General features: G+C 42.8%; 42 protein-coding genes and 1 tRNA gene. 10 read left to right on the top strand and 33 right to left on the bottom strand.

All coding sequences use genetic code 11. From position 1 onward, the window contains the following. Positions 1-158 precede the first annotated feature (158 nt). The 4 genes from CH373_RS17315 to CH373_RS17300 form a co-directional block, all read right to left on the bottom strand. Positions 159-1220, bottom strand: a complete 1062-nt coding sequence (locus CH373_RS17315; RefSeq protein WP_100715020.1) for an N-formylglutamate amidohydrolase — start codon at positions 1218-1220, stop codon at positions 159-161. 200 nt (positions 1221-1420) lie between these two features. Then, positions 1421-2518 carry a redox-regulated ATPase YchF gene (ychF, locus tag CH373_RS17310; RefSeq protein ID WP_100715019.1) on the bottom strand — a complete coding sequence of 366 codons (1098 nt, stop codon included), beginning with the start codon at positions 2516-2518 and terminating at the stop codon, positions 1421-1423. 147 nt (positions 2519-2665) lie between these two features. Then, complete coding sequence (locus CH373_RS17305; RefSeq protein ID WP_125170042.1) at positions 2666-3808, bottom strand: LIC11612 family fibronectin-binding protein; 1143 nt, start codon at positions 3806-3808, stop codon at positions 2666-2668. Between the two features lie 55 nt (positions 3809-3863). Next, positions 3864-4511, bottom strand: a complete 648-nt coding sequence (locus CH373_RS17300; RefSeq protein ID WP_100715017.1) for a hypothetical protein — start codon at positions 4509-4511, stop codon at positions 3864-3866. Between the two features lie 106 nt (positions 4512-4617). Here CH373_RS17300 and CH373_RS17295 point away from each other — a divergent pair, with 106 nt between their 5' ends. Together CH373_RS17295 and CH373_RS17290 are read left to right on the top strand one after the other, a co-directional pair. Further along, positions 4618-5535 carry a UbiA-like polyprenyltransferase gene (locus tag CH373_RS17295; protein WP_100715016.1) on the top strand — a complete coding sequence of 306 codons (918 nt, stop codon included), beginning with the start codon at positions 4618-4620 and terminating at the stop codon, positions 5533-5535. Positions 5536-5630: 95 nt separating this feature from the next. Then, positions 5631-6254 (top strand): UbiX family flavin prenyltransferase, encoded by a 624-nt coding sequence (locus CH373_RS17290; protein ID WP_100715015.1) that lies wholly within the window; start codon positions 5631-5633, stop codon positions 6252-6254. Positions 6255-6316: 62 nt separating this feature from the next. Here CH373_RS17290 and CH373_RS17285 read toward each other — a convergent pair whose 3' ends face one another. From CH373_RS17285 to CH373_RS17270, 4 genes are read right to left on the bottom strand one after another with little or no spacing between them, the layout of a single operon-like run. Beyond that, on the bottom strand, positions 6317-7006 hold the full coding sequence (locus CH373_RS17285; protein ID WP_100715014.1) for a hypothetical protein: 690 nt from the start codon (positions 7004-7006) through the stop codon (positions 6317-6319). A gap of 40 nt (positions 7007-7046) precedes the next feature. Further along, complete coding sequence (locus CH373_RS17280) at positions 7047-8093, bottom strand: Mrp/NBP35 family ATP-binding protein (RefSeq protein WP_100715013.1); 1047 nt, start codon at positions 8091-8093, stop codon at positions 7047-7049. 9 nt (positions 8094-8102) lie between these two features. Then, positions 8103-8975, bottom strand: coding sequence for a metallophosphoesterase family protein (locus tag CH373_RS17275; protein WP_100715012.1), 873 nt, complete (start codon positions 8973-8975; stop codon positions 8103-8105). Beyond that, a complete protein-coding gene (locus CH373_RS17270) occupies positions 8976-9233 on the bottom strand; it encodes a lipoyl domain-containing protein (protein ID WP_100715011.1) in 258 nt (85 codons plus the stop codon). It abuts the gene before it with no gap. A 69-nt stretch (positions 9234-9302) separates the two neighbouring features. On the opposite strand from CH373_RS17270, the gene CH373_RS17265 reads away from it, so the two are divergent. Next, positions 9303-10136: a hypothetical protein gene (locus CH373_RS17265; protein WP_100715010.1), complete on the top strand. Its 834-nt coding sequence runs from the start codon at positions 9303-9305 to the stop codon at positions 10134-10136. 1 nt (position 10137) lies between these two features. Here CH373_RS17265 and hslU read toward each other — a convergent pair whose 3' ends face one another. The 6 genes from hslU to CH373_RS17235 are packed head-to-tail and all read right to left on the bottom strand — an operon-like array spanning position 10138 to position 15508. Further along, positions 10138-11583, bottom strand: a complete 1446-nt coding sequence (hslU, locus tag CH373_RS17260) for an ATP-dependent protease ATPase subunit HslU (protein WP_100715009.1) — start codon at positions 11581-11583, stop codon at positions 10138-10140. Further along, entirely contained in the window at positions 11584-12138 is a 555-nt protein-coding gene (hslV, locus tag CH373_RS17255; RefSeq protein ID WP_423789804.1) for an ATP-dependent protease subunit HslV, read from the bottom strand. Further along, positions 12113-13060 (bottom strand): site-specific tyrosine recombinase/integron integrase, encoded by a 948-nt coding sequence (gene xerA, locus CH373_RS17250; protein WP_100715008.1) that lies wholly within the window; start codon positions 13058-13060, stop codon positions 12113-12115. The genes hslV and xerA overlap by 26 nt, the downstream gene beginning before the upstream one ends. A 26-nt stretch (positions 13061-13086) precedes the next feature. Then, positions 13087-13662 (bottom strand): aminoacyl-tRNA hydrolase, encoded by a 576-nt coding sequence (gene pth / locus CH373_RS17245; protein ID WP_100715007.1) that lies wholly within the window; start codon positions 13660-13662, stop codon positions 13087-13089. Continuing rightward, a complete protein-coding gene (gene cimA / locus CH373_RS17240; RefSeq protein WP_100715006.1) occupies positions 13650-15200 on the bottom strand; it encodes a (R)-citramalate synthase CimA in 1551 nt (516 codons plus the stop codon). The genes pth and cimA overlap by 13 nt, the downstream gene beginning before the upstream one ends. Continuing rightward, entirely contained in the window at positions 15197-15508 is a 312-nt protein-coding gene (locus CH373_RS17235; RefSeq protein WP_100715027.1) for a Smr/MutS family protein, read from the bottom strand. Before CH373_RS17235 ends, cimA begins: the two co-directional genes overlap by 4 nt. Positions 15509-15642: 134 nt before the next feature. Between CH373_RS17235 and CH373_RS17230 the strand changes: the two genes are divergently transcribed. Continuing rightward, complete coding sequence (locus tag CH373_RS17230; RefSeq protein ID WP_100715026.1) at positions 15643-17190, top strand: phosphatase domain-containing protein; 1548 nt, start codon at positions 15643-15645, stop codon at positions 17188-17190. Positions 17191-17233: 43 nt separating this feature from the next. On the opposite strand, the gene CH373_RS17225 is transcribed toward CH373_RS17230, so the two are convergent. Further along, on the bottom strand, positions 17234-17896 hold the full coding sequence (locus CH373_RS17225) for a DedA family protein (RefSeq protein WP_100715025.1): 663 nt from the start codon (positions 17894-17896) through the stop codon (positions 17234-17236). An 80-nt stretch (positions 17897-17976) separates the two neighbouring features. On the opposite strand from CH373_RS17225, the gene CH373_RS17220 reads away from it, so the two are divergent. From CH373_RS17220 to CH373_RS17205, 4 genes are read left to right on the top strand one after another with little or no spacing between them, the layout of a single operon-like run. Further along, complete coding sequence (locus CH373_RS17220; protein ID WP_243393461.1) at positions 17977-18471, top strand: hypothetical protein; 495 nt, start codon at positions 17977-17979, stop codon at positions 18469-18471. Next, positions 18465-19598 (top strand): AI-2E family transporter, encoded by a 1134-nt coding sequence (locus CH373_RS17215; protein WP_423789805.1) that lies wholly within the window; start codon positions 18465-18467, stop codon positions 19596-19598. The genes CH373_RS17220 and CH373_RS17215 overlap by 7 nt, the downstream gene beginning before the upstream one ends. 5 nt (positions 19599-19603) lie before the next feature. After that, positions 19604-20884, top strand: coding sequence for an exodeoxyribonuclease VII large subunit (gene xseA, locus CH373_RS17210; protein WP_100715003.1), 1281 nt, complete (start codon positions 19604-19606; stop codon positions 20882-20884). Then, a complete protein-coding gene (locus CH373_RS17205; protein WP_100715002.1) occupies positions 20877-21167 on the top strand; it encodes an exodeoxyribonuclease VII small subunit in 291 nt (96 codons plus the stop codon). Before xseA ends, CH373_RS17205 begins: the two co-directional genes overlap by 8 nt. A gap of 100 nt (positions 21168-21267) precedes the next feature. Here the strand turns inward: CH373_RS17205 and CH373_RS17200 are convergent, their stop codons facing one another. Together CH373_RS17200 and CH373_RS17190 are read right to left on the bottom strand one after the other, a co-directional pair. After that, positions 21268-21762, bottom strand: coding sequence for a hypothetical protein (locus tag CH373_RS17200; protein WP_100715001.1), 495 nt, complete (start codon positions 21760-21762; stop codon positions 21268-21270). Between the two features lie 502 nt (positions 21763-22264). Further along, positions 22265-22340: transfer RNA gene (locus CH373_RS17190), tRNA-Asn, on the bottom strand. Between the two features lie 219 nt (positions 22341-22559). Here CH373_RS17190 and CH373_RS17185 point away from each other — a divergent pair. After that, positions 22560-26162 carry a vitamin B12-dependent ribonucleotide reductase gene (locus CH373_RS17185; protein ID WP_100714999.1) on the top strand — a complete coding sequence of 1201 codons (3603 nt, stop codon included), beginning with the start codon at positions 22560-22562 and terminating at the stop codon, positions 26160-26162. Between the two features lie 204 nt (positions 26163-26366). Here the strand turns inward: CH373_RS17185 and gspN are convergent, their stop codons facing one another. The 14 genes from gspN to CH373_RS17115 form a co-directional block, all read right to left on the bottom strand. Beyond that, complete coding sequence (gene gspN, locus CH373_RS17180; RefSeq protein ID WP_100714998.1) at positions 26367-27317, bottom strand: type II secretion system protein GspN; 951 nt, start codon at positions 27315-27317, stop codon at positions 26367-26369. A 1-nt stretch (position 27318) separates the two neighbouring features. Further along, positions 27319-27849, bottom strand: a complete 531-nt coding sequence (locus CH373_RS17175; RefSeq protein ID WP_100734110.1) for a hypothetical protein — start codon at positions 27847-27849, stop codon at positions 27319-27321. Between the two features lie 11 nt (positions 27850-27860). Next, a complete protein-coding gene (gene pilM, locus CH373_RS17170; protein WP_100714996.1) occupies positions 27861-29489 on the bottom strand; it encodes a pilus assembly protein PilM in 1629 nt (542 codons plus the stop codon). A gap of 5 nt (positions 29490-29494) precedes the next feature. After that, positions 29495-30628: a type II secretion system minor pseudopilin gene (locus CH373_RS17165; protein ID WP_100714995.1), complete on the bottom strand. Its 1134-nt coding sequence runs from the start codon at positions 30626-30628 to the stop codon at positions 29495-29497. Positions 30629-30649: 21 nt separating this feature from the next. Beyond that, the gene (locus CH373_RS17160; protein WP_100714994.1) at positions 30650-31312 is read right to left on the bottom strand and encodes a type II secretion system protein GspJ; all 663 of its coding nucleotides are present in this window, start codon (positions 31310-31312) and stop codon (positions 30650-30652) included. After that, positions 31312-31887: a type II secretion system protein gene (locus CH373_RS17155; RefSeq protein WP_100714993.1), complete on the bottom strand. Its 576-nt coding sequence runs from the start codon at positions 31885-31887 to the stop codon at positions 31312-31314. The genes CH373_RS17160 and CH373_RS17155 overlap by 1 nt, the downstream gene beginning before the upstream one ends. Further along, positions 31868-32434 carry a type II secretion system protein gene (locus CH373_RS17150; protein WP_100714992.1) on the bottom strand — a complete coding sequence of 189 codons (567 nt, stop codon included), beginning with the start codon at positions 32432-32434 and terminating at the stop codon, positions 31868-31870. The genes CH373_RS17155 and CH373_RS17150 overlap by 20 nt, the downstream gene beginning before the upstream one ends. 6 nt (positions 32435-32440) lie before the next feature. Then, the gene (locus tag CH373_RS17145) at positions 32441-32917 is read right to left on the bottom strand and encodes a type II secretion system protein GspG (RefSeq protein WP_243393460.1); all 477 of its coding nucleotides are present in this window, start codon (positions 32915-32917) and stop codon (positions 32441-32443) included. 25 nt (positions 32918-32942) lie between these two features. Continuing rightward, the gene (locus CH373_RS17140; protein ID WP_100714990.1) at positions 32943-34169 is read right to left on the bottom strand and encodes a type II secretion system F family protein; all 1227 of its coding nucleotides are present in this window, start codon (positions 34167-34169) and stop codon (positions 32943-32945) included. A gap of 13 nt (positions 34170-34182) precedes the next feature. Then, a complete protein-coding gene (gspE, locus tag CH373_RS17135) occupies positions 34183-35859 on the bottom strand; it encodes a type II secretion system ATPase GspE (RefSeq protein WP_100714989.1) in 1677 nt (558 codons plus the stop codon). Between the two features lie 8 nt (positions 35860-35867). Next, on the bottom strand, positions 35868-37655 hold the full coding sequence (gene gspD / locus CH373_RS17130; RefSeq protein WP_100714988.1) for a type II secretion system secretin GspD: 1788 nt from the start codon (positions 37653-37655) through the stop codon (positions 35868-35870). Between the two features lie 7 nt (positions 37656-37662). Beyond that, the gene (locus CH373_RS17125; protein ID WP_100714987.1) at positions 37663-38556 is read right to left on the bottom strand and encodes a general secretion pathway protein GspC; all 894 of its coding nucleotides are present in this window, start codon (positions 38554-38556) and stop codon (positions 37663-37665) included. A gap of 73 nt (positions 38557-38629) precedes the next feature. Continuing rightward, a complete protein-coding gene (locus CH373_RS17120; RefSeq protein WP_165778865.1) occupies positions 38630-39643 on the bottom strand; it encodes a LysM peptidoglycan-binding domain-containing M23 family metallopeptidase in 1014 nt (337 codons plus the stop codon). Continuing rightward, positions 39612-39977 carry a type II secretion system-associated lipoprotein gene (locus CH373_RS17115; protein ID WP_100715024.1) on the bottom strand — a complete coding sequence of 122 codons (366 nt, stop codon included), beginning with the start codon at positions 39975-39977 and terminating at the stop codon, positions 39612-39614. The genes CH373_RS17120 and CH373_RS17115 overlap by 32 nt, the downstream gene beginning before the upstream one ends. A gap of 91 nt (positions 39978-40068) precedes the next feature. Here CH373_RS17115 and CH373_RS17110 point away from each other — a divergent pair, with 91 nt between their 5' ends. Further along, complete coding sequence (locus CH373_RS17110; RefSeq protein ID WP_243393459.1) at positions 40069-41607, top strand: YifB family Mg chelatase-like AAA ATPase; 1539 nt, start codon at positions 40069-40071, stop codon at positions 41605-41607. A gap of 25 nt (positions 41608-41632) precedes the next feature. On the opposite strand, the gene CH373_RS17105 is transcribed toward CH373_RS17110, so the two are convergent. Both CH373_RS17105 and CH373_RS17100 read right to left on the bottom strand, forming a co-directional pair. Then, positions 41633-41830 carry a hypothetical protein gene (locus CH373_RS17105; RefSeq protein WP_100714986.1) on the bottom strand — a complete coding sequence of 66 codons (198 nt, stop codon included), beginning with the start codon at positions 41828-41830 and terminating at the stop codon, positions 41633-41635. Between the two features lie 95 nt (positions 41831-41925). After that, positions 41926-42420: YraN family protein (locus CH373_RS17100; protein WP_243393458.1), on the bottom strand; the 495-nt coding region annotated here is incomplete at its 5' end.

Genomic DNA, 42420 nt, shown 5'->3' with positions numbered 1-42420 from the left:
TGATTATTTCCCTCAGAATCGCTGTCGTCGCCAACATCCCAATCCCTCAGGTGTAAAAGCCATATTAATTACGTCACTACGCAGGTCAAACAACTTTTGTAGATTTGGAGCCGATTTTCGAGAGAAATCTACAAAAACAGACAAAAAAGCATCTGTTATCAATATCCTCCGGCCTCCAGGAATGTTTGGAGAGATTCTACAAATTTCTTTGCATATTCTATTCGGAGATTTTCTTCATTACGAATATTTGGACCGGGAGTTTCCATTTGAAATGCGTCCAAGGCTCCTTCGTGACGGGATCCATAAGTATCACTAATATATCCTCCGGTAAAATAGTGATTGTCCGGGGCGCTTGCAAAGTCCCTCATTTGGCGACTTGGAAAAGCAGAAAAACCTTTTTCCGTAAGCAATGTACCGAGTGAATGATCCCCGATCAAGGCTTCCTGCAGAGTCATTCTTCCGGATTCAATCAGATGTTCAATATTAGTGGAACGATGTAAGTTAGTGGCGGCCCATGTGTTCGGATCTGATTCGATTTCGGACTCGGTTAAATTGAAGCCGAGTTGTACCACATTTTCACTTTGTCCATGACCATGAACATCAACTAACAAGCCTTTTGCGAATTTTTGCGTAAGATGATCTTTGGCAGCTTTAGCAAAAAGATGAAATTCATTATATGCAACCAGATTTGCTTGAAAAACGTCTGAGGTTTCATCATCGACTGTTTCGTTTCTTGCGCGATTCATGTCTACTTTGGAGCGGTCCACATGATTGATTACTAAAGTCGGTTCTTTTCCAAACCGCTTCACAATTTCTTCACGAATCGCGAACGTAAGTTCTATAGTGTGGGAATCATTTCCCAGAGTACCAATGGTCCGGTTTCCCATTTCTGTCGGTGTTAGAGTTCCTCCGTGTGGAGAAGTCAAGATGATTGGCAGTTCTCCGATCTGAATTTCTACCCACCCATTCAATCCCAGTACTTTTCCACAACCGACGGAGGGAATGCAGTTTGTCGGTTCCCGGGATGATTCTAGTGCGAAAGCAGAAAGGAATAGCGATCCATCAGGTTTCTCAGATGGATTACAATTTTGTAAAAGAGCAAATTGAAAGAAAAGAATCGTTCCGGAATATAGAATTTGGATAAAACGCAACCTGTCGAAGTTACGACTGGAATGATTTGCAGAATTGTATCTTGCTTTTGTCTTCGAATTGTTGTGCATGCTCTAAAAACCAACTTAGCTTGATAGGAACCACAAGCGGAAAGAAGAATTTTTCCACAAAAATGGGTCTTTTCCTTAGGAAAGGAAATAGCCTATTTTGTGTAGGGAATGTCCTACATAGATTTCATCCCGAAAAGATTGGAGTCCAAGAATCGGATCCGATCAATAGTACGGAGCTGCTTTTAGATTTACAAAGAAAACTAAGCGTTGATTCTGAAATAAATCACATCTCCGTCCTGGACGAGATATTCTTTTCCTTCGAGTTTGAGCTTGCCCTCTTCTTTTACTTTGGCTTGGTTTCCGGTCCGATCCAAGTCCTCGAATTTCATTACTTCCGCCCGAATGAATCCCTTTTCAAAATCGGAATGAATGACTGAGGCAGCGACAGGAGCAGTGCTATTTACGTCGGTGGTCCAAGCTCGAACTTCTTGCTCTCCGGCGGTAAAGAAAGTTACTAGTCCTAACAATTTATAGGCTGCTTGGATCATTCGATCCAAGCCACTTTGTGTCTCTCCGATCTCAGATAGAAATTCAATCTGTTCTTCTTTGCTTAGGCCTGAGATTTCTTCCTCGAATTTTCCACAAAGTGTGACTACTTGTGCGCCTTCTTCTGAAGCCATCTTTTGCACCGCGAGAACAAGTGGGTGGTCCTTTTGTGTAGCAGTTTTATCTGCGATATTTGCGACATACATGACCGGCTTGGAGGTGATCAGATTGAATGTCTTTGCAATCTTTTTTTCTTCTGGTTTCAAATCTACTAGGCGGGCTGGTTTTCCAGCTTTCAAAACTTCTAATATTTTCTCTAGAACAGAAACGATTTCCTGAGCTTCCTTGTTTCCAGATTTCGCATTTTTGGATAGCTTCTGGAATTGTTTGTCGGCTGATTCAAAGTCCGCAAAGATCAATTCCATATTCACTACCTGGGCGTCTTCTACTGGATTGATCGTGCCGTGAACGTGAGTGATATTATCGTCTTCGAAGGCTCTTACTACATGACAGATCGCGTCCACTTCTCGAATATGAGATAGGAATTTGTTCCCGAGACCTTCTCCTTGGCTCGCGCCTTTGACCAGTCCTGCAATATCTACGAATTCCATGATTGCTGGAATAATTCTTTGCGGTTTGTACAATTCGGCTAGACGTTCTAGTCGATTATCAGGTACTTCTACGATTCCTTTGTTCGGCTCGATGGTACAGAAAGGATAGTTTTGCATTTCTGCTCCGGCCTTGGTCAGAGCATTGAATATGGTGGATTTTCCCACATTGGGAAGTCCTACGATGCCGCAATTTAAACTCATAGAATCCAATTTTCTGCGAAGTGGTATTCTGTAAATTCAGTTCCAACCGGGATTCTTTTGGATTGGGAATACTTACAAATGCATATTGAGATACAGAAGCCTGGTCCGAGATCGATTCCCTCGGAATCACTGAGGTCTATGCGGGAGCTATTCCAGAATCCAGGAACGATTCGAATCTATATTGTTTAGATTGTAAGATTCCTCTCTGATCCGAATCATTTTTCCATTTCGAAAGAAAAGTTCTAGGACGGATATCTCAAACTTATTTCGATTTAACCCGCATCCGAAGGAATATTCTCCTTCAAAAAATCTCAGGTCTCGCGGTTGGTTTAGTAGTACCACACTCGGTGTGTTTTCCAAAAGATTCGAATGTACCGTCCTGATTCCGTCTGCTACCGGATTTGGATTTTCCGAGACTTTAGAAGAAGGGTCGTGTAACAATAAAAAATGAAATTCGCTCGGCTTATATAGCTTGAATAGGGAATTCTTAAATTCCTCTAACCAGTTTTCAGCAATTATAATATTCGAATCTTTGGAAATTGAGTTAGGAGAATAGAATATAAACCTAAGGCCACCCTCGACAATCGAAGTAAGAGCCGATGGAATCAAGACCTGTTGCTTTTGCTTCGGCTTCATTTTTGTTCGCTTCGATTTTTTCCCTTTAGAAGTAGGCTTTGTCTTTTTTGATTTCTTAGTCTTCGAGTCTAGCTGCTTGTCCGATGAATCTACAGCGTCGTCTGTCTTCTTCGGTTCACTCGTAGTGTTCTCCGGGGTTTCGACCTTTGGTTCCGAGACAGTTGCATCGTTTTGGAGAGGTTTTTTCGCTTTCTCCTTGGATGTTTGCTTTTTTGATTTCTTCGTTTTTTTCTTTTTAGAAGAAGGTTTCACTTTCGATTTAGAATCTGCTTTTGGGTCCGGATTTTTTTTCGGGGAGATTCCGGTAAATACGATATCAAATCCAAGCGTATTCTTAAGTCTTTCTATCTCGGGAGAATTCGCAGGTAATTCTGGAGCGGAAGCGATCAATAGTGCTCCCCCTCCTTCTTGCATATTTTTTTGTTTATAAGACTTGTACCAGAGTGTTACTATTCTCTCCCAATTCTTCTCAGCTTTTTCGGGTTGAGTTTGTGTAGGAACAGAACAATAGACTACCAATCCGATCGGTACATCGGTGTTTTTCTTTGGATTTTCCTGAGAAGAAAGCGAAAAGACTGCACCTAACACAAGAAGTGCGAAAATCAGAAATCTGCGCTGATAAAATTGGTATTTTACTGCAAGGATGTTTTTCACCTGATTTATTTCTCGGATCGTTTTGGTCTCTACTCGCAGGTTCTTTTGGTCGGATTTAGACGGACGCATTCAAAGACGTAAAAAATTTTGCGAAAAGCCTGGATTCCTTTTCTCGGAAGAATTCGGACCTTGCTTGGAAATCTTTATCTTCTTTTTCTAATGTATGATTCATTTCGTAAAGATGGTTTTCCTCTTCTTTAATCACTGACTTGAGAGAGATTCCGGAATTAGACTCATTTAGTATAGATTCGTAAATTGAATAGATGGCCTCAGCCCTTTCTTCGATAAGTTTTGTGACGTAGAGATACGCCAATCTTTTTAATGATGATCCGCTTATTTCATCTTTCTTTAAATTTTTATGTACAGTAGCATCTAATCTTTGAAAGTACAGAACCGCAGAGTTTCTGGTCAGTAGAGTTTCGTCCGAATATTTGCTGAATTCTTGGTCTCCGATTTTGAGCGCAAGCTTCTTAAAGAATGCCGCATGTCTTGCCTCTTCCGATGCATGGCGAAGCACCATTTCGGAGATATCATTTCCTGTTTGAGAAGCATGGATTTTTCTGGAACCGATATGTTCCAATAGAGACAAGGTGTTAAGCCACTTTGCGTGCGATTTCGGACGGGAAGTAATTCGTTCTAGAAGTAGCCTTATTTTTTGAGTTGGGATTGTACCTGGCTCTGCTAAGGTCGTTGATTGAGACATACAATACGAAATTTTACTTTAGCCAGAAAAAATCACCCTTTTTCGCTTTCGTTCCCAAAAATCTGCTTTGCCCTATAGAGTAAATGAAATCAGTCTTGATTTAGATATGATCGATTGGACAATCCAAAGAGTTAGTAAATTCGGAAGCTTCGTAAAGTTTTCTCATACTCTATTTGCGCTGCCATTTGCAGGTATTGCCTGCATCCTCGCTTTTTTAGAGCCCGATTTTGCCTCGTTGAGTAGTTGGGGAGTTCGATTGATTTGGATTCTAGTTTGCATGGTAAGTGCAAGAAGCGCCGCAATGGGCTTCAATCGATGGGCGGACAAAAAGATAGACGCGAAAAACCCAAGGACTGCCAATCGGGAAATTCCGAGTGGTCAGATCTCTGATCGATCTGCTGTTCTGTTTATTTTAGGTTTTTCGATTTTATTTTTTATCTCCAGCTGGTTTTTGAATTCTTTAGCGTTTGCACTCTCCTTCCCCACTTTGCTTTTGCTATTTACATATTCTTATACCAAGAGATTCACTTTCTTTTGTCATTTGTACTTAGGATTTTCGATCGGTCTTGCACCTCTTGCCACTTGGGTAGGTTTGACCGGGGAAATTTCTTGGATTCCTTTTTTATGGACAATCGGCCTAGCGTTCAATTTAGCTGGATTCGATATTTTGTATGCGATTCAAGATGAGGAATTTGATCGAAAGGAAGGATTGCATTCTATTCCTGCAAAATTCGGGAGAACTAAGTCTCTTTGGATTTCAAGATTTTGTCATGTTCTTTCCATTGTGTTTTTGGGGATTGCTGGACGAAGCTCCGGATTGCAGGACATTTTTTGGATTTTTTGGGCTGTAACTGGCTTCTTGTTGTTTAGAGAACAAAAGATTGCAATAGACCACGCGGATGGCGTTTTTCCCTTGGAATTTTATAGGATTCACTCCTATATTTCGGGGGTTTTGTTCTTAGGAATCTTGGTAGAAACTTTGCCTCGAATTATTTTTAAGATTAGAATGCTATCTGGTGTGTAAGGTCTTATGCGAAATTGTGAAATTGCAAAATCGCAAAAGCCTGGGATATTGGACGTTCTGGTACGTGATAGAACCTTAATATATAGAATCATTATATGTCTGAACCCTTAAAACTCGTTGTAGGCATCGCAGGAGCAAGTGGCTCTATTTATGCCGCAAGGTTTCTCAAAGCACTACTAGGACTGGATGGTGAAAGTTGGCTTGTGGTTAGCCCGGCTGCTTTGCGGGTCTTTAACGAGGAATATCAGACTTCTGTAAACTCTCCGGAAGAGCTTTTAGATTTTATCCGGCAAAAATGGAAGCAGAAAGAAAGGCATTCGTTTCACTTCAGAAAATTCGAAGATATCGGAGCTGATATTGCCTCAGGTTCGAATACCTGGAATGCCATGGTAGTGGTTCCCTGTTCCATGAAAACGATTGCCTCGATAAATTCCGGAATCACCGATAACTTAATCGAAAGAGCCGCTGACGTATCTTTGAAAGAAAAGAGAAGACTGATCCTGGTTCCGAGGGAAACTCCGTACAACAGAATCCATCTTAGAAATATGTTAGAACTGCATGATGCAGGAGCAACGCTTCTTCCTGCCTCGCCCGGTTTTTATCAAAATCCAAATTCCTTGGATGATTTGGGAGATTTTATCGCCACTAGGATCTTCCGCTTGATCGGAATAGAAATTGATCTCTATCCTAGATGGAAGTCCGCAGACTTCGAGGAATAACAAAGACCCTCTCGTTTTGGAGAGGGTTTTCCAGAGCGGAAATTATAAAGGCTACTTCAATTTTAAGGGCTAACGGATTCAATTTCTTGAATTCGTTTATTCAAACTGGACGCGTCTTCGTATCTTTCGTAGGAGATCGCATTAAATTTTTGTAAGTACAATCCTACCAGCTCTTCTCCTGTTTGGCCTGGTACTTCCAGAGCTTTTCTGAAATTATGAAGGTCGAATTCTGGGTGTTTAACCGAGAAATTTTCGACCAATCTTTCCATATGCAGTAAGGAGGCTTCTCTCGCAATTCCGCTAGATCTGCGGACTTTTAGAGAAAGATTTGCCAGTGCATCCAGATAATCTCTAACTCCCTCGGGTTCTTTGTAAGAAGTACTTTGGGGATTCCCTTCTCTATTTTTGCAGAGCTCTACATATCGAATGACAACATTTTCAAAATGATCCATTCTTTCTTTAATGTAAGAACTGGAATCTTCTTGCCCGCTTGGCATTTCAAAGTCTTTAATTTTTACGACGTCGTACTTGTCGTAGTTATCAGAAATGATTCTTTTTAGATCTTCATAACTATCCAAGGAGACCGGTGGGAAAGTAACTACCGGAAAATTCTCCCCAATTCTGAGGAAACTAACTACAACGTTGGAGGCGATGATTTTTCCTCCTGGATAAAGGGGGTTCTCTCCGACGACATTGCAATAAACAATGAGGTTTCCGGTAGGGCTCTTTTCTGTACCTTTTTCAAACTTCACGGTAATACCCCCTCTGTACCAACAGACTGGTCCTGTTCTGTTATTCCCACTTTTTTATCTCTTCTTGCAGGTTTTGTAAGATGTTTTTGTACGCTTTGGCTACTTCACCTTCGGGATTTTGGAAAACTAGAGGCTTTCCGTTTTCTCCAGCGTTCATTTGATCTAACGTTAGAGGAACACCGCCTAATAGTTTCGTATCGGCCGAATCTGCGAGTTTTTGACCTCCTCCTTTGGAAAAAATGGCGGAAGAATGTCCACATTTCGGACATACAAACTCGCTCATATTTTCTATCACTCCAAGGATAGGTACTTTCACCTGCTGGAACATGGCAGAAGCTCTATTTGCATCCAAGAGAGCGACAGACTGAGGTGTGGTTACGATCACAGCTCCGTCTAAGTCTATCAATTGAGCGAGAGACAATTGCACATCTCCTGTTCCGGGCGGTAGATCGATGAACAAGAAATCCAATTCACCCCAGACAATATCGTAAAGAAATTGCTCTACAGCCTTTCCTAACATTGGACCTCTCCAGACCACGGGCTGTTTCTCATCTATTAAGAAAGAGAAAGAAATTATTTTCAATCCGTCTTTTTCTAGGGGAAAAATCTTGTCTTCCTCAGCCTTAAGTGCTACTCTCCCACCCACTCCGAACATTTTTCCTATAGAAGGTCCATAAATGTCGGCGTCTAACACTCCTACTTTGTAACCTTGAGATACGGCTGCGGCCGCAAGGTTCACCGTAACTGTTGACTTTCCTACTCCGCCTTTTCCGGAACCAACAGCGATCACCTTTTTGACTCCGACAATTTTATTGGAATCGTCTAGTTGGAGTTTAGGATCTACTTCGAATTTAATTTTAACTTTTCCGATTCCTTCTTTCTTGGAGAGCAACTGTCTTATCTGAGCTTCCAAGCCAATCTGTACCCTTCTATCTTGGTTCGGAGTTTTTACTATAATGTTAGTCTCCTCTGCACCGACATCTAACGATGCGATCATTCCGAGGGAAACGATATCCTTTTTGAGTTCAGGATGTTTGATTTTGGTCAGTTCTCTTTGGATTTCGATTGGTTCTATTTTATTTGCCATATTAAACCTTTATGAATAGGAAATAGCCTTTGCTTCCTGAAATTTAGACTCGTTTGGGAAATATACAATTCTATGAAATTCTAATCCTTTGGATTTGAGTTCTGCGTAGTGGTAACCGGAATCGTGATGAGAATCCGGAAGCCTTGTACTAGACGCGGAATTTACCACGAAGTAAGGATGCGTTGGATCCGGAAACTTGATCCAATTCGAATGAACATGACCGTGAAGATATGCTAAAGGAGGTCTTGCTAACAGTAATTTGGCGATTTCATCTCGATTACGCAATCTATGGCTGTAAGATTCCTGCTGATGCTCGGGATTCCAAATCGGATGATGGCAAACTAAAATGTACTCTTTTACTTTTTTTTGATCCAAGAATTCTATTGTGTTTTGTACGATTTCGGGTGAAACGTAACCGTATGCGTTCAAAATAGACATGGGCTGATTCGAATCCCACCCAATGAACATCATCGATCCAATTTTTTTCCATTTCAGGTATCCCTTCGTATTCGGAACCTGTTCCCCCATCCATCTCGAGAAAAACTTTTCATAAAAAGGTTCAGCGCCTGCTACGGCCCGTTTCGTATAACGGTCGTGATTACCCGGAATCATAAACGTGTTCTCACCCAGCAAGGGTCTGAGAAACGCAAAAGCGTCGTGGTATTCTCTATAATGAGAAACGTTTGTGATATCTCCCGAAATGATAACTGCATCAGGTTTTCTGGAAGAGATATCCTCGATCAATGCTTGCCAAAGTTCGAGCGGATACTTTTTTCTTCTTCGAAGAGAATAATTGAGATAGCCTGGAACCATTTTCCCCTTGAGACCGAAGAAAGGGAGTCTGACGGGGAAGTGAAGGTCCGAGATATGGACCAATTTCATCTAGTGGACTTCCTTGGAGATGATTCCGAGGATATCACCTTTTTGCAGGATTGAGCCTTTTTGTTTAAAAATTTGTGTAAGAATTCCTTGCACGGGAGATTCCATTGGAAAGGAGGCTTTGTCTGTGACTAGTTCGCAAATTTCTTGTCCGATCTCTACTGTCTCACCAACTTTGGTGTTCCAGTGGACTAATTCGATTTTTTCGGTATCCCCTAAGTCCGGAGTGATCAGTTCAAAAATTGGTGATTTCGGTTCCATGTTGTCAAAACCAGCTTGCCGAATACTGTCCGACGGCTACTGTGTACTAAATTTTCCAAGTTCCCTCCTATGGCAAACCAGAAATCTGTTCTAAAAGGGGCCGAAATCCTACAAAACCTTGAAGATCTAAGAAAGAAACATTTCTTTCATTTAGAGCTGAAAGGTCTTACGAAACCGACTAGAGATATCCTTTCCGCGTTAGTGAACGGATTGCTCGAGGAGATCGGCGCAAATCCGTTAGCGGCGTTTCACCTATTCAGCGGTTTGATGGAAGCCTTACTCAACGCAATCAAAGGTAATATTCGTCATATCATTTTTAGAGACGAGTTAATGAAACGGCTTTTAGAAGCCGGTGAATCCGAAGAAGAAGCAGAAGAGCTACTCGAAATTATTTTAGATACTTCTCCGCTTCGAGACGCGATGCAAAGATATGTCGTTCCGGATAAGATCAAACGTCAGGTGCAAACTGTTCTGCAGTTAGAGGATAGAATCCGCGCAAAAAAGATGAAACTCGCAGAGATAGAGAAAGAGTTTCTCACCGACGTTCGAGCTAAGATGGAGAAATACAATATGCGAATTTCATTGAAGATTCGCATCGCGAAAGACGAATTGAATTTTCGGATTAGAAATGATTCTCCGATTCATAGCATGGATTTCGGTAGAATCGAAGAATCTAGGGTTAAGCACAAAGATCTGAGCGACCAAGGCAATTCTGGAGACTTCTTTCGTCCCGAGTTTTTGGATGAAAAAGAGAGTGCTGGTTTCGGAATCGCAATGATAGACGAAGGCTATTATACGATGGGGCTGAATCCACTCGACTTACTCACGATTACTTCCGGAAGCAGAACAACAACTGTTTATATGAGATATCCATTGAGCGTGCTCAGGGATCTTACTTTCTGATCTAGAGGATGTAGCGACTTAAATCCTTGTCCTCTACGATTCCCTTTAGTTTGGATTCGACATAGGCTTTGTTTACGAGTACTTTCTTTTGCGAGGCCGGGATATCCGGTCCTTCAAAACTGACTTCTTCCAAAAGCCTTTCCATGATTGTGTTCAGACGTCTTGCTCCGATATTCTCGTGTTTTTCATTCATCTCGTAGGCCATTCTTGCAATTTCAAGAATTCCTTCTTGGTTGAATTCGATTTCGATTCCATCGGTCTGTAATAATGCCTGGTATTGCCTCGTGAGAGAAGATCTGGGTGCAGTCAGAATTTTTTCGAAGTCTTCCATGGAGAGCTTTTCCAGTTCGACTCGAATCGGAAAACGACCTTGCAGCTCTGGAATCAGATCCGAAGGTTTGGTCATGTGAAATGCACCTGCTGCAATGAATAAGATATGATCCGTTCTGACTGGTCCGATCTTAGTGTTTACGGTTGCGCCTTCTACGATAGGAAGCAGATCTCTTTGCACACCTTCCCGAGAAACATCTGCTCCGGTTCTGCCCTCTTTTCCGGCGATCTTATCTATCTCGTCCAGGAACACGATGCCCATCTCTTCCACTCTTTTGAGTGCTTCTCTTTGCACCTTGTCCGGATCTAAAAGTTTTTCTACTTCTGCTTCTTCTAATACTTTGAGTGCGTCGGGAACCGGTAGCTTTCGCTTCCTCTGTTTCTTAGGCATCAAGTCGCCTAACACATTCTGAATGTGATTGTCCAAATCGTCCAAGTTGCCAGCGCCGAATACTTGGAGCATCGGTAAGCCTTGAGGCTGCGCTTGAGGAAGATCTAGTTCTATTTCTTGCTCATCCAATTTGCCAGTCCGCAATTTCTTACGCATTGCTTCCCTGGTTTCTAAAAACCTTTGCTGTCTTTCGCTGTCTTCTGAAGTCGCAAATCCAATTGTGTTAGACGAAGGCTCGGCAGTGGCTTGTTTTGTAGGAAACGGAAGTAAGATGTCCAGCAGTGCTTCTTCTGCTCTTTCCTTTGCTTTGGATTCTACCTCTTTCCTGAATTCCTGTTTTACCAAATTAAGAGATACGAGTGCTAGGTCGCGGATAATGGATTCTACGTCTCTACCGACATATCCTACTTCCGTAAACTTGGTGCTCTCCACTTTCAAAAAAGGAGCCCCACATAGTTTGGAAAGTCTTCTCGCGATTTCTGTTTTTCCTACACCAGTAGGTCCGATCATAATAATATTTTTAGGGTAAATCTCTTCTTGTATTTCCGGATCTAGTTTTCTTCTTCGCGTGCGGTTTCTAAGCGCGATTGCGACCGCGCGTTTTGCGTTTTTTTGCCCGATAATATGTTCGTCTAGTTTGTTGACGATTTGTCTAGGAGTTAGTTCTTCCTCTTTGTACCGGGATTCCTCAGTCTGGATTGCTTGGAGTTGATTTGAGTCGTTCATTTATCCAATCTCTTCCACAACTATATTATGATTCGTGTATATACAAATATCTGCTGCGATCGTCATCGCGTCTTTAACGATTTGAAAAGGCTCCAAATTTGTATGTTGGACTAAGGCTCTTGCAGCAGCTAACGCGTAATTTCCGCCAGATCCTATGGCCAAAATCCCGTCGTCCGGAGAGATCACATCCCCGGTACCTGAAACCAAAAAAGACTCGTCTTTGTCCGCCACGATCAACATCGCCTCCAATCTGCGGAGCATTCTATCAGTTCTCCATTCTCTGGCAAGTTCTACCGCGCTTCTGGAAAGACTTCCACCGAACTCGTGCACTTTTTTTTCGAATAACTCGAATAAGGTGAATGCGTCCGCTGCGGAGCCCGCAAATCCAGAAACAATCCTGTCGCTAAAAAGTTTTCTCACTTTTTTGGCGGTATTTTTCATTACTGTATTTCCAAAGGAGACTTGTCCATCTCCCGCAATGGCGACCTTTCCGTTACGCCTTACACATAGAATGGTGGTTGCATGTATTTTATTTGGATTTATCGAGTCTTGCATGTGGGTGAGCCTTGCGGTAAACCTCTTTGATCTTTTCCTTACTTACACTCAAGTAAACCTGAGTGGTAGAAAGAGAGGAATGGCCCAAAAGCTCCTGAACCGCGCGAATGTCCGCGCCCGCGTCGAGCAGATCTGTCGCGAAGGTGTGTCGGAATTTGTGAGGAGTAATGGGTTTGTCCCATCCCATCCGTTTCCTTCTTTCATTCAAAATATAACGAACCCCTCTTGTCGTCAGTTTCTTTCCCTTTTGATTCAGAAAAATTTCATCCGACTGAGGTCTTAATTTAGACCTGACTTCCAGATATGCGTTCAAACTTTCTAGAGCTTCTTTGCCAATATAAACGTATCTTTCTTTTCTACGTTTTCCTAAAACCTTTAATACGGTTTTGTCCTGAGAAAGTTGCAGCAAGGAAGCGTCTACCAACTCAAAAACCCTTAGTCCTGTGGAATATAATACTTCTATAATTGCTTTATCTCTGAAATTCAGAATTTCGGAGGCCTTTTCGTCGGCGTATTCCAGTAGTTCTTCGGTTTCTTGGATTCTAAAGTTTCTTGGAACTTGTTTTCTGGTCTTGGGAAAGTGGACCGAAAGCACAGGATTGCTGGGAATTTTTTCGTCCTTTACAAGAACTTTATAGAAGGTGCGTAGGCTAGACAGCTTTCTACTTTGGGTCCGTCTATCCAGTCCCTGGTTTTGGGAAAGAAAAGCGAAGTAAGATCGGACATCCACTGGTTCTAATCCGAAAATATCGATTTGTTCTCTGAGGCAAAATTCAAAGAAGGACTTTAAATCCAGTAGGTAAGCGTTTAATGTATTCTGAGAGTAGTTCTTTTCCACCCTCAGGTATTCCTGGAATCTGTTTGCGGCAAGATTTAAGGACTCAGATGAAAATAAGGGGACTTTGACCGAATACTCGCTCACAAAAAGCTATCTCCGAACTCTTTTTCTTATTTATCGGAGTGTTTTTGAAAAAGGGCCTCTCTTTCCCGTATCCATCCTAAGATTTTTTGCTTTGCTTGTTCCAATAGTTCCGGAAGTTTTTCTACCTCTTCCTTATTAAAGTTAGAGAGCACGTGTCCGGAGACCAGGTCCGAGTCTTCTGGTTTTCCCACTCCAAATCGGAGTCTGGTAAAATCGGGAGAACCTAGTTTGTCCAAAATATCCCGGATCCCGTTGTTTCCGCCGTGTCCCCCGCCTTGCTTGAGCTTAATCTTGCCGAAGGGGAAATCGATCTCATCGTGAGCCACTAAAATATTGCTGGGTGAAATTCCGTTCTTTTTAGAAATTTCGGTGACCGCTCTTCCGGAAAGGTTCATGTATTCTAAAGGCTTGAGCAGGAAGATCGTAGCACCGTTTCTTTCTAGTTTGGCACGGACTTCTTTATCCTTGGGACTGTGAGAGAGATTTTCGCCCCATTCTTCGGCCAATAGGTCCAGGATCATAAAACCTGCGTTGTGTCTGTTTCTTTCGTACTGTTTTCCCGGATTTCCAAGTCCGGCGATCAGCAGTTTTAGCTGTGCCATGAAGAAAGTAACAAATTCAGCATTTTTTCGGTAGCAAGCACGGCCGCAATCGTTTGGTCGCAATGTACTCCGATCGTCTTAAAGTTTTCTTCTTCATGATTCTCTGGGGATTTGTTCCATGTGATCATGGTTTCGACCAGTGCATCGGTTTTTCCACCGGGAGGAATTCTGACTTCATAGTCTACAAGTCTTGGCATTTGCACGCCTGCTTTGGAAAGAATTTGAGTCAAGGCAGTCATGAAGGCGTCGTAGCCTCCATCTCCTTCTCCCGTTTCCGAGTATTTCTTTCCTTTCAGTTCGAGTTCTACGCTCGCGCTTGGTTTGGTACCTAAGCCTGAATGGATTTTACAACCTGTAATTTTCAGCGCAGATTCCGCAGAAGTTCCGGAAACATCTGCAATGATAAAAGGCAAATCTTCCGGAGTGACCGTTTTGTTTTGGTCGCCTAACTCGATCACCTTTTCCAAAACTTTCTTTTCTACTTCTGGACTGAGCACCATTCCGAGTAGTTTCAAATTTTCTGATATACTTGCTTTGCCTGCGAGTTTTCCGAGTGCATAGCTACGTTTTCTGCCGAAACGTTCCGGAAGAATAGGATTTGCATACAGATTTCCTTTTTTGTCTCCGTCCGCGTGCACTCCGGCGGTTTGGGTGAATACATCCTCTCCTACCACTGGACGGTTGGAAGAAATTCTCTTTCCGCTAAAAACTTCTACGAGTCGACTGGCTTCCGTAATTTCCTTTTCGTCGATTCCGGTTTTGATCAGTCCTTTGTCGTGCAGTGCGGTGATGACTGCTTCCATCGGAGTGTTCCCTGCTCTTTCGCCCAAGCCGTTTACACTTACATGAATTCCTTTGGCACCAGCTTTGACCGCAAATAAAGTATTCGCGACGGACAGATCGTAATCATTGTGTCCGTGAAATTCAAAATGGGAATTCGGATGTCTGGAGACGAGAGTTTCGACTCCTTCGTAGGTTTCTTCCGGCGAGAGTACTCCTAATGTGTCTGGAAGAAAAATTTTGGATACACCTGTCTTCACCAAATGATCCACGAAATCGATTACATACTGGGGACTGTGTCTGAATCCATTAGACCAGTCCTCAAGGTAGATATTTACCTCGAGTCCGTTTTTCTTCGCGTACTCTATCGTATCTGACACATCCTTAAAATGTTCAGAGGGAGTCTTTTTTAACTGGCCTTCTAAATGCTTCAAGGATCCTTTTGTAAGTAAGTTTAAAGTTTTTGCTCCGGAAGCTAAAATCCAATCTACGCTTCTATTTGCGTCTACGAATCCAAGGATTTCGATTCGATTCTGGACTCCTTCTGTTCCTGCCCACTCCATGATTTTGCGGACAGATTCTAGTTCACCTTGCGATACTCTTGCAGAAGCGATTTCCACACGGTCTACTTTCAGGTTTTGTAATAGAAATTTTGCAATATTCAATTTTTCCGATGCAGAAAAACTGACACCTCTAGTCTGCTCTCCATCTCGAAGAGTTACGTCTAAAACTTGGATTTTTCTTTCTGAACCTTTCATTTTAGATACTTCTTTAAATCATCCTTGGTCGGGCCCAATATTTCAACCAAAGTTGAACCTGGATTTCCAATATTCAATCCGCCGTCCTGAAGCACTTTCAAATAATCCCGAGAATTTATAAATTCTTCGGTCATTCTTTTTAGGATCCCTTCTCCGATTCCGTGGACTACCTCTACTAAGGTTTCTCCTTTTAAAAAAGCTTCCTGGACTTCTGCGTCAAGCAGTCGATAGGCGTCCTCGTACCTCATCTTTCGTATATAGACGACTCTGGGACCCTTTTCGCCTTTGCGGTTTTTAGGTTTGCCCATGGCAACTTCCCTCAAGACCATCGTATCTCCACTGGTCCGGGCGAAAAGAAAGAAATTGGATTTTATGCTTTCCCTTTCTGATGCAACTGATAGAGTTTCCTTTCTCTAAATCTAAAAAAGGAATCTGGTTGCAAGTGACAGACGAATCCGAGCGCAGTACAAAACTACCTCGATATACGGACAAGAGAAGGATCGCAATCTGCGGAGGGACCCTAGGAAGGGAAACCAGATACTATATTCGAGGTCAGGTTCTGGATGTGGGCATCACTGAGGAAATGAAGGATGTATCCCGCTGGAATATGTTGACTGGATTATTCGAAGGACAGGAAAAAGACATCACTCCGTTCTTGGACTACGGGCTGGAATCCGTTCGAAAACCTATCCTTTTTGCTGAAATCGTAGATGATTCCGGTAAAATCCTGCACAGATCCCCTGAAATCCACGGAGATGAGAGCGGATTTTTCTTTTACGAGTTCACCTTTGCTTTAGCTCCGGGAAATTACACATTTCATATTCATTTTGTAAAACCGGATTCTTATAGGCAATTCGGTAAAGATTTAGCGTATCTAAATACTCCAGGAAAAAACGAGTTAGTTGCCCAAAGTCTGATCGGTAAAGGTGCTCTTCGAATCTTGCCAGAAAATTACCAAGGTTACGTGACAACCTCGGATATCGATCAAACCTATCTGGCCACGGATATTCATTCTAGTAAAGGTAAGATCTCTACTCTTTTTGAAACTCCGGAGCAAAAACTTCCGCTTCCTGGAATGCCTGCATTTTTCAGAGAGCTAAGGGAAGGCACAGAGAATTCTCCGATCTGTTTTATCTCTGCGAGCCCCCATTTCTTTAGAAGGACTCTGCTGGAAACATTTCGGTCCCAAGGAGTCAAAACAGAATCCCTCCACCTAAAATATTTGGAGGGAACCATCAAAGGAATGGTGGATAAATTTTGGGACACAGTCTCCCATCCTGCCAGGTTTTTGACAGATGGGATTTGGGGTGCAATTGAAAGGGTTCGAAAATTCGCAGGTGCTTCCTTTCAGAGTTTATTTGATCAATTGGCTTATAAACTTACGATCCTATTAAGAGATAGAATCTACCTTCCAACCAATGCCAAAGAAATTCTGTTAGGCGATAATACGGAAAGCGACTATCTGATTTTTACTCTCTATCAAATTATTCTCACAGGTAAAATGGAAGGGAAAGAGTTAGAAGACTTTCTTTATAAACTGAATTTTTTGGGAAGAGACGCAATTACTCGGGACAGCGCAAAATTAATCACGGAACTAGCGCAGGAAAACAGAAAGATTCATGGAGATGTCAATCCAGTAAAACTCGTTTTGATCAATAAGACTCCTCTAGGACCTCCTACAGAAGAGATGCGTTGGAATGTACAAAGTGCTTTGCCTACCGGGATCGATCCGTGGAAAATGAAAAAGATCAAACCATACCTGCCTACGGACGGTGCTTTGGGTTTTGCAATCATTCTCGCGGAACGAAATATTTTAGATCTTTCTTCTGTATTAAAAATCGCGGGAGAAATGACCGGACAATGGTTTGAAGATTCTGTGATCGATGCAAATCGATTGCTTTCGATCGCCGAGAACTTGGAGATACCTAAGGAAGCAAAGGAGATTCATTCCAAGTTTTTGAGTACGCTAAAAGAGGTGATCGGTACCTGATTAATACTGGCGGAACCGATCATAAAACGTACTCAATAGATTCTTAATTTTCCTTTTGTTTATTCTTTTCTGAGACTCGATATGTTTTCCAACGATAGGCGACGAATATGAGTCCGGCGGCGATTAACAAAAATGTAATGATTTTATTGTACAAGTTGAGAAATTCTAGAACCTTTTCCCAGTTGGATCCGAGATAGAATCCGGCGTAAATCAATAACCCGCACCAAAGCAGGACTGCGAGGGAAAAATACGAAAAGAATGCGATCGGTCTCATATGGACCATTCCTGCGACTATAGAAACGAAGAATCGGATTCCTGCGGAAAATCTGGAAAAGATTACGACGAGCACGGAGTTTCTTGAGAACCAATTTAAGGTTTTATGAATTGCTTCCTCGTCATAAAGCTCGGATTTGAATGGGAAGTCCTTGTGCTTTAGCCAATGTAAAAATCGATTTCCAAAGGAGTACATTACCCAGGCCCCAGCCAGGTTTCCGAAAAAAGTGCTCGTGACTAAGGCTAAGATTCCGAATCCGGAATTCTCTCTCGCTACAAGAAATCCACCGAATACAGTGACTGTGTCTCCGGGCCAAGGTGGGAATACATTCTCTGCAAAATTAGAGAAAGCAAAAAAGAACCATAAAAGTAAGGGGGGCAGCGCTGCTACCGAGTCTAGTAGATTTTGTAAATAGGATTCGAATCCGTCCATGATTCCGTCTAAGAAAAAGATTGTCAAAGTGGGAGCGTTCGATTCAACTCATTTTCGTGGGTGAAAGTTCTTTTCCAAAAATGCGTAGCTTCTTAGTCTTTTTTCTTCTCCTGGGAATTCAACCTATCTTTTCCCAGGTGGATTCTCAGTTGCCGAATTCTCTGAACCAAGACCAGCCGACCGTGGTTAAGAAGAAGGAAAAAGCGAAGATATTTCGTGCAAGCCGCCTAACCTACCAAGAATATCCCTACAAGCATCCTTCCGGAATTCCCTCCGATTTTGTGCCAAAGGGATCAGATTTGATCTATTCCACCGAGCTAAGGACGGATCGAATTCTGGAAATTAAAGAAGCAGTGGTTATTTTTGAACACGAGCTCTCTAAGCCAAGGATCGAGACTTACTACGAAACAATATTCAATTTTCTGAATTTTAAGATATTGCAGAATCAAAAGTCGGAAGCAAAGACATTGTATCTGGTGGAAGGATTCAATCATAAAACAGTCGCGATATCTATAGAAGCAATATCCAGTGGTTCCAAAGTAAAACTATTTTATCGTAAGTCTGGCGGATTCTGATGAATCTTAGGACTTCCCCCGAAAATCCGAACAGAACCGCATTTCATTTACTCTTGGTCGCGCTGTTTTTGACCACTGCGGGGCTTTTGTTTTTAGTACTCAGGCCGTATTTTTACTCTTCTCTAATGGCTCTGATTCTTTATCTCGCGACTCGAAAGCAATACAAACAGCTCAGAAGCTTTATGGGACTTAGGTTCGATTGGCTGGCTCCTTGGTTGATGATCGGATTTGTATGTATGATCGTTCTATTGCCTTCATATTTCGTGATTCGTACCTTGATCGACGAATCCTTATCCATACTTTTCAAAATCAGGATTTCCTTGTCCGAAGACAAGATTATAGAAACTTTGATGAGCTTGAATGTGCTGACCGATCTGGTCACGGACAATCCGTTCTTTTGGGTCAAGCTTCCTGAACTCTACGGGGAGTTTGCGAGAAATTATATCGATATTTTGAATTTGGACAGCATGTATGCCGTTTTGAGCAATGCATCTTCCTTTATTTTAGGCTCCATTGATTTGCCGGCGGGGATCCTTATGAATCTGTTCTTTTCCGTTCTGTTACTGTTCTTTTTGTACCAGGATGGAAGAAAAGTAGAAAGATTCATTTCAGAGAACCTACCTTTTTCCAAAGAATTAGAGGAACAAGTGGGAAGGAAAATCGCCTCTGCGGTCCAGACAGTATTTCGGGGAAACCTTATCGTGGCCATTATGCAGGGAGGAGCAATGTATGTGCTCTTGATCTTTGCAAAGATTTCCAATCCATTTTTGTATGCTAGCTTGGCCGCATTCTTTTCGTTGATTCCAGTGATCGGAACTTCTGTGGTTTGGCTGCCGATCGGTTTGTATATGATGTTTTTGGAAGGTAACTTTTGGGGAGCCGGCTTTTTTATGGCGGCCGGATTAACCTTTTATCTTGTTTTGGAAAACGTTGTAAAACCTAAGATGCTAGATAAGAAATTAAGAATACATCCCTTGCTGATTTTCTTATCTTTGATCGGAGGAATTCAGGAGTTTGGAATCATGGGATTGGTTCTAGGACCGGTTGCAGTCACCTTGGTGGTAATTCTCTGGGATTTTTGGAAATTATACCGCAAAGACTTTTTTACTCGTAAAACGGAAAGCTAATTTCAGTGGACGAACTCAAGCCATTCAGCGTCTCAGAAGTAAATTCTATTATCAAACAGCTTCTGACTGGACCTGAAATATTAAGAAATATTTGTATTCAAGGTGAAATCTCGAATCTGACTCGTTCCCACCAAGGGCATGTATACTTTAATTTAAAAGATCCTAAATCGCTTCTAGCCTGCACTTTCTTTTCTTACAGCAACAGTAAATATAAAGGACGTGCTCTCGAAAATGGAATGGAAGTGAGAGCCTACGGAAGTATCTCTGTTTACGAACCTCGGGGTCAGTACAATCTGAATGTGCAGAAGGTGGAGGAAATTGGTCGTGGGGATCTTTTGCTTCAAGTGGAGGAGTTGAAGAGAAGACTCGCTGCTCGTGGAATTTTTGACCCGGAAAGAAAGAGAGCCCTCCCCGCCTTTCCCTGGAGAATCGGAGTCGCAACTTCGCCCACAGGTGCGGCGATTGAAGATATCATTCGAATCGCAAAACAAAGATTTCCAGAAATCAATATTTTGATCTCTCCTTGTTTGGTCCAAGGCGAAGAAGCTCCTTCTTCGATTGTACAAGCCATCCAAGAATTGAATCAGCCAAAATGGAACGTGGACGTAATCATCGCAGGTCGAGGTGGCGGAAGTTACGAAGATCTTATGGCGTTTAACGATGAAAAGGTGGTTATAGCTTTTGCAGAATCCCGGGTTCCAATCGTATCTGCGGTAGGTCACCAAATTGATTCGGTTCTTTCCGATTTGGCAGCAGACGCATTTGCTCCTACACCGACTGCCGCTGCAGAAATGGTAGTCCCTGAAATGGAGGCCGTGGAATCGGAGCTAAGTGAGTTTGAAACCAGATTAGAAGCCGCGCTCAAAAATCAGATTCGTAACTTAAAAGAAAGGTTCAGGATTCTTACAAGCAAGGGCGTGTTCTTAGAGCCAAAGACATTGCTCAATGAAAGGATTCAAAAGTTGGACGAAACGATTTCCAGAGTCGGACTTTTGGGAAAAAATGCACTCATTCTTTCGAGTAGTAGACTGGCTCCGTTTCACCTTCGCTTGCCCATGTCTTTTCAAGCAGGACTGGAAAGGTTGAAAAAGAAATTCGAGTTAGTTTCCGGTAAAATAGAAGGATACTCTCCTCTAGGAACCCTCAAGAGAGGTTATTCCGTCGTAAGGACGAAACAGAAAAAAGTAGTAACCTCACCTAAGCAAATAAAGATGGAAGAAGAACTAGAGGTGATCCTTTCGGAAGGAAGAATTTTAGTTTCAAACAAAGGTACTTTAGATGGCTAAGAAGCACGAAATAAGCTTTGAACAAGCGCTTGCTGAGTTGGAGCAAATCGCCGAGAAACTAGAAAGAGGTCAGCTTACCCTAGAGGAATCGATCCAGGCTTACGAACGAGGCATGGAGCTCAGAAGTTTGTGCCAAGGGATTCTCTCGGAAGCGGAAGGAAAAATAGAATACTTGTCGAAAGCAAACTCAGGTGAAGCACAAAAAAAGACTGCTTCACCCAAGAAAGAAGGATCCAATCGCGAAGCAGCTCCACCCTCTTCCGATGACGAAGAGTTATTCTGAGTTTCAGGCTATCTTCCTAAGAAATAGAAAAAGCCTCCTATCGCTGTAAACAGGAGGCTTCGGAAAAAGGGCATGTATTCAAATGCCCTTTCCGGATTTTTTATTCGGTCACTTGTAGAGTAAAACTGCCTGCGGTAAACCCAGCTACGATTACACAGCGAAAGGATCCGCCCGAAGTGCTGACTCCGGAGAGAGAATCATCTCCTGTGTTCGTACTAACCAGTTCCACAAAGGAAGTCGGAGAGTTTCCAGTTAAATCCAAATTGATAAAACCCACTAGCAGATCTTGGTCTCCCGACAATACGTCCAGGCTTATGGTTTCATCGCCGGCTCCAGTCGAAGTATATTTAAAGAAATATAATGTATTTGGTGCGGCTACTTGTGTTGAAGTCGGTCCTCCATTTACGTTTAGAATCGGAACCGAAGGGTCAGCGCATCCATTTGCAGGTACGGATGCAGCTCCTGATCGGCTTTGATTGAGTAGCAATAAACCGAGTAAGAGATCTTGATCTTTCGCCTTGTCTTTTTCTACGCACCCTGACAATGCGAATACGATCGTGACGTAAACCGCGGAAATTTTGAAAATACTTTTCATAGAAATTTATCAACTCCAAATGTTTTGATTTGTAATGGTTAACGAATTGGAGAGGGCATCGGACAGTAAACGACAAAATTTTTAGGCTAAGGTTGAACGTTATGTGCAATTAGGAAGAGGTTTTGTTCCTTCTTTTTGAGCATTGGTGAAATGATTTATTTTTCTTTAATGTACACGTTATGCGAAATGGATGTTTTTTCTTGGAAGGCCCCACCCTTTTTTGGGTGGGGGCCGGTGCGGTGGTACCGGAACCGCTGTTCGCACATCTCACGAATTTTCTTTTTTTGCAATCTTTTTTAGAGGGTCGGCTCCTTGTAGGAGCTCCTACAGAATTTACTATAAAACGATCGGAAATCCGGTGAAAAATCTAAACAAATGACGGGATATCTTGTCTAAAAAGATAAGGCAATTTTCTGCCCTTTTCAGTATGATAAAGAAGGAGTGAAGACCCTTTTAGAAACTAAAGAAAGGTTTGCTTTTTGGAAGGAAAAGGACTTCGGAGTGGCTCCCCCTGCTGGGCTCGAACCAGCGACCCAGTGATTAACAGTCACTTGCTCTACCGACTGAGCTAAAGGGGAGTATCCTCGGTAACGGAATCCATTTTTTCTATCCTGGGCGAGCTGGCAAGGAAAAATCTTTGAGACATAGCCATTTTTCAGTTCGTACTTTCGCGAGAAAATTCCAGCGAAACGAGAGCTGTTCGGAAAAAATGCTATGGAAGATTGTAATCTTAGAGTAGCGTGACATAATCCAAAAAACGCTATATTTCTTACTGGAGTTTCATTAGGGAGCAAGCTATGAAGCTGACTAGACATTTCACTAGACAAACAGAGAACAATCAGGCCGGAATTCAATGGGCAAAAAGGAATTCTAGGATTACGAACCCGGACGGATCCTCCGTTTTCGAAGCAAACGATATCATGGTTCCGGAGCAATGGTCTCAGGTTGCGGTAGATATTCTGGCCCAGAAGTATTTTCGCAGAAAAGGCATCCCTAAATACTTAAAGAAAATCCAAGAAGAAGGGATTCCTACATGGCTTCAGAGATCTGAACCAGACAAGGAAAAGCTAGAATCTCTAAAACCAGAAGATCGTTTTGGCGGAGAAACCTCGGCAGAGCAAGTTTTCCACCGTTTGGCTGGTTGCTGGACGTATTGGGGATTTAAGTACGGCTATTTTACCGACGAAGAAAGTGCTAAGATCTTTTATGATGAAGTTTTCTTTATGCTCGCAGCCCAAATGTCTGCTCCCAATTCCCCTCAGTGGTTCAATACTGGGTTGCATTGGGCTTATGGAATCGATGGAAAATCCCAAGGGCATTTTTATGTGGATCCGGGAACTGGGAAATTAGTCAAATCTGCCTCTGCTTATGAGCACCCACAGCCTCATGCTTGTTTTATCCAGAGTGTAAACGATGATCTAGTAAATGAAGGTGGAATCATGGACCTTTGGGTCCGTGAGGCTCGCCTTTTCAAATACGGTTCCGGAACCGGTACGAACTTTTCGAATCTCCGCGCGGAGAATGAGCCTTTATCCGGAGGCGGAAAGAGCTCTGGATTGATGAGTTTCTTGAAGATCGGAGATAGAGCTGCCGGTGCGATCAAGTCCGGAGGAACTACACGTAGAGCTGCTAAGATGGTAACCTTAGATGTAGACCATCCAGATATAGATCGTTTTGTAGAATGGAAAGTAGAAGAAGAAAAGAAAGTAGCTTCTCTAGTCACCGGTTCGATTCTGAACAACCGCCACCTAAACTCTATTATGAAAGCTTGCTTTGAAATAGAGGGTGTAGATCAGTTCGATCCAAAGAAAAATTCTTCTCTGAAAAAAGCAATTATCGAAGCAAAGAGAGTTCTGATACCAGATAATTATATCAAAAGAGTGATCGATCTCGCGAAACAGGGATACAGGGAAATTCTATTTGAAGAGCTGACCACTGATTGGCAATCCGAGGCATACAATACAGTTTCCGGTCAGAACAGTAACAACTCAGTTCGTCTGCCAAACGAGTTCATGACAGCGGTGGAACAAGACCAAGCTTGGCATTTGTACAATCGCACGGAAAAAGAAAAAGCTCATAAAGAAAAGCGTCATCCGAAACCTGCAAAAACGATCCGTGCTAGAGAACTATGGGACAAGATCTCCTACGCGGCCTGGTCTTCGGCAGATCCGGGAACACAGTACCATACTACCATAAATGAATGGCATACTTGTCCGGAAGACGGAGATATTCATGCATCCAATCCTTGTTCCGAATACATGTTCTTGGATAACACAGCGTGCAATCTTGCTTCTGCAAACCTGCAGAAATTTATCGATCCGGAAACCTTGGTTTTCGATGTGGAAGGATTTAGGTACCTGTGCCGTCTCTGGACAGTGATTCTGGAAATTTCAGTGACCATGGCACAATTCCCTTCTAGGGAAATCGCGGAACTTTCTTACAAATTCAGAACCTTAGGTTTAGGTTACGCAAATCTAGGATCTGCTTTGATGATTATGGGAATTCCATACGATTCGAAGGAAGCGATGGCGATTACCGGTGCGATCACTTGTATGATGCACATGGTTTCCTATTCTACTTCTGCAGAGATGGCCAAGGAACTAGGACCTTTCCCAGGCTATGAAAAGAATAAGAATCACATGCTAAGAGTGATTCGAAATCATAGACGAGCGGCTTACAATGCTCCATCGGAAGATTACGAAAAACTAACAATTAAACCTAGCGGAATCGATCCTGCTTTCTGCCCTTCTTATCTTTTAAAAGCAGCCCAAGAAGACGCGGACTTGGCGTTAGAGCTAGGTGAGAAATTCGGATACAGAAACGCTCAGGTCACCGTGATTGCTCCTACTGGAACGATCGGTCTGGTAATGGATTGCGATACTACCGGAATCGAGCCTGATTTTGCACTGGTGAAATTCAAGAAACTAGCAGGAGGAGGATACTTCAAGATCATCAACCAATCAGTTCCTCTTGCACTGAAAAAGTTGGGATATTCTTCCTCTGAAATAGAATCCATCGTGAATTATTGCAAGGGTCACGCTACCTTGAACGGCGCTCCTGTTGTCAATACTCAGAGCCTAAAAGAAAAGGGTTTTACGAACGAGATTTTGGAAAAAGTAGAGGGTTCGTTACCTTTAGCTTTTGATATTAATTTCGCATTCAATAAATTTAATTTAGGTGAGGACTTCCTGCAGAGAAATCTTGGAATTCCTAAATCCACATACGATTCGATGGGATTTAATCTTTTGGAATATTTAGGTTTCTCCAAAGAGGAAATCTCTAAAGCAAACGACTACGTTTGCGGAACGATGACGATAGAAAATGCTCCTTACCTGAAGGAGAAAGATTATCCGGTATTTGATTGCGCGAACAAATGTGGTAAGTACGGAAAACGATTCCTTTCTTATCAATCTCATATTCGGATCATGTCTGCTGCTCAACCTTTCATCAGTGGTGCAATTTCCAAAACCATCAATCTTCCAGAGGACGCGAGCGTTGAGGATATCAAGAACGCTTATTTCATTTCTTGGAAAATGATGATCAAAGCGAATGCGCTCTATAGGGATGGTTCAAAGCTTTCTCAGCCTCTAAATTCTGTATTAGAACTTTTGAATGGAATCGAGTTAGAAGAACAGGAAGAAATTCTGGAGGCCGCGGTTTCCAGGGATCCTGTGCAAGTCGCTGAGAAACTCGTATATAAGTATATTTCTCATCGTCGCAAACTTCCGAACCGTAGAGCCGGTTACACTCAAAAAGCGATTGTCGGAGGACACAAGGTCTATCTCCGCACAGGCGAATACGAGGACGGCCAGTTAGGAGAGATCTTCGTAGATATGCACAAGGAAGGCGCTGCATTCCGAAGCTTGATGAATGCATTTGCGATTTCTGTTTCCCTCGGGTTACAACACGGAGTTCCTTTGGAAGAATTTGTAGACGCGTTTACATTCTTCAAATTCGAACCGAATGGAATTGTGACAGGAAATAAGCATATCAAAATGAGTACCTCTGTCATTGATTTCATCTTTAGAGAATTAGCGATTACTTATATGGGTAGGTATGATCTAGGCCAGGTCGCGCCTGAAGATCTCAGAGGAGATGAAATCGGTTCCAGAAAATCTTCTGAATCCATTTCTAAACCTAGCTCCGAAAAAGATTCTGGTTTAGAAGTGCCGACTAGCTCTGCCATCCGCAAGGAGCCGGAAACAATTTCCTACTCTCAGATGGTAGCTAAGGAAAAAGCTTCTGTTGGTTCCGGAATCGCTCTCATGGAAGAAGTCAAAATGGCGAGGATCAAAGGATATACTGGAGATTCCTGCGGAGAATGTGGTTCTTTCGAGATGGTGAGAAACGGATCTTGTCTGAAATGCATGTCTTGCGGCGCGACTACCGGATGCTCTTGAGCTAAACTGAATTATTAGAGAAGTTTTTCTCTATATCGGTCGGGGGAGCTTTAGCTTTCTGCTCTCCGACCTTTATGGAAAATCAAGAATTAGACGAGATACAGGTCAGCCAAGAGATACATACCGGTGCAAATCAAGAAACGAAACGTGTGCTTTACACTGGCCATTCTATCTTTTGGCCCGTTACGAAAAGCTGCTTAGAGTTTACGGAGATTCTCCTGGAGTAGTGCTAGCACCTGCCCCACCGCTCAATCCAGGAATTTTAACGTCAGGTTTTTGCAGAATCCCTCCGATCGGTATGCATTTTCCTCCACCATTTTTTTCTAATAGAGCAAGCATCCCGGCTATGTCTTCTCTTTCGAGAGCAAAGTTACGCTCGAGTTCCATGCAGATTCTCAAGCTCAGTTGAGAAAATCCTAAAGTATCAGAAAGTCGGATGCTTCCAGAAACATCGAAGCGAGCGACTGAGGTATCCAAAATGAATTCTTTGATTTCTAAATTTCCACCGGTTAAAGCGGATTTCAAGATCAGCTTTTGGATCCTGAAATTTTCAATTTTTCCTAAAAAAGGAAGTTCCGGAATTCCCGGAAGAAATGCTCTTGTGTCCGAAGGCATTTCCAATTCGAAGGATCCATTTTGTCTGCTCATCGGCAAGGCCATAGAATCCAATTTTATGAATCCTTGCAATGAATCGATAGAGCCCAATGGTTCCGAATCGTAATCTAATTTAATTCCTTCGACTTCGAATTTTCCGTTCACCTTTTTTCGTAATAGCGAAAATAGTCCGGCTTGTATCGAAGCTTCGGAAGCCTTTACTCTCAGTGAACTTCCGCTGAAATCTAGAGATTTGACCGAAACCTCTCCGAATAATATCGATACTTTTAGATCCCGAAACGTAACCGGGAGAGCTCCTCCGGAACTGATTGCACTTCTAAGTATTTGTTCATAAGGAAATAGTAATAAAACAAAGAGTAAAAAAGAAAATACTCCTGTTCCGATTAGGATTAACTTTTGCTTTAAACTGAATCTGGGTGCTTGTTCCTCTTCTTCTTCGGGAACTTCTTCCAGTTCCATTGTTAGGAACTCTTCCTCCTCGTTCGAAACTACTTCTTCCTCTTCTGGCGTAGCCGGCGCTTTCGGTTTGCTTTTTGCCATACTAGTTCGGTCTCGCTTTTGTGGAGGCGCTATACGCTGCGAGTTTCATGTTCACATCATATGCATTTTTATCTTGATAGGGTTTGTTGATTTGCAAATATTCCACTCTAGCATTCACACGTTTATTCTTATCGATTTCATAGATTAATTTCATCACCGATTCCAGTGGGACGCCTCTGAAATTAACATCAATAATGATCGCTTGGTATTTTTTATCTATCTCTTTCGTGTGGTCCTTCATCGTGGAAATTCTCTCTTTCAGGCCGTATTGGACAAAAAGAGGATCTAACTTTCCATAAAATTCGCTCGGATCTCTTTCCCCACCAGTTGTATCGAGTGTCGTAAAATAAGTATATTCTTGGAGTATCTTGTCCAATGTCTGGGAATCGGAACTAGTTTCCATGACTCTTTCGCCCAGATCCTTTCTCATTAGGTAGATTTTTCTACCCACGAGGAAAAGTACCATAAATACCAAAAGTCCCGCGGCGATCAGGATTAGGAGGCGTTCTCTAGGTTCTAATTTTTCCCACATTTTCTATTCTCTCAAAATTCCGAGCCCGGCCCGCCAGGCATGCTAGCTGCTACTTCTAACTTTAAAGTAAAACTTACTTTAAATACTTTTGCTCCAGTGGTGATTCGCTTATCCTCTATTGTTATTTTTTTAAATAGCTGGGAATTTTCCAAGGATCTTTGTATAGTTCCGATTTCAGAATATTCGTTCACCCTACCCTGGATGGTAACCACGTTATTGTCATAAGTAAAATTCTGGAACTGGAATTGTTGCATTCCTGGATCTGGGAACTTCGCGGAGATTTCGTACAGCACATCCAGCACACTCGGCTTGGAGAGATACTTTCTATAAAGTTCGGTCTTTCCTTTTGCCTCGTCCTTTACTGTTCTTGCAAATTCTAAGGCATCGGCATCAGGAGGCACTTGCCTTCCTATCCCCCTTTGCACTTTTTCCGCTAAGATCTTGTTCGCTGCCGTAAGCTTTCTTTTATCGGAAATGATTCCTAAGAAGAAAACTCCTATCAATAGGAATAGCGATACACCAGATAAAATCAAATGAGGACGGAATGCAGTGAGATCGAATAAATTCTTATTCAATCGTTTTACGTAAGGCGTCTCTAAGAAATCCACCTTTGCTTTTTTGGGCTGCAAAAGTTGATAAGCCATCCCATAACAAGTGGCAAATCGATCCGGATCAGTCTGTAGGAAGTCATATCTCTTCGTTTGAATTGAAAGGGATTCGCCTAAAAACGAATCTATGTCTCGGATCTTACTCGCTTCTCCGGAAAGATAGAGAGCTTCCGGCCTTTCGGTTTCTCCTACGGAGAGAAAACTCCGGCGCACTTCCTCTGCGAGTTTTTCATAAAATTCCTTCGTAATCTCGAATGCTTTCTTGATATCCGGAACTTTTAGTCGGAATTCCTTCGCAAACAAATTCAGTCCGTCTTCAGGTTCGTGGAAAGGTTCGAATTGGATGCTGTTCTTGAGCTCTTCCGCTGTTTCGGGTTTCAGTTTTAAACTTTTTGCAATTTCGGAGGTTAAGTGGTCACCTCCGATTCCGATAAAACGAGTGTGCGCGATCTTTCCGTCTGCGATCACATTAAGTAAACTATTCGTGCCACCGATATCAAGCTGCGCAACGTTCGTAAATGGAATTTCTTTTTTTAGATGTTTGCTTACAATCGATCCTAGACAAACGGAATCTACATAAATACCGCGGAATACGGTTCTTGTTTCCTTGAACGGTTCTGTGATCGTATCAAATTCAGCGTGATGTGCGGTATAGGTAATTACATCTGATTTATCTTGATCGATTCTCCAAACGCTTCCTAATACTTCGACTGTTTCCATCGGAAACGGGACCCTGTTTTCTACTTCGTAAGGAATTACTTCTCTGACCGCTTTTTCGGTCGTCAGGGGAATCGAGAGTTCGCGGACAAAGAGTTTTTCCAACGAAAGCGCCAGCAGGATTGCGTGTTCTCCCGGAAAATAAGTATTCAGAAAGCGTAATATATTTGTTTCGTACTGCTTCTCTTCCATGGGAGTGATCGGCATAGTCTCAGTGCGGAGCACCGTCAAGTTTCCCATAGTTCTTTGAAAGAGGGCACCTTTGATATTGTGAGTGCCGTAATCGATCGCTAGAAATTTTTCGTATAAAAACATCGATTTTAATCTTCTCTATAATATAACATGACGCTATTTGTAAGATCGAAGATTCCGGTAATTCTTCTGATCGCTTTTTTTCCGATGAGCTCGGAATCTCCCTGTTTCTTTCCAGTTTCGAGGGAAACTTCGCCTACAGCGGCGATTCGATAGATATCCCCTTTGGTTTTGATCCTACCTCCCGAGATATCCGTTCCCTCTCCGACCAATTCTTTGTAAAGTGTCAGACCTCCGACGGCCGGAACTTGAAACTCGGTAGCTGATTCTAGATCCTTCGGTTCTTTTATGTACCCTCCCTTCTGGATCTTCATTTTCAGAATTTTCATCGCTGCTTGCCGGGTCATAAAATCGGATAGGGACATTAAAACGAAATAAGGCGCCGCATTCAAGTTGATTCTGTCGTCGTAATTCCTCTGATAAGGGACAAATGCGGTTAGATTGTTTGCTAATACGAAATCTGTATCGCTGACCAAAGCCTTTTCTTCTTCCGATTGAAAATCCTTGGAATACTTCTCGTCGTAATCAGGAGGTTTTTGCGATCCGTACACTAATTTTGGAGAAAAATCTTTAATAGAAGTAAGCTCTGATAATGAATAGAGGTAAGAGTTCTTAATTTTGCGCGGAGGTTTTAGACTTTTATAGTACGGAGATTCGGCACCTCCCTGGTCATCGTCGTCAATCCAATCAATCACAGGAACGAGTAATTCCCTTTTCAGTTTTAATCTTTCGAATAGTCTCTGGGTCATCTCTTGGTTTCTGAGATTGATCTCCTTGGTATCCTGGTTGTAGATAGAGTTGATATTGATCTTTCCGTCTTCTCCGTGCAGCTTGTAAAAGATAAATCCTCCACCCAGAGGTACAGGCGGCGGATTCAAACCGATTCCACTTTTGTACAGGAACTCCTCCGGAATTTTTCTGAGTGCGCCGATCGCTCCTTGAAATCCGGCCTTTGCAAGCAGCAATGCTCTGAAACCGGCCATCTCACCTTTGGAAATTTTATACTCCGAAATGCAGCGGTCCGCAAATTCTAGAGTGGTGGAGATCGCTGCCACCCCAATTCCCGCGACTAACAGGATTACGACGGCTCCTCTTCTTTTGGAAGTTCTCCTGGTTTTGAGAGCTAAACTTTTCCGTATCATTTCGTTCAAATTAAGAGTAATTTATTTCAGTAAAATCCCTGGAAAGGCCAAGGTTTCAAAACGTCTTTCGTCTTTGCCGATTTTTGCGATCATTTCGATTCGAATTAATCTGGGGAGACTCTTTGCTTCTCTTGAATCCCACTCATCGTCCCATTTACTTCCGGTTTTGGAAAATTTAAAAGAGAGGCTTTTTACGTTTTCCAAAAGCGTGTAATCTTGCCCGCCAGAAAAAGGATAACGGTCTACGATTTCGTCCTCCCTTCGGATCAACGCGAGCCCATTGTCTTCTCCTAAATCTTTTATGAAAAATTCTACTTCGCGAACTTCCGGAAGCGAGGTTTCTTCCGAGTTTGGATGTACCGCTGCGAATACAATATGCTGACCCCTTTCTCCCGGATGTTTTTTTCCGTCCTTTCTTTCTTTCCGACTTACAAAGATTAGTCTCGGTTCAGATTGTAGAAAATATGCCATCGACAAAGTGCTTCTGAGATTTTCGAGAGCCAGCATCGCGTCTTCTTTTGTGGCTCCCCCGCTATCCGAAGCAGCCTTGGAAATCCTGAGCAGAGATGTATAGGTTCCGAAGACCAATACTAACAAAGAACCCAAAAGCATGGCTACGATGGAAAGTTCTAGCAAAGTAAATCCGGATCTTTTGCTTCTTCGTCTAGGTAGAAAACTACGCATTAGAATTGTCTAGCCTTGAAAGTTTCGACAGTATAAGCCGAAGTTCCTGTTCCGGTCGGATAATGAATCGTTACAAAAATATGAAATACGTTTATCATACCTCCAGTCGCAGAACCTTGGTTGTTACCGGACCTTTGCTGGATCAATTTACTCGCCGCCGAATCTGAGCCTCCTAAAAGATCTTCCGGTTTTTTTCCCTTGTTTCCTGACAATTCCAGTAGATTGATTTCTTCTTCCTTGATTAGAGTTTCGAACTTGAATCCTTTGAATCCAGGAATGTCTCCTGAGGTTTTGTCCGCTTGTAAAACTGACGCGGAGTCAATTTGAGCGATCTTGATCTTTGCGAGATGGACTGCTTGGGATTGGACCGCGGCGAGTCTTCTCATTCTGATTCCCTCGCCTACAATTAACAGCACGTAGGCGATCCAAGTGATCGCGATAGTCATTGCGATCACCATTTCGATCAGAGTGAACCCGGATCTCCTAGATTTCGAAAGAGTACGCTTTCGACTTTTTTTTTCCTGAGAAAGGTATTTGTTCCAGTGAGAAGTGATTTTATAACTTAGGGCTGCCATCAAATTCACTTTGTTTGTACCATTCCAGGTTTTCGTCAGAGATTGTCTCTTCTCCCTCCTTGATTTCTGATTTGCCTCCGTATCTTCGAACGATCAGGGTCCTCTTAATTTCAGGATCCGGGCCTAGATGAATATAAAAATCTTCGGCGACTCCTGTAGGAGAAAATGGAATTCTAACTTTTCCTTTCACATAGCGATACCCTCTCGCATCCATTACGTCTACGATCGCGGAAGAGGAAGGAAGTTCTTTTGTTTCGAAAATCGGCTTTTCGTGCAGACCGTTTTCGTCTCTCTCGATTTCTAAGATTTGGTATTCTTCAGTATCAACGTTCAGTTCAAGGAAGATTGTTTTTTGATTAAGCATCGATCTTCTGTAGCAGAATTTCACTGCATCATGAAGTACTAATGCTTCTTCTTGAGCGCCTGGTGTAAAAAGCTTCGCAACAGAAGGAAGTACGGTAAGCATGATCGCGCCGATCATAAAAATCACGACGGACAACTCGATGAGAGTAAAGCCTGCCCTGCGCCCCGACTTCCTTCTGATCATCCTATATTACTTCTTTTTAAATTGAGAAGGATACTCTTCTTCTTTTAGGATATTGAAGTCAGCGTTTGCACCTTCGCCGCCTTCTTGCTTATCTTTTCCTAAAGTAACAATCTGCATGTCTCCGTACTCGTCGAACTTTAACTTATAGATCGAACCCCAAGGATCCTTAATCGAATCTTTGCTGTTGACCATTGGTCTCCAGTCTTCCGGAACATCTCCAGTCGCAGGTTTTTCTACCAGCGCTTCCAGTCCTTGGTCTTCACTCGGATAATTTCCGAATTTCTGGGCGTATCTTTCCAAGTTCATTTGGATTTCTCTTCCCTCTTTTCTCAACTCCATAGAAGCAGTATCATCTTTGATATCTCCTACGTTGATACTGGAGATGATGATTGCGATAATTGCTCCGAGAATGGCTACGACGATCGCCAATTCAATCAAGGTAAATCCTTTTCTGCGTTTATTCCCTTTCCTAACTAGTTTCAAGTCGATTCTCCTAATCATTCTTATTTTAAATACCTTTCAAATTTTGGGTCAAGCTGAACATCGGAACAATGATCGATGCCATAATGATCCCGATCGCAAAACCCATAAAAACTAACATCAACGGTTCTACTGCCTGAGTCATCGCCTTCAAGGAAGAATCCACTTCAGAATCGTAGATCTGCGCAAGTTTATTCATCATTTCAGGAACTTTGTCAGAGGCCTCTCCCGCGGACATCATACCGAGCACCATTTGGGGCAAAATTTCCGAACCTTGAAAGGCTGCGGAAAGCTTCTCTCCTTCTTTGATCCGAGAAGTAGCATTTCGAATTTCCTCTCCGAAGATCGTGTGATTCACAATCTGTTCCACGATTTGCAAAGAAATCATAAGTGGGACCCTGTTTGATAATAGGATTCCTAGGTTTCTCGCAAAATTAGAAATTAATACTTTTTTAGAAAGAGTCCGGATAATAGGAATCCCGAGAATGAATCTCTCCCATTTTTCTCTTCCTTCCGGCGTGTTTTTGTAATATAGAAATCCGCTAACGGCGGAACCGAATAGCAAAATGAATAAGTACCAGTATCCTGTAAGAGCCCTCGAAGTACCGATTACAATTTTCGTAATCATAGGCAATGGAGCATCGAATTGCCTGAACAAATCCTCGATTTGCGGAACCACCGCGGTCAAAAGAAAGATTACTACGCCGACTAACAATGCGGAGATGATCATCGGATAAACCAAGGAAGCGGTGACTTTTGATTTTAGTTCCTGGTTTTTTTCTTCCATTTCTGCAAGACGAATCAGAGCTGTTTCGTAGTCTCCGGTTCTTTCTCCGACTGAGACTAAGGATGGATATTGGTTCGGAAAGACGTCCGGGTGCTTTTTCATCGCCTCGGAGAGAGTGCTACCTTCCGTAATATCCGCTTGCATAGCGACTGCAACTTTTCGAAATACTTCGTGATCTGTTTGCTCTACGATACTCGAAAGGCTTCGATCTAAAGGAATTCCTGCGCCGAGCAAAGTACCGAGCTGTCTGCAAAATAATCCGATAACTTTTCTGGGAACCCTGTATAAAAGTTTCGCAAGGAAAGGAAACAGTTCTCTGTCCTTTCTTTCCTTGTCTTCGGAAATCTGTCTTACATACAATCCCTTACTTTTTAATTTTGCGCGAGCAGATTGTATGTTCGGGGCGTCTATGATCCCCTTTTCTTCTTTTCCCTTTTTGTTAAATGCTAGGTACGTATATAATGCCATACTTAGTATCCGATCAGGTAACTCGAAGTACTTCGTCAGGCGTGGTAATTCCCTCTAATACTTTTTGAATTCCGTAATCCTTCATTGTATGCAGACCGTTTTCGAGCGCGACTTCCATGATTTTAGATGCATCATAGCCTGAGAGAATCGCGTGCTTGATTTGATTGTTGATTACCAATAATTCGTAGATTCCTGTCCGACCTTTATAACCGGTTCCCATACAGTGGCTGCATCCTTCTCCTTTGTAGAAATTTCCTCCGTTCTTTAAGGACTTTCGGGTAAGTCCGACGGATTCCAATTCTGCCTGGGAAGGTTTATAAGGTTTTTTGCAATTTTGGCAAATGGTTCTGACAAGCCTTTGTGCCATAAAACCGAGCACCGTAGATGTAATTAGATAAGGTTCGATTCCCATATCTACCAAACGAGTCGCTGCGGAGGCGGCGTCGTTCGTGTGCAATGTAGAAAACACCAAGTGTCCAGTCAGTGAAGCTTGGATTGCAATCCTTGCGGTTTCTTCATCCCGAATCTCTCCCACCATGATCACATCCGGGTCTTGTCGCAAGATAGCACGAAGTCCTGTTGCAAATGTCAGTCCGATTTTCTCCTGCATTTGCATCTGGGAAATTCCTTCGATCTGGTATTCCACAGGGTCTTCGCAGGTGATGATATTTCTCTCTTCCGTATTCAGTTCGGTAAGTGCGGAATAGAGAGTCGTGGATTTACCGGAACCTGTCGGACCTGTAACCAAAACGATTCCGTGCGGTTCGTAGATGAGTGTTCTAAGAGTTTTCAGTATCTCGGGATAAAATCCCATCGTATCCAAAGAATACTTTTGATCTGTCTTGTTCAAGAGACGCATTACAATACGCTCTCCGAACTGACAAGGTATACTAGAAACACGGATATCGATATCTTTTCCAGCGAGTCTCAGCTTGATCCTACCGTCTTGTGGCAAACGATTCTCAGCGATATTCAAGTTCGACATGATTTTGATTCTGGAAGTAATTCCGGCGTGGTAAGATTTCGGAGGAGTCAGAACGTTATGCAGAATCCCGTCTATCCTGTAACGTACGACTAGGCTTTTTTCGTAAGGTTCTATGTGAATGTCCGAAGCTCTTTCGTTCACAGCTTGGGAAAGGATAACGTTCACCATCTTGATGATAGGCGCATCATCGGAGAGATCTATTGTCTCGTTGTCGAAGCCCTCCGCTAGTTCGGAGAAGCTTCCTTCCATTTCGTTTAATAAATCTTTAGCTGCTGCGGAGGTATTATCAAATTGAGAATGTACGATTCTCATGATCTCCGGTTCCGGAGCGAGTATGAATTCTACTTTGTACTCCCGAAGAAAGGAACGAACATCGTCCATCGGGTGCAGATCACTAGGGTCCGCGATCGCTATTTTTATTGTCTTCTTATTCAGCTCGAAAGGAACGAGTCTACTCTTTTGGATCAGTTTGAGAGGTATTTTTTGAAATGCCTCTTCCATTCCCTTGAATTCCAGTTTTTCGCGGAACTCCATCCGATAGAGTCTCGCCATTGCCCTGAGTACGTCGGCTTCTCCCGCAATCCCCTTCTTTTGCAGGATTTGGCTCAGAGATACATTATTCTTTTTCTGTAATTTAAGGGAATCCTCCAAATCCTTTGCGGAGATGATTCCATCCTCTACTAGGATTTCTCCAAGGGTCTTCACTGTGTAATTTACTCCCCTCTTTCTTTGATCGAGGATTCTTTATTTAGGATCCGTTCTCGCTCCAATTCGTATCTTTCTTGTTGAAGCTTTTTCTTAACAGTGAGTTTATCCGCTAATTCACGATTGTCCAGAATATGTGGAGTGAGAAATACCATTAGGTTGGTTTTTTTGTTCTGCTCCGTGGTCCTGCGGAAAAGCCAGCCTAAATATGGGATATCCCCGAGAATCGGAATCTTAATTAGTCTTTTTTCTTTGTCATTCGAGATGAGTCCACCGATTACAATGGTTTGACGATTCTCGATCGTGATCGTGGTCTTTACTTCCCTTCTGTTGAATGTAGGGTTTCCACCCGACAAAGCGATCGCAGCGATATTCTTAATCTCCTGCAATAGCTCTAAAGTAATCTTATTGTTCTTATTTACGTGAGGAGTGAATTTTAATTTTATCCCGGTGGGTCGATACTCGTAGTTGTCTACGGTCACCGCATTTGCACCACCCAAACCTGCGTTACGGCTTTGAGTTCTAACCGGTACATCTTGTCCTACGTTGATCTCCGCTTCTTGGTTGTCCAAGGTTAACACCTGAGGTGCTGACAGTACGTTGAAATTCTCATTTCCGGAGTTCGCGCTCAAAATTCCGATAATCTGCTGCGCACCTGCTCGGATGAATCCTAAGGAAAAGCCCGTCAAAGTGTTTACGTTCGGATTGACCCGACCATTCTGATTGATGATATTTCCTTCTTTTGCAAGTCCGGAGTTGAATTGTCCGTAGACTTGGTCCTGCATTCTCCAGTCGATACCAAAGTCATTTAAATCACTAGAAGACAATTCTACGATCAATACTTCCAAGAGTACTTGTTTTCGCGCGGAATCCAGTACTCGAATGATCTTCCTGATCTCATTCCATTCGGATTCTGTCGCTGTGACAATTACAGAATTGGATTCTTTATGAGAGACCGCTTTGATCTTCTCCACCTTTCCCGGAACCGGAGGTGGCGCGCCAGGAGTTCCGGGTGCAGGAAGATTGTCTGATACTACAGGATTATCCAGTTTTACTAATGTAGCCGCAATCTTTTCTGACTCACTATGTTCGAGAGTATAAATATGAATATCACCTGCAGACGCAACAGATCCGGGTACGTTATCTTCCGGTTTGACATCTAATTCGTTTACCAAAAGTAAAAGTTTTTGAACATCTGCGGAAGATCCGGAGAGGACGATCGTATTCGTATTTCTATAAACGATCACATCAGTGTTCGGAGAGGTTAACCTTTTCAGGATCGGCTCTAATTCTTCCGGTTTTACGTTTTCTATCGGAATGATCTGTGTGATGATTCGATTTTCCCCGATTTCATTATCCGCTAGAGGTTCCTTTCCTACTCTCACATAAGGAGTTCTGGCGAGCGCATCTTTTAGTTTGACGATAGTGATCAGGTCAGGTTCTTCCACGACCGCAAATCCCATGGATTCTAAAACGGATTTCATGAATGCGAATGCGTTTCGAACCGGAATTTCCTTTTGGGAAATGATCGTGATCTTTTTTCCTTTGAGGCTTTCATCCAATAGAATATTCTTTTTTAGGATGGCGCTCATTCCCTTTAAGAAATCGTTTAGTTCGGTGTCTCTCCAGTTTGCAAAGAATGTCCTTTCTTTTGTGTCCTCTGGAGTAGCCGCAGTGGAGCGTTTGGTACTTTTGCGTGTAGATTGAGAATGCAATGTTTGGCTAGTGGCTAGAACCACCAAAGAGAGCAGAAAAAGAGTTTTCAAATAATAGGCATTTATCTGTTTTTTACGCATACCGCAGCTAATTCCGAATGATAAATTCGTATGTTAAAATTTTTCCGTTCCTTTCCACATCTACGGATACTTTGTCCGAAGTCTTGACTGCATTCCAGATCTCGAGCATTTTTTCTGTCTCGTTCAGAGGCATGCCGTTCACTCTTCGGATCACGTCCCCACTCTTTGCTCCCAAAGCGTAGAAAATATGATCGTTTCCGATGCTGTAAATTTTGTACCCTGTAATCTGTCCGTTTTCCAGAAAAGGCCCGAATCTCGCGTTCTTGTAGATCGCGGTAGGATCCTTGAGCTTTCTGTTCACGTCCTGTCTGGAGAGAATTTTTCGGACCGAGTCCGACGAAGTTCCGCCAGCTCCAGGTCCGGTTGGAGCCGCTCCCATTCCGAGTTTGGCTCTGGCTTCCCCCGGGGTCTGGCCGATTTCCACCTTCAGAGAGGCCCCTCCTTTTTCCAGTACAACATGGTTTAGAGAGATAACTTTTATTTTGTAACCGCCTACAGTTTCCCCGGTGGCAAATTCTTCTGCCGCGGCTTTTCCTTTTTCTAAAATAGTGACTCGGGCAAAACTCCAGTGCCCGCTCAAGGTGCCGGTGATTCTCATTTCCTCACCTTCTCCGGTATCGGGAGGTGCACCTGCGGCCAGATCTCCCTCTCCGGGAGGAGGTGCCAGACTGCCTCGGATCAGGTTTCCAGTGACCATTTCCTCATAGGAAGTCATAGAAATGGTCATAGAATTATTCACTCTCCTAGGCTGCATGGAAGTATTGGAAGTCTGCACATCCGGTGTAAGGAATGCCAAAATCAGTCCGCGAAACAAATATGCCAATGAAAGTGAAAACAGAACTACGATTGGAATGAGTGCATAGAATGTGTTCTTTCTTAGTTCAATAAAAAACGCGTTCATCTGCGCCCTTTGTAGTAGAATCCAATCTTCAGCCGTTCAAAAAACTGATTCGGGCTCCGGCTGTATCTAGATTTCAGAGTTTGGCAACCTTTCCGTTTTCCAGATTGGTCACAATTTTGATCGTCTTGCGGAGAACGACCTCCGGATTGATCCTCTTTCCGTAGTAGAAAGCTTCAAAATGAAGATGAGATCCGGTGGCCGAACCTGTGCGTCCGACTGCACCTATGACCGTTCCCGCTCTCACTTTCGTTCCTTCTTCCACAGTAATTTTTGCACAGTGTGCATACATAGTGCGATAGCCGTTCCCGTGATCGATAATGACGCTATTTCCGTATCCGCCGTTCACTCCTGCAAAAGAAACTACTCCATCTGCAGAAGCCAAGATCGGTGCCCCTTGAGGGCCAGCTAAATCAATGCCAGTATGATATCCACCGCTTCCAGTATGAAACGGATCCCTTCTCCTGCCATATCTAGAAGAGATCCTCGCTCCGATTACAGGATTCAGGAATACTCTTCTATACTCTATTTTCTTGCGGCTCGCGTTTGCAACTTTGATCGGGATACTAAGAGTCTGGCCCAGTTTTAAGACTGTCCCTTTTTTCATGCCGTTTGCGGAGCTAATTTTTGAAACACTCGTGTTCATAGTCTTCGCGATTTTAAACAGAGTATCTTTCGGCTTCACGACATAGTTTTTGAATATTATACCACTTTGATGTACTATCTTAGAGGAAATGATCGGACTGATATTTATAAATGAAGGAAGCTCTAAATTCGATTTGTCTTTGTGATAGCTCACAGAGGAATATTTGTCGGCTTCCCATTCTTCCGGTGACTGAGAAAATAATTGTTTGATCTTACGCTCTTCCTTATCGGTAAAAAAGGAAGAATCCTTGTTTGCGTAGTCGTTAATCGCCGAATCATAGTTCTTTAAAGGGTCCGCAGACAATGCGGTAACCAGCAAAGTGGAAAGAATCGGTAAGTAAAGTACGGTCCGGTTCACTTTCCTAGTATCGGAGAGCGAACTTGTAGATCTTGAATTGCGGTAAGGCCGCTTCTTACTTTTTCTTTTTGTATTCCGCGAGTTCATTTGCAATCAGAGTATCCAAATCTTCTATCGTAATGGCTTTTTTGCCGAAATCCTCATTCACTTGGTAAACGATTAACCTGCCGATCGCGTGTTCTCTCTTTTGATCTGCAGGGTAACATTTGATCTTTACCAGAGAAGGTGTGGATTCGATATAAATTCTCACCAACATTCCCTTCTTATATGTTTCCGTGGCGGATACTTTGGTATCTCGCTTGAGGTAATATACCTTATCCTGGTAATGAGTATTTACTTCCGCTACCCTATCCTGCTTTATCAACCTGGATCCACAGCTGACTAGGAATAGTACCAGGAACAAAGCCGGTATTCGCACCATTTCAGGCACAGGATATTCAGAGTCCGCCAAGTATAAACTAGTTTTTCGAAAAAAAGTAAGTTCTCCCTTTTTTTACTAAACCGAAAGAGATATGAAAGAAGAACTCAGTTTGATCCGATGCCAAGGCGCCTCAATGGAAGGTTTGGAAGTGTTTCCCGTCGGCGTAGAAATCAACTTAAAGCCTGGGATTCCCAGATTTACCGTTACTGGAATGGCTGCACAAGCGATTCGGGAATCCGGGGATAGAATTCGAGTTTCCATAGAAAACAGCGGCTTTGTGTACCCGTTGCAGAGCATCTTGGTGCACTTAGCGCCCGCAGGTAGGAAAAAAGAAGGAACTTATCTAGATCTATCGATTGCGGTCGGAATTTTGCTTCTCACAAAGCAATTGCAGTCCGTAACTCCGGTACATAAGACCCTTTTTTTGGGAGAGCTCGGGTTGGACGGAAGCGTTCGACCTTTGAAAGGGATTCTCCCTATTTTGATGAAATATCCTGAGAATGTGATTGAACAGGTAATTCTACCTTTCGAAAACCAACAAGAGGCAGCACTCTTAGATCGGTTTCCTATTTATCCAGTAGCTCACCTGAAGGAGTTAGAAAATGCTCTTGGTCGAAAGATGACTAGAGCCAAGAAGACTAACTTCCAAATTGAAAAACAGAAAATCCCGAAGAAGGTAGAACTCTACCAAGACCAGCTAGTCGGTCTTCGGATGATACAAGTTGCGGTGGCGGGCTGGCACCACTGTTTGTTGGTCGGACCTCCGGGTGCAGGAAAGAGTCTACTTTCTAAATTTGCACAATTCCTTCTCCCGAATTTAAGAGAATCTGAATGCTTGGAGTTAATGTATCTTAGGTCACTCCGAGAAACAATCAAAGACTTAAAGGTTTCTAGACCGTTTCGCTCTCCTCACCATACTGTTTCAGATGTGGCTCTCGTAGGAGGCTCTAGGAACCTGAGCATGGGAGAAGTTTCCTTGGCGAGCCATGGAATTTTGTTCTTAGATGAGTTGTCCGAGTTTAGCGATTCTGCGATCCAAGCCTTGAGAGAACCGTTGGAGGAAAGAGAGATTACAATTTCTAGAATTACCGGTTCGGTTACTTACCCCGCCCCTTTTCTACTAATCTCTGCTTCCAATCCTTGTACTTGTGGCTATTATCAATCTAAAATTAGAGTCTGCTCCTGTACCCAAAACCAGATTAGATCGTACCAAGCTTCGCTCGCTGGGCCCTTTTTAGACAGAATTGAACTTTTTTGCTATTTGAGAACGGAAGTACATTCGGGCCGAAAAGTATTGGAAGTCGACTTGCACCAGCTTCAGCAATCTATCGAGAGATCTGTCCAATTTCAGGAAGTAAGAAACAGTAATAAAACTGGAAAGCTTTTTAACGGGAATCTTAGAGCGGACGAAATCGTAGAAACGATTCCATTGCGAAAACAAGAAGAAGAGTTTCTCATAAAGTGCGCCAGGAAATTTCGATTCAGTATTCGGAAGAGCAATCAAATGCGCAAGGTTTCCAGGACCATCGCAGATTTAGAAGGAAGTTTGGAAGTAGAGCTTAGGCATCTGGAGGAAGCTCTCTTCTTTCTGAACGACAATTTGTTTCAGGAAACAAGAGCCAGTGCCTAGGTTCTTTCGACGGATTTTTTTTGTTCTACTTCGACAGGAAATGCGAGAGCTCCATAGCGATCTTATCAATCGCAAAATCGAGATAATTAGGATCGTCGATTTTCTTTTTGTAGTCCTCGAATTTCCGTTTTTTAACCGGAATCCCTCTTTTTCTCAGGATAACCGGGTCGGGACCGAATGGATCGGTCTCGGCAAGGTTGCCGAGAATCTGGATGCTTTTCATAGTTACTTCCTTGTAACGATTTAAGGTCCTCATCCTTGAGAACCCGCAGATAAAATAAAGTTCGACCGAGTATTCAAAGTGCTTAATGCAGGTTTTCAAAACAATCCTAGATAAAAATTCAGTTCCCTTTTTTCGTTTAAATGTGCCAAATCAAAGGAGACTAAATAACTTAGAAATAGAACGTTCCGGGTCAAATAAACTTCTGCAGCCAATCTCATCCTCAGGATCTTGGCCTGGGTGAGACTCTGGAGAGGAAGAAACTCCTTACCTTTTGTCCAATGTTTGACTTCAATAAAGTGAATTGTCTTCCCTTCGACTGAAATTATGTCGATTTCTCCCTTTCGAATCCTAAAATTTCTCTCTAAGATTTTGTGCCCTTGAGAAACTAACCAATCAGCCGCGAAGTCTTCTCCGGTTTTCCCCTTTATCTTTCGATATTTTGTGTTCATGCAGATATTCAGGTAGGAGAAGGAAGAAGGTACATTCAGAAAAAGGAATGTAGATTGGAGAAGAGAGCCCCGCCCTTGGTATGAACCGGAGACATGGGTAACAGAATAGACCGGGAACATAGGTAACACTAAACAAACGCA

It is taken from the genome of Leptospira perolatii (genome assembly GCF_002811875.1).
Lineage (GTDB): Bacteria > Spirochaetota > Leptospiria > Leptospirales > Leptospiraceae > Leptospira_B > Leptospira_B perolatii.
The sequence above is the reverse complement of the archived record's forward strand: the minus strand, read 5'-3'. Positions and strand labels throughout refer to the sequence as shown.

Excerpts from the sequence above, each read along its gene's own strand:
- CH373_RS17315 (WP_100715020.1), bottom strand. The coding sequence starts at position 1,220 with ATGCACAACAATTCGAAGACAAAAGCAAGATACAATTCTGCAAATCAT.
- ychF (WP_100715019.1), bottom strand. The coding sequence starts at position 2,518 with ATGAGTTTAAATTGCGGCATCGTAGGACTTCCCAATGTGGGAAAATCC.
- CH373_RS17300 (WP_100715017.1), bottom strand. The coding sequence starts at position 4,511 with ATGTCTCAATCAACGACCTTAGCAGAGCCAGGTACAATCCCAACTCAA.
- CH373_RS17295 (WP_100715016.1), top strand. The coding sequence starts at position 4,618 with ATGATCGATTGGACAATCCAAAGAGTTAGTAAATTCGGAAGCTTCGTA.
- CH373_RS17290 (WP_100715015.1), top strand. The coding sequence starts at position 5,631 with ATGTCTGAACCCTTAAAACTCGTTGTAGGCATCGCAGGAGCAAGTGGC.
- CH373_RS17280 (WP_100715013.1), bottom strand. The coding sequence starts at position 8,093 with ATGGCAAATAAAATAGAACCAATCGAAATCCAAAGAGAACTGACCAAA.
- CH373_RS17275 (WP_100715012.1), bottom strand. The coding sequence starts at position 8,975 with ATGAAATTGGTCCATATCTCGGACCTTCACTTCCCCGTCAGACTCCCT.
- CH373_RS17270 (WP_100715011.1), bottom strand. The coding sequence starts at position 9,233 with ATGGAACCGAAATCACCAATTTTTGAACTGATCACTCCGGACTTAGGG.
- CH373_RS17265 (WP_100715010.1), top strand. The coding sequence starts at position 9,303 with ATGGCAAACCAGAAATCTGTTCTAAAAGGGGCCGAAATCCTACAAAAC.
- hslU (WP_100715009.1), bottom strand. The coding sequence starts at position 11,583 with ATGAACGACTCAAATCAACTCCAAGCAATCCAGACTGAGGAATCCCGG.
- hslV (WP_423789804.1), bottom strand. The coding sequence starts at position 12,138 with ATGCAAGACTCGATAAATCCAAATAAAATACATGCAACCACCATTCTA.
- pth (WP_100715007.1), bottom strand. The coding sequence starts at position 13,662 with ATGGCACAGCTAAAACTGCTGATCGCCGGACTTGGAAATCCGGGAAAA.
- cimA (WP_100715006.1), bottom strand. The coding sequence starts at position 15,200 with ATGAAAGGTTCAGAAAGAAAAATCCAAGTTTTAGACGTAACTCTTCGA.
- CH373_RS17235 (WP_100715027.1), bottom strand. The coding sequence starts at position 15,508 with ATGGGCAAACCTAAAAACCGCAAAGGCGAAAAGGGTCCCAGAGTCGTC.
- CH373_RS17225 (WP_100715025.1), bottom strand. The coding sequence starts at position 17,896 with ATGGACGGATTCGAATCCTATTTACAAAATCTACTAGACTCGGTAGCA.
- CH373_RS17220 (WP_243393461.1), top strand. The coding sequence starts at position 17,977 with ATGCGTAGCTTCTTAGTCTTTTTTCTTCTCCTGGGAATTCAACCTATC.
- CH373_RS17205 (WP_100715002.1), top strand. The coding sequence starts at position 20,877 with ATGGCTAAGAAGCACGAAATAAGCTTTGAACAAGCGCTTGCTGAGTTG.
- CH373_RS17200 (WP_100715001.1), bottom strand. The coding sequence starts at position 21,762 with ATGAAAAGTATTTTCAAAATTTCCGCGGTTTACGTCACGATCGTATTC.
- CH373_RS17185 (WP_100714999.1), top strand. The coding sequence starts at position 22,560 with ATGAAGCTGACTAGACATTTCACTAGACAAACAGAGAACAATCAGGCC.
- gspN (WP_100714998.1), bottom strand. The coding sequence starts at position 27,317 with ATGGCAAAAAGCAAACCGAAAGCGCCGGCTACGCCAGAAGAGGAAGAA.
- CH373_RS17175 (WP_100734110.1), bottom strand. The coding sequence starts at position 27,849 with ATGTGGGAAAAATTAGAACCTAGAGAACGCCTCCTAATCCTGATCGCC.
- pilM (WP_100714996.1), bottom strand. The coding sequence starts at position 29,489 with ATGTTTTTATACGAAAAATTTCTAGCGATCGATTACGGCACTCACAAT.
- CH373_RS17165 (WP_100714995.1), bottom strand. The coding sequence starts at position 30,628 with ATGATACGGAAAAGTTTAGCTCTCAAAACCAGGAGAACTTCCAAAAGA.
- CH373_RS17160 (WP_100714994.1), bottom strand. The coding sequence starts at position 31,312 with ATGCGTAGTTTTCTACCTAGACGAAGAAGCAAAAGATCCGGATTTACT.
- CH373_RS17155 (WP_100714993.1), bottom strand. The coding sequence starts at position 31,887 with ATGGCAGCCCTAAGTTATAAAATCACTTCTCACTGGAACAAATACCTT.
- CH373_RS17150 (WP_100714992.1), bottom strand. The coding sequence starts at position 32,434 with ATGATCAGAAGGAAGTCGGGGCGCAGGGCAGGCTTTACTCTCATCGAG.
- CH373_RS17140 (WP_100714990.1), bottom strand. The coding sequence starts at position 34,169 with ATGGCATTATATACGTACCTAGCATTTAACAAAAAGGGAAAAGAAGAA.
- gspD (WP_100714988.1), bottom strand. The coding sequence starts at position 37,655 with ATGCGTAAAAAACAGATAAATGCCTATTATTTGAAAACTCTTTTTCTG.
- CH373_RS17125 (WP_100714987.1), bottom strand. The coding sequence starts at position 38,556 with ATGAACGCGTTTTTTATTGAACTAAGAAAGAACACATTCTATGCACTC.
- CH373_RS17120 (WP_165778865.1), bottom strand. The coding sequence starts at position 39,643 with ATGAACTCGCGGAATACAAAAAGAAAAAGTAAGAAGCGGCCTTACCGC.
- CH373_RS17115 (WP_100715024.1), bottom strand. The coding sequence starts at position 39,977 with ATGGTGCGAATACCGGCTTTGTTCCTGGTACTATTCCTAGTCAGCTGT.
- CH373_RS17110 (WP_243393459.1), top strand. The coding sequence starts at position 40,069 with ATGAAAGAAGAACTCAGTTTGATCCGATGCCAAGGCGCCTCAATGGAA.
- CH373_RS17105 (WP_100714986.1), bottom strand. The coding sequence starts at position 41,830 with ATGAAAAGCATCCAGATTCTCGGCAACCTTGCCGAGACCGATCCATTC.